We start from the raw sequence: 45,211 nt of genomic DNA on the forward strand, positions 1-45,211 counted from the left end.
AGCTTTCAGGACGCACCATGCCCGGCAGCCTAGCCAGTACTGCGGCGGAATCCGGTCGCTGCTGTTGCCGGGCCGCTGTTACTGGACGGAGCAGCCGCCGGTGGCCGCCGGCAGCGGCTCCGGTACGCCGACCTTCGGCAGCCCCAGCAGCACGCCCGCGCCCTGCTGGGGCTCGGCCGTGCGCTTCTCCCATGCGTCGCCCGCGCGGGTGCGGCGTACCGCCTTGGTGGGGCCCTCGGCCAGCAGGTGATGCGGCGCGGCGTAGGTGATCTCGACCGTCACCACGTCACCGGGACGTACGTCCTGATCCGGCTTCGTGAAGTGGACGAGGCGGTTGTCGGGGGCGCGTCCGGAGAGGCGGTGCGTGGCGCCGTCCTTACGGCCCTCGCCCTCGGCGACCATGACCTCCACGGTCCTGCCCACCTGCTTCTTGTTCTCCTCCCAGGAGATCTCCTCCTGCAGGGCGACCAGGCGCATGTAGCGCTCCTGGACGACCTCCTTGGGGATCTGGTCCTCCATGGTGGCGGCCGGCGTCCCGGGACGCTTGGAGTACTGGAAGGTGAAGGCCTGCGCGAAGCGCGCCTCGCGGACCGTGTGCATGGTCTGCAGGAAGTCTTCCTCGGTCTCGCCGGGGAAGCCCACGATGATGTCGGTGGAGATGGCGGCGTGCGGCATCGCGGCCCGCACCTTCTCGATGATGCCGAGGAAGCGGTCCTGCCGGTACGAGCGGCGCATCGCCTTGAGCACGGTGTCCGAGCCCGACTGGAGCGGCATGTGCAGCTGCGGCATGACGTTCGGCGTCTCGGCCATCGCGGCGATCACGTCGTCCGTGAAGTCGCGCGGGTGCGGCGAGGTGAAGCGGACGCGCTCCAGGCCCTCGATCTTCCCGCAGGCGCGCAGCAGCTTGGAGAACGCCTCGCGGTCGCCGATGTCGGAGCCGTACGCGTTGACGTTCTGGCCGAGCAGGGTGATCTCGGAGACGCCCTCGGCGACCAGTGCCTCGATCTCGGCGAGGATGTCGCCGGTCCGGCGGTCCTTCTCCTTGCCGCGCAGCGCCGGGACGATGCAGAAGGTGCAGGTGTTGTTGCACCCGACGGAGATGGACACCCAGGCGGCGTACGCGCTCTCGCGGCGCGTCGGCAGCGTGGAGGGGAACGCCTCCAGCGACTCGGCGATCTCGACCTGCGCCTCTTCCTGGACGCGGGCGCGCTCCAGCAGCACGGGCAGCTTGCCGATGTTGTGCGTACCGAAGACCACGTCGACCCAGGCGGCCTTCTTGACGATGGTGTCCCGGTCCTTCTGTGCGAGGCAGCCGCCCACGGCGATCTGCATTCCGGGCCGCTTCGTCTTCATCGGGGCGAGCCTGCCGAGGTTGCCGTACAGCTTGTTGTCGGCGTTCTCCCGCACCGCACAGGTGTTGAAGACGACGACATCGGCGTCACCGTCGGCACCCTCCGGTGCCCGCACGTATCCAGCGCCCTCCAGGAGGCCCGAAAGCCGCTCGGAGTCGTGGACGTTCATCTGGCACCCGTAAGTGCGCACCTCGTATGTCTTCTCGCTCATCTCGTACACCAGAGTACGGGGCCGGGCACCCCCTGGTCGTCGAGGGGAGCGAACTGGCAGGATCGCGCGCATGCTCAAGGCCCTCCCCCGCATCAGCCGCCGCCGCGCCCTTCAGGCGTCCGTCGCCGCACTCGTGGTGACCGGACTGCTGCTGTGGTGGCTCCTGCCGCTCGGGGAGTCCACACCGCGCGGAAAGATCACCTTCAGTACGGGCGTGACGACCGGCGTCTACCAGCGCTACGGCGAGCTCCTGGACAAGGAGGTCGCCCGCGACCTCCCGGACGTGGGCATGGAGCTGCGTACCAGTGAGGGCTCGCGGCAGAACCTCGCGCGGCTGGTGAACGGGCAGGCGGATTTCACCATCGCCACCGCGGACGCCGTGGCGCAGTACCAACAGGACGGCCTCCCGGGAACGAACCGGCTGCGTGCCTGCGCGCGGCTGTACGACGACTACGTGCAGCTCGTCGTTCCGAAGCGTTCCAAGGTGCGGTCCGCGGCCGGTCTGCGGAACAAGCGGGTCGCCGTGGGGCAGGACGGCTCCGGCGTACGGCTGATCTCGAACCGGCTGCTCAAGGCCGCGGGGCTCGATCCCGAGCTGGACATCACTCCGGTGTCCATCGGCATCGACACCATGCCGGCGCGTCTGAGGAAGGGCACGATCGACGCCTTCTTCTGGTCCGGCGGCCTGCCGACCACCGCGGTCAGGAATCTGTCGGAGCGCTTCGACATCCGGCTCGTACCCCTGGGTGATCTCGTCGACGAGCTGCACGCGGAGGCCGGCCCCGCCCGCCACTACCGGTCCGCTGTGATGCCGGCCGACGCGTACCCGCAGGCTCAGAACGGGGAGGCGGTTTCGACGGTGGCGGTCGCCAATCTCCTGGTGACCACGGACACCGCGGACGCGCGGCTGACCGAGGGGCTCACCCGTACGGTCATAGAGAGCCGGGACAGCATCGGCAGCAAGGTGCACGCGGCCCAGCTGGTGGATCTGCGGACCGCCATCTACACGGATCCGCTGGAGCTGCATGAAGGCGCCCAGCGCTACTACCGGTCGGTCAAGCCGTAGGCGCTGTGCGCGGGACCGTCACGGTCACGCGCAGCCCGTGGGGATCGTTGCGGGCGTACGAGAGGGTGCCGCCGCCCGCGAGCAGCAGGGCCCGCGAGATGGACAGGCCGAGGCCGGAGCCGGTGACGTTCTGGTGACGGTTGCTGCGCCAGAAGCGGTCGCCGACGCGGTCCAGTTCGTCGTCGTTCAGGCCGGGGCCGCCGTCGGCGACGGTGATGGTGCAGGACTCGCCGTTCGGTGCGACCGTGACCGCGACGTCCTCGCCGCCCGGGGTGAACTTCAGGGCGTTGTCGATCACCGCGTCCAGGGCGCTGGAGAGCGTCACAGGGTCTCCCCAGGCGGTGACGGCCGCCGGGCCTTCACGGGTGAGGTGTACGCCCTTGTCGTCCGCCAGGGGGCGCCAGGCGGCGACCCGCTCGGTGACCAGCTCGCCGATGTCGACGATCTGGAGGTGCGCGGGGGCCTGCTCGGCGAGCGCGAGGCCCAGGAGGCTGTCCAGGACCTGGGCGAGCCGCTTGCCCTCCGTGCGGACGGAGGCGATCTCCTCGTTGCCCTCGGGCAGTTCGAGGGAGAGGAGTTCGATCCGCAGGAGAAGGGCCGCCAGGGGGTTGCGCAGCTGGTGGGAGGCGTCGGCGACGAACGCGCGCTGCTGCTCCAGCACTTCCTCGACGTTGTCCGCCATCTCGTTGAACGAGCGGGCGAGACGCCTGAGTTCGGGCGGGCCGCCGGCCACCGCGACCCGCGAGTTCATCAGCCCCGTCGCTATGTCGTGGGTGGCCGCGTCCAGGATGCGTACGGGCCTGAGCACCCACCCGGTCAGCCGGAAAGCGGCGCCCACCGCGACGAGCATCGCCGCGACCTCACCCGCCGCGATCAGCAGCCAGCCGTGCAGGATCCGCGAACGCATCTGCCCGGTCGGCGAATCGGTCACCACGACCGCGACGACGTCGCCGTCCCGCACGACCGGCGAGGCGACGACAAGACGCCCCTCCTGCCAGGGCCACACCTGGGCGGGATCGTGGCTGCGGCGCTTGCCGAGCGCTTCCTCGAAGGCGTCCCGTCCGTCGCCGCTCTCGGGAACGGCCCAGTTCTCGGGTGCGCTCGCCATCGGGAACTCGTCGCGGTAGAAGACGCCCGCCTTGATCCCGTACACCTCGCTGTAGCTGGCGAGTTCGGTCTCCAGTGTGCGGCGGCGCTCGTCCTGGCCGCTCTCCATGCGTTCGGTGACGAACTGGGCGAGCGCCGCGAAGCGCGCCGTGTCATCGATCCGGTCGACGACCACCCGCTGCTGCTGCGCGGCGGCCACGCTCAGCGCGAGGGGCAGGCCGAGGGCGAGCAGGATGCCCGCGAGCAGGATGAGGAGCAGCGGGAGGAGGCGAGTGCGCACGTGGGATTACGGGCCCTGTACCGACGCGGCCGGGGCGACGAGCCGGTAGCCGACACCACGCACGGTCTCGATGAGCGCGGGCATCCGCAGCTTGGAGCGCAGGGAGGCCACATGCACTTCCAGGGTGCGGCCGGTTCCCTCCCAGCTCGTACGCCAGACCTCGCTGATGATCTGCTCCCGGCGGAAGACGACGCCCGGGCGCTGCGCGAGGAGGGCGAGAAGGTCGAATTCCTTGCGGGTGAGCTGCACTTCGCTGCCGGCGACGCTGACGCGGCGCGTGGGCAGTTCGATGCGTACGCCGCCGAGCCGCAGCGCGGTGTCGTCGCCGGGCGCCGGAGCCTCGGCCGTGCCCTTGCGCCGGCTGACGGCGTGGATACGGGCGAGCAGTTCACCGGTGTCGTACGGCTTGACGACGTAGTCGTCGGCGCCGAGGTTGAGGCCGTGGATGCGCGAGCGTACGTCGGCCCGCGCGGTCACCATGATCACCGGGATGTCGCTGCGCTTGCGGATCTTGCCGCACACCTCGTAGCCGTCCTGGTCGGGCAGCCCGAGGTCGAGCAGCACGCAGCCGAAGGGCTCCTTGTCGGCGGGCAGGAGCGCCTGGACCGCCTCCTCGCCGTTGCGGGCGTGGACGACCTGGAAGCCGTGGCGGACGAGGATGGCGGAGAGGGCCGCCGCGACGTGATCGTCGTCCTCGACGAGCAGCAGCCTCATGGCACCCTCCCCCACCGGTGAATGTTCTTGAACAGGTCTCGCGCAATATGCCTCATGGCATAAAGGCCGATGCATTACGTTCCAGTCAAGACTCTTCCCGTTACGGGCATGTTCCGTTATGGAGCCGGTATCCCCGGCCGGAGTCCTGTTCACACGGTGTGTCCGGTTGCAGCCGGATCGTTATGCTCAATTTCCGCTCAGATGTGATGACGCTGGTCGTAGCGGCTGACTAGGGTCCTCCCCAACCGAGGAGGACGGAGCAAGAAGCCGATGAGCGGAGTTTCAGTGACCAAGGCCGCCGATGACGCTGCCCCCGCAGCCGACGACCTGGTCGTGCTGAGCAACGTCAACAAGCACTTCGGCGCGCTGCATGTGCTCCAGGACATCGATCTGACCATCGCCCGTGGCGAGGTCGTGGTCGTCATCGGACCCTCCGGGTCCGGAAAGTCCACGCTGTGCCGCACCATCAACCGCCTGGAGACGATCGACTCCGGCGCGATAGCCATCGACGGCAAGCCGCTGCCCCAGGAGGGCAAGGAGCTCGCGCGGCTGCGTGCCGATGTCGGCATGGTCTTCCAGTCGTTCAACCTCTTCGCACACAAGACGGTGCTGGAGAACGTCACGCTGGGCCAGATCAAGGTCCGCAAGACGGACAAGGCCGCGGCCGAGAAGAAGGCACGGGAGCTGCTTGACCGGGTGGGCGTCGGCTCGCAGGCGGACAAGTACCCGGCACAGCTCTCCGGTGGCCAGCAGCAACGTGTCGCGATCGCACGGGCGTTGGCGATGGACCCCAAGGTCATGCTCTTCGACGAGCCCACTTCGGCGCTCGACCCCGAGATGATCAACGAGGTGCTGGAAGCCATGCAGCAGCTGGCGCGCGACGGCATGACGATGGTGGTCGTCACCCACGAGATGGGCTTCGCCCGCTCGGCCGCCAACCGCGTCGTCTTCATGGCCGACGGCAAGATCGTCGAAGAGGCCACGCCCGACCAGTTCTTCAGCAACCCGCGCAGCGACCGGGCCAAGGACTTCCTGTCGAAGATCCTTCACCACTGACGCACAGCACTTTCCCGCGTCTTCGCTCTCTTCTGCCGACACAAAAGGATGTTCACCATGAAGGTTCGTAAGGTCACTGCGGCGGCCGCCGTCGTACTCGCGCTTTCCGTCACCGCGACCGCCTGCGGGTCCAGCGACAAGGACGACAAGGGCTCCGGTGGCAAGAAGATCACCATCGGCATCAAGTTCGACCAGCCGGGCATCGGCCAGAAGACGCCGGACGGCAAGTACGCCGGCTTCGACGTGGACGTCGCCACGTACGTCGCCAAGGAACTCGGCTACGCGGCAGGCGACATCGAGTGGAAGGAAGCGAAGAGCGCCGACCGTGAACTGATGCTCTCCCGCGGCGACGTGAAGTTCATCGCGGCTTCCTACTCGATCAACGACGAGCGCGCCAAGAAGGTGGACTTCGCCGGCCCGTACCTGCTCGCGCACCAGGACATCCTGGTCCGGTCCGACGACAACTCCATCAAGTCCGCCGAGGACCTGAACAAGAAGAAGCTTTGTTCCGTGACCGGCTCCACGTCGGCGCAGAACGTCAAGGACAAGCTCGCCCCCAAGGCCCAGCTGCAGCAGTACAGCACGTACTCGCAGTGCCTCACCGGTCTGGAGAACAAGGCGATCGACGCGCTGACGACGGACGACTCGATCCTCGCCGGTTACGCCGCGCAGAAGAACTTCCAGGGCAAGTTCAAGCTCGCCGGTCTGAAGATGACCAACGAGAACTACGGCATCGGCCTCAAGAAGGGCGACGCAGGCCTCAAGAAGAAGATCAATGACGCCCTGACCAAGATGGTCAAGGACGGCTCCTGGGACAAGGCCGTCGAGGCGAACTTCGGCCCGGCCGGCTACAAGCACGAGAAGGCCCCGGAGATCGGCAACATCGTCAAGTGAAGCAGGGACTGATCGGCGCGCCACCCTCCGGGGTGGCGCGCCGCGCCCTCCACACACGCGGAAGCGCGGGAGATCGTGTTCGACTTTCTTGAAGGTTATGACCTCTTGGGGGCCTTCTGGGCGACGGTGCAACTCACCGTCCTCTCGGCCCTCGGCTCCCTCATATGGGGAACCGCGCTCGCTGGCATGCGAGTCGGCCCGATCCCCCTGATGCGTGGTTTCGGCACCGCCTACGTGAACTTTGTGCGGAACATCCCCCTGACCATCATCATCGTCTTCACCTCGCTGGGCCTTTACCAGACGATGGGCGTCACCCTCGGCGCTGAGGAAGTCGACAGCATCAACTTTCGCCTCGCTGTACTGGGGCTGATCGCCTACACGTCCGCCTTCGTCTGTGAGGCGCTGCGGTCCGGTATCAACACGGTGCCCGTCGGCCAGGCCGAGGCAGCACGCGCACTCGGCCTGCGCTTCACCCAGGTACTGACGCTGATCGTCCTCCCGCAGGCTTTCCGCGCGGTCGTGGCGCCGCTGGCCAACGTATTGATCGCGTTGACGAAGAACACGACCGTGGCCGCGGCCATCGGTGTCGCCGAGGCGGCCTACCTGATGAAGGGAATGATCGAGAATGAGGCCCAGACCATTCTGATCGCCGCGATCTTCGCTTTCGGGTTCGTCTGCCTCACCCTCCCGACCGGCCTGCTCCTCGGCTGGGTGAGCAAGAAGGTGGCGGTGAAGCGATGACCTCCCTTCTCTACGACGCCCAGGGACCGCGCGCCAAGCGGCGGAACATCCTGTACTCGGTCCTGTTCACCGCCGTCACCGCGCTGGTGATGTGGTGGGTGATCAGCAGCCTCGCCGAAAAGAACCAGCTCGACTGGGAGAAGTGGAAGCCCTTCACCGACGGGCGCACCTGGTCGACGTACATCTGGCCGGGTCTCGAGAACACACTCATCGCCGCCGCGCTCGCCATGGTCATCGCGCTCCCGCTCGGCGCGATCCTAGGCATCGCGCGCCTCTCCGACCACAGGCTGGTCCGGGGCGTGGCGGGCACGATCGTGGAGTTCTTCCGCGCCATTCCGGTGCTGGTCCTGATGCTGTTCGCCACCGCGGCGTACGCCGAATACAGCGGCATCAGCTCCGACGACCGGCCCCTTTACGCCGTGGTCACGGGTCTCGTCCTCTACAACGCCTCAGTGCTTGCCGAAATCGTCCGGGCCGGAATCCTGTCACTCCCCAAGGGACAGTCCGAGGCTGCCATGGCCATCGGCCTGCGCAAGGGCCAGACCATGCGGTACGTCCTGTTGCCGCAGTCGGTCACCGCGATGCTGCCGGCGATCGTGAGCCAACTCGTCGTCATCGTCAAGGACACCGCGCTGGGCGGCGCACTGCTGACCTTCCCCGAACTGATGTCGGTCATCAGCACGATGAGTGGCTACTACGGAAATACGATCGCATCCTTCGTCGTCGTCGCGCTGATCTTCATTGCCCTGAACTTCGCGTTGACCACCTTTGCCGGCTGGCTGGAAGCGCGCATGCGGCGCGGCAAGAAGTCCACCGGTGCAACGATCAGTGCCGATACCCTCAAAACCCTGGACGCAGGCGGAGGCGGAACAGTATAGGCAGCATGGCCAGCACCTCGTGAGAATTGGGGAGACAGCACGAAAGGTCGCTGTCTCCCCAATTCCGTCCGCCTCCGATTCCGACGGCCTCCCGGCTGATCGACACGGCGGGATGCCGAACGTGTATTCAAGAGCGCAAATTTCCGCATACCGCACCGCGTGGCTGCCGCCCTCTCTGGACGTCAGCCACGCGGCGAACCATCGGAACACAGGCCACACGGTCACACAGCCGCGTGGAGCACGGCCGGCTACCTGGTCAGCAGGGCTTCCACGTCGCCCTGCCTCACCTGTACTTGTAAGTGGCGTGCGCCTGAGTCCGCTTCGGCCACCACCCGTCCATCTCACCGGGAACACCCGTTGAGGCCGTTCCGGAGTTCGAACCGCGGTAGTCCCATCCCTTCGTGGCCTTCAGCGAGGCCTTGGGAGATGTGCAGGTCTTGACCCACCTGCAACTCCCCATCTGCCCAGGGGCGTTGTAGTCCTTCAGCTTGCCGTTCTTGTAGCTGGAGATTGCCGAGGCCGGGCGCAGGATCCTGACCTTCTTGTCACAGGTCATTTTCCCCTGCGCGTATACCTTGGCACCACTACGCCAGACCTTCACGGAATTCTTGCACCCGTTATATTTCGCCCCGCTGGCTGAAGCCGCGTTGGCTGAAGTCCCGGATACGAAAACGCACGCAAGCGCAATCGAACCGACACCCAAGCTTCGCATGATTTTTTTCACGCCATTCCTCCCCGTTTCATATTGGCGCATACCGATTCCATGGTCATGACGGAGAGGGCTCCGCCGAAATCAGCAACAGTCAAAAGAGTAGGTCTCGGCAGGCCACAGTCAATCTGAGCTAAATTTGAGCTTGATGTTCAGAAAACCCCGCAGCGGCCGCGCACCCAAACGGACGCCATTAAAGTTTATATCTCAATCTCCGGCTTATACTTGGAACGATCTCGTCATGACTACTGCTTTCACAACACCGGAGCCGTCCCGGACAGCCCACTTCACGAAGTGAGTCGCGTCTATCGTCAGCATTCAGCGCCTTATATTCCTCCGCCGACCGGATCACCGAGCGCCACGGCCGCCCTGACGCTCCAGCCCACCGGTCGGACGGATGGGCCGGACACGCGCTGAGAGGCAGAGGCAGTCGGACACAGGACTGTCCACCGCGCCGCTCCCTCCGTCACTTGACGCAAGCACTCGCAGTGGGTTGCATACGTTCTGTGATCGTGCACCGGGTTCCACCTGCCGCTTCCCGCATGTCCGTACGGACTGGAGGGGACGCGCCGTGGACCCGGTGATCGTCGTTGGGGCCGGTCCTGTCGGACTGGCCCTTTCGCTGGCTCTCGCGGGCCAGGGTGTGCCCTCCGTCGTGCTCGATGAGGGGCCGGGCAAGGACGAGCCCCGCACGGCTCGTACGGCCGTCCTGCGGCCGGACACGGCCGAGCTGGTCGAGCGGCTGGGGTGCGCCACTGTCCGTGACCACGGAACGCGCTGGTCCGGATGGCGTTTGATGCGGCGCAATCAGGACGTCAGGCAGATCGAATTCGGCGACGACGGTGACCTGCCCGACCTGCCCTCTCTGTCCCCTGTGCATCTGCCGCAGCACGAGCTGACGCGCGGGCTGCGGGACGCCGTCGCGGCGCACGAGCTCGTGCGGACCGTGCCGCACGGGCGTCTCGACACGATCGAGCAGGACGGCACCGGCGTCACCGCGCACACTCGGGAGCCCGGGGCCACCTGGTGGCGCGGCAGCTTCCTGGTCGGCTGCGACGGGGCGAGGTCGACGGTGCGCAAGCTCCTCGACGTCCGCTTCCCTGGGCGTACGTCGGTCGAAAGGCATGCTGTCGCCGCGCTGCGTACGGAACTGCCGTGGGACGGCGAAGCGTTGCTGCACCGCATGCCGCCGTGGCGGACGGGCGGGCAGGAAGTGACCGCGCGCCCGCTGAGGGACGGTGCGTGGCGGCTCGACTGGCTGCTGCCGCCGCGTGGTGAACTCGTGACGCCCGACGCGCTGGTGGCGCGCGTGCGGGACACACTGGCCGGCTGGTGCGGTGAGACACCTCCGTACGAGCTGATCGACACCGGCGTGTACACGCTCCACCACCGGCTGGCCCGCAAGTGGCGGGTGGGACGGGCGTTCCTCGCCGGCGACGCGGCCCACCTGCTCGGGGCGCTCGGGACACAGGGCCTCGACGAAGGCCTGCGGGACATCGACAACCTGGCCTGGAAGCTGGCGCAGGCGTGGCACCTGGGGGCCTCGGAGACGCTGCTCGACAGCTACCAGGCCGAGCGGCGTACGGCAGTCGCCGTGCGTCTGCGCGCCGCCGACCAGGCGCTGCCGATACTGCGGGGAAGCGGACTGCGGACGTACCTGCCGGGCACCACGCGTGGACACGACACGCTCCTCACGGACGGGCACCTGGGGCGCGGGGCGCTGGGGGCGCCACCCGAGTACACGCGCTCTCCGCTCGCGCCGGAGCGCGCCGAGGCGCAGACGCTGGTCGGTACGCCCCTGGGTGCGCCGGTGGCGGACGTACGGGCGACGGCGCCCGACGGTACGACGGTGCGGCTGCGGGACCGGCTGGGGCGGGGGCGGCAGCTGGTGATGCTGGTCGCTCCGGGTACGGGCGTGTGGGACCGGCGGCACTGGATGACGGCGGGGGTGATGCCGCGGCTGGCAGCGGCCGTCACGGCGCTGCCGGTGCGCGCCGAACTGCTGGTCACGGAGGGCTACCCGGGGGCGTCGGCGCACACCGTGCTGCTGGTGCGGCCCGACGGGCATCTGGTCGCGGCGTTCCAAGGGGTGCGTCCCGCCGAGCTGTACGCGGCCGCGGACGCGGCGCGCGGGGGCCCACCGAAGTCGGCGCAGGCCGGGCCGGGCCCGCAGCGTTCCGGGGAAGCCGACCGTACGGAGAAGTCCGCGCAGTCCGGGGGCACCGACCAGAAGGACGAGACCGACCGTACTGACCTTACTGACCGGACAGCGGACATCAATTGACCGCCGCGGGCGTGCGTGGTGTACTCCGGAGCGTGACCGACACCAACGTGCGCCTGTGGCGGAGGGTCCATATGGACCTCGTCCGCTATGCGGGCTGCGTGTGTCGCCCGTCCTGCTGATTCGCCCTTCTTCTCATCGCGCTGTGCCGTGCTGTGTTTCCGGCCGCGCGTTCTCGCGAACATCTTCAGGACGGTCCCCTGTGTCTCTTTCCGTACGTTCCTCCGACGCGCCCGAAAGCGTTCCCCGGAACGCTGTGCCCTCTTCCTCTCCCTCTTCCGCGGAACTGCTCGAATTCGTGCGCCGTACCGCCGCCGACGCTTCCCTGGTGGCTTCCCTTCCGCTCGATCCCGAAGGCCGTACCTGGGTACGGCTCGACGGGCCCGGCGGGAGTGAGGCCTGGCTGATCGGCTGGCCGCCCGGCGCCGGCACCGGCTGGCACGACCACGGCGGCTCGCACGGTGCCTTCGCCGCCGCGGCGGGCACCCTTCGGGAGGAGTCGCTCGCGGCGCGCATCCCCACGGAGGGCTGGAAGACCCTCGAACTGGCCGACGGGGTGGACCGGGAGCGACAGCTGACGGCCGGCCGGGGACGGGCCTTCGGCGCGCACCATGTACACCAGGTGCTCAATGAGTCGGCGGACGAACACGCCGTGTCGGTGCACGCCTACTACCCGCCGCTGCCGATGATGCGGCGCTACAGCCGCACGGGAGCGGTGCTGCGGCTGGAGCAGGTCGAGCATCCCGAGGAGTGGCAGTGAGTGGCGAACGTGTCGGAATCGACGAACTGCTGGAGCGCGTACGCGAAGGGCTCGACCGGATCGGGCCGCAGGAGGCGTACGACGCCGCCGTGGCCGGTGCGCTGCTGGTGGACATCCGGTACGCGGCGCTGCGCGAGCGGGACGGACTGATCCCGGGGGCGCTCGTCGTCGAGCGCAATGAGCTGGAATGGCGGCTCGATCCGCAGGGCAGCCACCGCGCTCCGGAGGCCACCAGCCATGATCTGCGGATCGTGATGATCTGCAACGAGGGATACGCGTCGAGTCTCGCGGCCGCCTCCCTGCGGCAGTTGGGACTGCACGGGGCGACGGATCTCGACGGCGGGTTCCAGGCGTGGCGGGCGGCGGGGCTTCCGGTGACTCCTTAGCGGCGGGGCCGCGGCCCCGCCGCTACGACCCGCCGCGGCGGCTAGAGCGGGTCGTAGTCGAGGCCGTCCGTGTCCTCGCCTTCTTCTTCGAGGGCGCGTCGGACCACCCGCAGGGCCATGCCCTCGGGGTAGCCCTTCCGGGCCAGCATGCCGGCGAGGCGGCGCAGCCGGCGGTCCCGCTCCAGACCGCGGGTGGAGCGGAGTTTGCGGGCCACGAGCTCACGGGCCCGCTCTTCCTCCTGATCGGCGTCGAGCTGCCCCATCGCGTCGTCGATGAGGGTGGGGGCGACGCCCTTGTTACGCAGCTCCCGCGCGAGCGCCCGCCGGGCGAGGCCCCGGCCGTGGTGCCGGGACTCCACCCAGGCGTCCGCGAAGGCCGCGTCGTCGATGAGCCCGACCTCCTCGAAGCGGGACAGCACCTCGTCCGACACGTCGTCCGGGATGCCCCGCTTGTGGAGAGCGTCCTTGAGCTGTTTGCGGGTGCGCGCGGTTCCGGTGAGCAGACGCAGACAGATCGCCCGCGCCTGCTCACCCGGATCCTGAGGCGGCAGCCCCTTGCCGGCCCTCGACGGGTCGGGGCCGCCGCTGTCCTCGGCGTCCATGCCTTCGCTTGCGCTTCCCGGCCAGTCCGTCCTCCGGGTCACGGTCTAGCTCTTGGCTGCCGCGGGCTTGGCCGTCTTGGCCTTGGTCGCCGGAGCCGGTACCGACTTCGCGTCGGCCGCTGCCGGGGAGCTGACCGCCGCGTCCGCGCCGGGCTCGGCTCCCGGGGCCACGGGCTTGACACCGACGCCCAGCTTCTCCTTGATCTTCTTCTCGATCTCGTCGGCGAGATCGGGGTTGTCCTTCAGGAAGTTACGGGCGTTCTCCTTGCCCTGGCCGAGCTGGTCGCCCTCGTACGTGTACCAGGCACCCGCCTTGCGGACGAAGCCGTGCTCCACGCCCATGTCGATCAGACCGCCCTCGCGGCTGATGCCCTGGCCGTAGAGGATGTCGAACTCCGCCTGCTTGAACGGCGGCGCGACCTTGTTCTTGACGACCTTGACGCGGGTGCGGTTGCCGACCGCGTCCGTGCCGTCCTTGAGGGTCTCGATGCGCCGGATGTCGAGCCGCACCGAGGCGTAGAACTTCAGCGCCCGGCCACCGGTCGTGGTCTCCGGGGAGCCGAACATCACACCGATCTTCTCGCGGAGCTGGTTGATGAAGATGGCCGTGGTCTGGGACTGGTGCAGCGCACCGGTGATCTTGCGCAGTGCCTGGCTCATCAGCCGGGCCTGGAGACCGACGTGCGAGTCACCCATCTCACCCTCGATCTCCGCTCGCGGCACCAGGGCCGCGACGGAGTCGATGACGATGAGGTCGATGGCGCCCGAGCGGACCAGCATGTCCACGATCTCGAGTGCCTGCTCGCCGGTGTCCGGCTGGGAGAGGATCAGGTTGTCCGTATCGACGCCGAGCGCCTTGGCGTACTCCGGGTCGAGCGCGTGCTCGGCGTCCACGAAGGCGACGGTGCCGCCGGCCTTCTGCGCGTTCGCCACGGCGTGCAGCGTCAGCGTCGTCTTACCGGAGGATTCCGGTCCGTACACCTCCACCACACGCCCGCGCGGCAGCCCGCCGACGCCGAGCGCGATGTCCAGCGCGGTCGACCCGGTAGAGATGACCTCGATGGGCTCGTTCGGCCGGTCGCCGAGGCGCATGACCGCGCCCTTGCCGAATTGCCGTTCAATCTGCGCGAGCGCGGCGTCGAGCGCCTTCTCGCGGTCGGTGCCTGCTGCCATGGGTTCCACCCGATTTGCTTGAGTCGATCGCTTCACGTCCAAGACGCTATCTCCTGCCACTGACAACGCGTCCCGGCGTCGTCCTGACCTGTGGATAAACCCTCGCAGCTACCCGGCCAGAACCCCATCAGAATGGATGTTCGATTTTGGTGTCAAGCGCACCGCACCTACCTCCGCGAGGCCGGGCAGCGGATCCGCGCCGCCGAGCGCGAGGAGGACGTACGGGCACTCCAGTCCGCCACCGAGGAACGGCTACGCAGGGCACCCCCGCGGGTGGAGCTGGAGCGCCACTGATCGCGCGCGGACGGAACTCAGGCGTCGTCGTCCGAGGGCGGCGGCGCCTGGTCCCGGCGCGGCTCCCGCGCGGAGTCGTCGCGCCCCGTGCGCCGCAGGCGTACGAAGGCCGAGCCGCCGCGGCGCCTCGGGTGTCTGCCGTGCACGCGCGGGTCGTCCGTCACGACGTACCGCTTCACATACGCGCCCAGGAAGGCCTGCAGTGTCGCGATCGCCGGAATCGCGATCAGCGCGCCGACGGCCCCCATCAGCGCCGTGCCCGCGACGACCGAGCCGAAGGCGACCGCCGGATGGATGTTGACGGTCGTCGCGGTCAGCTTGGGCTGCAGTACGTAGTTCTCGAACTGCTGGTAGACAACGACGAATCCGAGCACCCACAGCGCGTACCAGGGGTTGACGGTGAAGGCGATCAACATCGGCAGTGCACCCGCCAGGTACGTACCGATCGTCGGAATGAACTGCGAAATGAGCCCCACCCACACCGCGAGGGCGGGGGCGTACGGCACGTCGAGGACCAGCAGCAGGATGTAGTGCGCGACGCCGGAGATCAGCGCCATCAGGCCGCGCGAGTAGATGTAACCGCCGGTCTTGTCGACCGCGATCTCCCAGGCGCGCAGCACCTCCGCCTGGCGGGCCGGCGGCAGTACGGAGCACAGGGCACGCCGCAGCCGTGGTCCGTCGGCCGCGAAGTAGAAGGAGAACAGGAAGACCGTCAGCACCTGGAACAGCCCGCCGAGCACGGTCGCCGACACGTCCAGGACGCCGCTCGCGCTGTTCTGTACGTACCTGCGCAGCCAGTCGGAGTTCAGGACGCTGGCCTGGATATCCACCCGGGAGAGCTCCGTGCGGAACGTCTGGTTGATCCAGTTGATGACCTGATCGACGTACTCGGGGAAGTCCTCGACCATCTCGATGATCTGGCCGGCCAGCACCGAGCCGAGCAGCACGATGAAGCCGACGCCCGCGACCAGCACTCCGATGAAGACCAGGAAGGTCGCGAAGCCGCGCCGCATGCCGTGGGCCGCCATCCGCCCGACGGCGGGCTCGATCGCGAGAGCCAGGAAGAAGGCGATCAGGATGTTGATCAGCAGGCCGACGAGCTGGTGGAACGCCCAGTTGCCGAGCTGGAAACAGGCGTAGAGAGCGAGCGCGAGCACCATGGCGCGCGGCAGCCACCGGGGCATACGGGCAGAACCGCTGTCCGCCCGGGGGCGCGTGGGCGGCGGTGCGGTCGGCGAGTCTTCTTGCCCGGCGGGCTCGTCAGTGGATGCCACGGAGCCAGTCTGGCCCATGCCTGTGACATCCGGCCCCTCCGCCCCTTGCCCCCCATGCACGTCAGCGCTTGTCGGCGGGCACGTCCATAGCGACGCAGACGCCGCGCCAGACGCTCTTGGCGTCCCAGCCGGCCGACAGGGCCTGGTTCACCGTGCGACCGCCGAGCTCGGCCATCACATGATCGCGGGCGAAGGAATCGGCGTACGCCTCACCGAAGTGCTCCGCCATCCGCTCCCAGAAAATCGTCAACCGCATGACTCCAGTATCGCGCCCCTGAGAGTGCAGACCGGCCCGCGGAGCTTCCCGAGAGCGCTTACCGTCCTACGGTCGTTCCATGGCTGGATCCGGAGCATCCCCCCTCGCACGCGCCGAGCACTTCATCTGGCTGACGGCCCGCGTGCTGGAACAACGGCGGTTCGCCTATCACTTCGTGAACGGCGGCCCAGACACGGTCGAAAGGGCGCTCGCCCCGTACCAATGCGATGACGGCGGCTACGGCTACGCACTGGAACCCGATCTGCGCGGTCCGGTGAGCCAGCCGTTGCACGTCGCTCACGCGCTGCGTGTCCTCGATTCCATCGGCCGCTGCGAGGGCGTGCGGGTGGAGCGGATGTGCCGCTATCTGTCCGACGCGTCGACGAAGGAGGGAGCATTGCCTGCGGTGGATCCTTCGTTGGGCGGCTATCCGGCCGCGCCGTTCGTCCCGGTCGTGGACGACCCTCCGGGTGATCTCCTGGCGACGGGCCCTGTGGTCGGGCTGCTGCACCGCAATGAGGTGTGGCACGCGTGGCTCTTCAGGGCCACCGATTTCTGCTGGGCCGCGGTCGAGGCGCTGGAGAAGTCCCATCCGTACGAGGTCCAGGCGGCGGTCGCCTTCCTGGACGGCGTGCCTGACAGGACCCGGGCGAGGGCCGCCGCGGACCGGCTCGGCCGGCTGGTGCGCGAGCAGCGGCTCGTCGCCCTGGATCCGGCGCGGGCCGGGGAGCAGCCCGTGGCCGCTGGGTATGCGCCGGGCGAGCACCACTTCGCGTACGACTACGCCCGTACGCCGGGATCGCTCGCCCGTGACTGGTTCACCGACGAGGAGATGAGCCGCTCGCTGGACTTCCTCGCGGCCGGACAGCGGGAGGACGGGGGCTGGCCGATCCGCTGGCGGGAATGGGCGCCGGGGACCGCGCTGGAGTCGCGTCCGATCGTGACGATCGACGCGCTGCTGACGCTACGGGCGTACGGACGCGTCATCGGCTGATTCCGGCGAGCCGGGCGCGCGCGGCAACAGGGCGGCGCGCCCCGGTCAAGCCCTTCACCTCAGCCGCTGATCGCCCTTACACCCGCCGTGACGACCACAGCGGCCCCGACCACCACGAGGAAGGGTGCGCGCAGGACAAGCGCGAGCGCCGCCGCCGCGAGCCCCGCGCCCCTGGCGTCCAGCGCCAGGTGCTGCCCGGTGCTGAGGGTCTGCTGGGCGGTGAGCGCCGCCAGCAGGGCCACCGGCAGCAGCGCGGCCAGACGCTTGACGAGCGGGCGCTCCAGGGCGCCCGCGGGCACCAGCAGGCCGAGCAGCTTGACGAGGTAACAGCCGACGGCAGTGGCGCCGATCGCGATCCAGACGCTCATCGCCCCTCCTCCTTCGCGGTGTGGCGTGCCGCCCTGCGGCCCTGTACGTAGAGCAGGGCGGGAGCAGCGAGCGCGGCGACGAGCACCGGCACGCCCGCCGGCAGTACCGGCAGGAGCCCGAGGGCCAGGAGCACCGCGAGACCCGCGACAGCCCGTTCCATGCCGGTACGCAGCATGGGCGCCAGCAGAGCGAGAAAAACAGCGGGGCTCGCGGCGTCCAGGCCCCATGCTTCGGTGTCGCCGATGGCCTCCGCGCCGAGCGCCCCGATCAGGGTGGTGAGGTTCCACAGCACGTACAGGGACAGTCCAGTGACCGTGAAGCCGAGCCGGGCGCTGCGGCGCGAGGGCTGCGCGAGGGTGACGGCCGTCGTCTCGTCGATGACCCAGTGGGCGGCGAAGGGGCGTACGAAGCGCGGGAGGGCCAGCAGCTGGGACAGCCGCAGCCCGTAGAAGGCATTGCGTACGCCGAGGAAGAAGGCGCCCGCTGCGGCGGTGAACGGATTGCCGCCCGCCGCGAGCGCACCGACGAGCGCGAACTGCGAGGCCCCTGTGAAGACCAGGAGGCTGAGCGCACAGGTCTGGAGGAGGGTGAGGCCCGACCCCGCGGAGGTCACGCCGAAGGCGAAGCCGGAGAGCCCGACGGCGACGCCCACGCCGAGCGCGTCGCGGACGACGGCGCGGTCGGGTTTGGACGCGGGTGGTTCTGTGCGTATCGCTGGGGGTGCTGTCTGTTCTGCCACGTCCGGACACTAGGACGGGCGGCCGCGCCCGGTCTTGTACGTTCTTGCGCGCTCCCGCTGGTAGGCGCCGGGCGGTACCCCGACGATCCGGGTGAAGTGCCGGTTCAGATGCGGCTGGTCGCTGAACCCCACGGCGGCGGCGGCCTCGACAGGTGCCGTCCCGGCCTCCAGGAGCCGTCGGGCGCTGCGCACACGCGCGTTGGTCAGCCATGTGTGGGGCGGCATACCGTACGCCGACTTGAACGCGCGCAGGAGCGCGAACGGACCGGTCCCGAGTTCGTTCGCGAGTTGTTCCAGGGAAGGGGGCTCAGCCATGCGCTCCTCAAGGAGGCTTTTCGCGAGCGCCGCGGTGCGTGCGCCCGCCGCGGCCGGCGCACGTGCGGGAAGACTCTGGCCGTGCCGGCGAAGGAGCCTGGCCACGGCGATCCGCAGCAGGCTGTCGGCGGCGAGCGCGTTGCCCTCCTCGGCCGCCTTGTGCACCGCGCGGATGAGCCGCGCGGTGTCGGCGTCCTCGACGATGGTCTCGGCGAAGCCGGCTGTACCGCGCAGGCTCGTCGTCTCCTCGGCGATGCCGGCGACCACCTGCGCCGAGGGGTACAGGGTGGCGTACGACCAGCCCTCGGGCACGCCCGCGTGCGCGGCGTGCGGCACCTCCGGGTTGATCATGACGACGGTGCCCGGGCGTGCCTGGATCGTGCCCTGCGGCATGACCACGTCCTCGATTCCGCGGAAGACCGCGCCGAAGACGAACCCCTCGTGGCTGTGCCGCGAGAAGGAATGGCGCACGTAGCGGGCCCGCAGCAGGTCGAGGCCGGGCACACCCGGGTACTGCCAGTGCCGCGCCCACTCGTCCTTCCCACCCGCCACCTCTCGCACGTCTCGCATGCCCCCCGCGCCTCCCGCGCCTCCCGCCTCCGTCGCCATACAGCCATTCTGCGGCCCGCCCGCGCGCCGCTGACCTGCACGTCCATGGTCTGGACGCCCGTTGTCAGTGGTCGGGTGCACGATGGGGGACATGTCCAGGACTGCGCTCGACTCCTTCTCCCCCGCGACCCGCGGCTGGTTCACGGGGGCCTTCAGCGCGCCCACCGCGGCGCAGGAAGGCGCCTGGCAGGCCATCTCCGAAGGTTCCGACGTCCTGGTCGTGGCCCCGACCGGCTCCGGAAAGACCCTGGCCGCCTTTCTGGCCGCGCTCGACGACCTGGCGTCCAAGCCCCCGCCCGCGGACCCCAGGCAGCGCTGCCGGGTGCTGTACGTGTCACCGCTCAAGGCCCTCGCGGTCGATGTCGAGCGCAACCTCCGAAGCCCCCTCACCGGCATCCGCCAGGAAGCCGTACGACTCGGGATGACCGAACCCGACGTCCGGGTCGGCATCCGCTCCGGCGACACTCCGGCCGCCGAGCGGCGGTCGCTCGCGACGAAGCCGCCGGACATCCTCATCACCACACCCGAGTCGCTGTTCCTGATGCTCACGTCCGCCGCGCGCGAATCCCTGGCCGGCATCGAGACGGTGATCCTGGACGAGGTGCACGCCGTCGCGGGGACCAAGCGCGGTGCGCACCTCGCCGTATCGCTGGAGCGGCTGGACGAGCTGCTGCCGCGCCCCGCCCGCCGGATCGGCCTGTCCGCGACGGTCCGGCCGGTGGACGAGGTCGCCCGCTTCCTCTCCCCGCAGCGCCAGGCCGCCATCGTCCAGCCGCCCTCGGGCAAGGAGTTCGACCTGTCGGTGGTCGTCCCCGTGGAGGACCTGGGCGAGCTGGGCGGCGCCCCGGCCAAGGGCGACGACGCGGGCGACAAGCCGTCGATCTGGCCGCATGTCGAGGAGCGCATCGCCGACCTCGTCCAGGCGCACCGCTCGACGATCGTCTTCGTGAACTCCCGCCGCCTCGCCGAACGCCTGTGCAACCGGCTCAATGAGATCGCGTACGAACGGGCCACCGGCGAACCGCTGCCCGATGACCAGTCACCCGCCGAGATCATGGCTCAGGCGGGCGCCGCCAAGGGTGCTCCGCCCCTGCTCGCCCGCGCCCACCACGGTTCGGTCTCCAAGGAACAGCGCGCCCAGGTCGAGGAGGACCTCAAAGCCGGCCGGCTGCCCGCCGTGGTCGCCACCTCCAGCCTGGAGCTGGGCATCGACATGGGCGCGGTGGATCTCGTCGTCCAGGTCGAGTCACCGCCGTCCGTGGCCTCTGGCCTTCAGCGTGTCGGCCGCGCCGGGCACCAGGTCGGCGCGGTCTCGACGGGCGTCGTCTTCCCCAAGTACCGCGGCGACCTCGTCCAGTCGGCCGTCGTCACCGAGCGCATGCGCAGCGGCTCCATCGAGGCCCTGCGCGTCCCCGCCAACCCGCTCGACGTCCTGGCGCAGCAGCTCGTCGCCATGGTCGCGCTCGACACCTGGCAGGCCGACGACCTGCTCGCCACCGTCCGCCGCGCGGCCCCCTTCGCCTCGCTCCCCGAGTCCGCCTTCACGGCGGTCCTCGACATGCTCGCCGGCCGCTACCCGTCCGACGCCTTCGCGGAGCTCCGCCCCCGCGTGGTGTGGGACCGTATCGCCGGTACGGTCACGGGCCGTCCAGGGGCGCAGCGCCTGGCCGTCACCTCCGGCGGCACCATCCCCGACCGCGGGCTCTTCGGCGTCTTCCTGGCCGGAGCCGACCCCAAAAAGGGCGGCGGCCGCGTCGGCGAGCTCGACGAGGAGATGGTCTACGAATCCCGCGTGGGCGACGTCTTCACCCTCGGCACCACCTCCTGGCGCATCGAGGACATCACACGCGACCGCGTGCTCGTCTCCCCCGCCCCCGGAGTGCCGGGCCGGCTGCCCTTCTGGAAGGGCGACCAACTGGGCCGCCCCCTCGAACTGGGCCGTGCGCTCGGCGCGTTCGTCCGCGAGGTCGGCTCCCTCACCCCCGAGGACGCCCGGCTGCGCCTGACCGCCGCCGGCCTCGACGCCTGGGCCGCCGAAAACATCCTGTCGTACCTCGGCGAACAGCGCCGCGCCGCCGGTCACGTCCCCGACGACCGCACCATCGTCGTGGAGCGGTTCCGCGACGAGCTCGGCGACTGGCGGGTCGTCATCCACTCCCCCTTCGGCGCCCAGGTGCACGCCCCCTGGGCACTGGCGCTCGGCTCCCGTCTGACCGAGCGGTACGGCATGGACGCCCAGGTCATGCACGCCGACGACGGCATCGTGCTGCGCCTGCCCGACGCCGACCTGATGGGCTTCGACCTCCTCGACGACGAACTGTCCGGACCGTCCCGGCAGAGCACCGCGTTCGACAACGACCAGGCCCCGCTCGGCGCCACCGACGTCGTCTTCGACAAGGGCGAGGTCAACCAGATCGTCACCGACCAGGTCGGCGGCTCGGCGCTGTTCGCCGCCCGCTTCCGCGAGTGCGCCGCCCGCGCGCTGCTCCTGCCGCGCCGCAGCCCCGGCAAGCGCACCCCGCTGTGGCAGCAGCGCCAGCGCGCCTCCCAGCTGCTCCAGGTCGCCTCCGAGTTCGGCTCGTTCCCGATCGTCCTCGAAGCCGTGCGGGAGTGCCTCCAGGACGTCTTCGACGTACCCGGCCTCACCGAACTCATGGGCGACATCGAGTCCCGCCGCGTCCGGCTCGTCGAAGTCACCACCCCCGAGCCGTCCCCCTTCGCCCGCTCCCTCCTGTTCGGTTACGTCGCCCAGTTCCTGTACGAGGGCGACTCACCCCTCGCCGAGCGGCGCGCCGCCGCGCTCTCACTGGACTCCCGGCTCCTGGCCGAGCTGCTCGGCCAGGCGGAGCTGCGCGAACTGCTCGACGCCGACGTCCTGACCGAGCTGGAGCAGGAACTTCAGTGGCTCACCGACGACCGCCGCATCAAGGACCTGGAGGGTGTCGCCGACCTCCTGCGGGTCCTTGGCCCCCTCACCGACACCGAGCTGGCCGCGCGAGGCGCCGAACCGGGCTGGGCCGAGGCCCTGTCGACCGCCCGCCGGGCCATCCGCGTCCGTATCGCCGGGGCGGACCACTGGGCGGCCGTCGAGGACGCGGGCCGGCTGCGCGACGCGCTGGGCACCGCGCTTCCGGTCGGCGTGCCCGAGGCGTTCACCGAGCCCGTGAAGGACCCGCTCGGCGACCTCCTCGCCCGCTTCGCCCGCACCCACGGCCCGTTCACGTCAGCCGCGGCGGCCGCCCGGTTCGGCCTGGGGGCGGCGGTGACGGACGGCGCCCTGCAACGCCTCACCGCGAACGGCCGGGTCGTACAGGGCGAGTTCCACCCCGCCGGAATCGGCCAGGAGTGGTGCGACGCGACGGTGCTGCGCCGCCTGCGGCGCCGGTCCCTGGCCGCCCTGCGCCACGAGCTGGAGCCGGTTCCGCCCGCCGCGCTCGCCGCGTTCCTCCCCCAGTGGCAGCACCTCGGCAGCAGCAGTCTGCGTGGCATCGACGGACTTGTGCGCGCCGTCGAGCAGTTGCAGGGCGCCTCCGTGCCGGCGTCCGCCCTCGAAAAGCTGGTCCTCCCGTCCCGCGTGGCCGGTTACTCACCCGCCATGCTCGACGAGCTCACCACGACCGGCGAGGTCCTGTGGGCCGGATCGGGCGCACTGCCCGGCAAGGACGGCTGGGTGTCCCTCTACCTAGCCGACGCGGCGCCCCTGCTCCTCCCCCAGCCGCATCCCCTGGAGCTCACCGCACTGCACGAGTCCGTCCTCACCACGCTCTCCGGGGGGTACGGCCTCTTCTTCCGCCAGATCGCCGACCAGGTCCGCGCCACCACCCACCCCGACTGCACCGACCCGCAACTCGCAGACGCCCTCTGGGACCTGGCCTGGTCGGGCCGTCTCACCAACGACACGCTCGCGCCCCTGCGCTCCCTCCTCGGATCGGGCCGTACGGCGGGCTCCACCGCCCACCGCGCCAAACGCACGGTCCCGCGCGGGCGTTACGGCACCCTCAGCGCGGCCACCCGCCCCGCTTCCCGCACCGGGCCCCCCACGGTCTCCGGCCGCTGGTCCCTGCTCCCCGCCCACGAACCCGATCCGACCCACCGCGCCCACGCGCTCGCCCGCACGCTGCTCGACCGGCACGGCGTGGTCACGCGCGGCGCGGTCGCCGCCGAAGGGGTCGAGGGCGGCTTCTCGGCGACGTACCGCATCCTGGCCGCTTTCGAGGACAGCGGGCAGGCACGCCGTGGTTACGTCGTGGAGGGCCTCGGGGCCGCCCAGTTCGCGATGGACGGCGCGGTCGACCGCCTGCGGGCCGCGGCCACCGCACGCGAGCGCGCCGAAACGGACTCCCCGAACCGCGCGGTGATCCTCGCCGCCGCCGACCCCGCCAATGCGTACGGAGCGGCCCTGCCCTGGCCCGAACCGCCCTCCGACGCGGGCCACAAACCCGGCCGCAAAGCCGGGGCCCTCGTTGTCCTGGTCGACGGCGAGCTGACCCTCTACATGGAACGCGGCGGCAAAACCCTGCTGGCCTGGCCCACCGACCCGAGCGACCCGGCAGCCCCGGACCCGCGCCTCACCGCGGCTGCCGAAGCCCTGGCGAAAGCGGCCAGGGAAGGAGCCCTCGGCACGGTCACAGTGGAACGCACCAACGGCGCCCCCGCCCTGACTTCCCCGCTGGGCAAAACCCTCGAAGCAGCAGGCTTCCACCCCACCCCCCGAGGCCTCCGCCTCCGCCCCTGAGCCCATCCGTCGTCCTGATCCCTGCCGGGCTCAGGACGCCACCCCGTCCCACTCCACCGCATCATGGACCCATGCCCGAAGGAGACTCCGTCTGGCAGGCCGCCCAGCACTTGCACGCCGCCCTGGCCGGACACACCCTCACCCACGCCGACCTCCGCGTCCCCCGGTTCGCGACCGCCGACCTGACCGGCCGCACCGTCCTGGACGTCACCCCTCGCGGCAAACACCTCCTCGCCCGCATCGAGGGCGGCCTCACGCTCCACTCGCACCTCGGCATGGACGGCGCCTGGAAGATCTACGGCCCCGAGGAGCGATGGCGCGGCGGCCCGGCCCATCAGATCCGCGCCGTCCTCGGCACCGCCGAACACACCGCCGTGGGCTACCGCCTCCCCGTACTCGAACTGATCCGGACCCAGGACGAGGCCCAGGCCGTCGGCCACCTCGGCCCCGACCTCCTGGGCCCGGACTGGGACGCCGGCGAAGCACTCCGCCGCCTCCTGGCAGACCCCGCCCGCCCCCTGGGCGAAGCCCTCCTCGACCAGCGCAATCTCGCCGGCATCGGCAACATCTACAAGTCGGAGCTGTGCTTCTTCGCCCGCGTGACCCCCTGGCTCCCCATCGGGGAACTCCCCGCCCCCGAACGCCTGGTCGCCGCCGCCAAACGCCTCCTGGAGGCCAACCGCGACCGCCTCGGCCGCCGCACCACCCTCCGCGAACGCGCCCGCACCCCACCCCTGTACGTGTACGGCCGCGCCGGCCGCCCGTGCCTGCGCTGCGGCACCCCGATCCGCCACGCCGACCAGGGCGACGGAAGCCGCGCACGCCCCACGTACTGGTGCCCCCGCTGCCAGTCGGGCCCAACCCCGACCCACCACGCCAGTTGACGCCCCGTCAGGTCCGGTCGTACCGTCCCCGCATGGCCCTCAAGGCGTACGACCTCACCGGCCGCACCGCACTCGTCACCGGCGCCGCGAGCGGCATAGGCCGGGCCGGCGCACTCCTCCTCGCCGAAGCCGGCGCCACCGTCCACTGCGCGGACCTCGACGAGAGCGGCCTCCACGAGACCACGGCCCTGATCACCAAGGCGGGCGGCGCCGCGCACCCCCACCGTCTGGACGTCACCGACCGGACCCAGCTCGCGGCGGCGGTCTCCGCAGCCGGCCCCCGTCTCGACATCCTCGCCGCCATCGCCGGAATCATGCACCGCAGCACCGTCCTGGAGACCCGCGACGAGGACCTGGACCGCGTCCTGGCGGTCAACTTCAAGGGTGTTCTGTACGCATGCCAGGAGGCGGCCCGCGCCATGATCGCCGCCAGGACTCCCGGCAGCATCATCACCATGGCGTCGGGCGCGGTCGACGCGGCAACCTCCGGCCTGCTCTGCTACAGCACGGCCAAGGCAGCCGTCGTACAGCTCACCAGGACCCTCGCCACCGAGCTCGGCCCCTACTCCATCCGCGTGAACGCCGTGGCCCCCGGCTGGATCCGCACCCCCATGACCGACCGCCACGACGCGGCGCTCCAGCACCGGACCGAAGCCGCCATGGTCCGCGCGACCCCACTGGGCCGCGTCGGCGAGCCCGAGGACATCGCGCACGCGATCCTCCACCTGGCGTCGGACGCCTCCGCCTTCACGACGGGCCAGATCCTCCGCCCGAACGGCGGCGTCGCAATGCCCTGGTAACCGCGCTGGTAACCGCCCCGGCAACCCCGCAGCGCCGCAACACCGCCCCCGGCGTACGCCCCGGCCCGCGTCGCCGGCGCCGCGAATCCACCCCCGCCGCAGCCGCCGAAACCACGTGAACCGGCAGCAGGCTCAGCCCCCAGCCGCCCGCCGCCACCGCGCCCTCGACGACCCCGGTCCGCTCCGGCACCAGCACAAGCCGCAGCACGGCACCCCACCACACCGCACCGAACACCACCGTCACCACCAGCGCCGCCCCGCGTCCGCGGAAGTCACGCCATGCCATGGCCGCCTCCTCCGACCGACGCTAGCCGGGCCCGCGCACACGGCGGGAGGGCGCACCGGAAGCACACCCGGCGCACCCACCAGCACCGCACACCAACCGCACCAACCGCGCCCCGCGCTCTACGCGCTCTCGGCCTGGAACATCCACGCATGCTTTTCGAGGTCTGCCGTGAGCCCGATGATGATGTCCTGGGTCACCGGATCCGGCTCAGCGGTTACGTCGATCCGCTCCCGCATGCGCCCGACCACGACCCCGAGTGCGTCCACCAGTATCCGTACGGCGTCCACATCCTTGATCCACCCCGACGGCACCTCCCGGATCGCCGTCGCACACGCCACACTCGCGGACCGCCCGTCCGGATTCACACCCAGCGCCGAGGCCCGCTCGGCCACCGAGTCCGAGTGCTGCCGCGCCGTGCCGACCACCTCGTCGAGCTGCAGGTGTACGGACCTGAATCGCGGCCCCACCACGTTCCAGTGGACCTGCTTGGCGACCAGCGAGAGATCCACGAGGTCCACCAGCGCCCCCTGCAGGGCCTCGCCCACCACCTTGAGGTCCGCCTCGGCCAGGCTGCTCTTCACGACAGACATCCGTTTTCCTCCTCAGGAAACCGACTGATCAAACCGACCCTTCACAGTCCCACCACCATGGCACATATGCCACAAAACGGTCACACGAAGGCATGAAAGAGCCCCGAGGTCCGTCAGGACCACCGGGGCTCTCCCACAAGCCTTACAAGCCCGAGACCTCTAAGAGCCTCAGACCGAAGTCGCCGCGGTCAGGCGGCGACCACGTCCACCGCTTCCGCGGGTGCCTTGATCGTCACCCGCTCCGGTGGCACACCTGCCACCGACGTCACCGAAACGGAATTCAGCATCGGGCGTACCGGTGGACGCACCGGCTCGCTCGCAGCCGACTCCGCCAGCTCAGCCAGCGACAACTCGTCACTCACTTCGCGCATGAGCTCGGACATCCGTACGTCAAGCGCGTCGCAGATAGCGGAGAGCAGTTCGGAGGATGCCTCCTTCTGCCCCCGCTCCACCTCGGATAGATAGCCGAGTGAGACTCGGGCGGACGAGGAGACTTCGCGCAGAGTACGGCCCTGGCGCTGGCGCTGCCGACGCAGCACGTCACCAAGCAGGCGACGGAGCAGAATCATCGGTGGCTCCCTCCTCGGACCGCGTAGCCGCATCCTTCACGCCCCACCGTACCGCCTCGCGCTGCGGCCGTGCGGGGAGCGATGTCGTGTTCACTCAGGGCTGCAAACATCAATTCCCCCCGTTCTGTTCCGTATCCTGTGCCCGCGCATTTTCATTCAGTTCGTCGCAGAGCAGAGTCAATACTCTCCGTACACTCTCCATACGGATTACCGCCCGGTCCCCGTTCAACCTCAACCGGGCCACTTTCCCGGCGCCGTCCGGCCCCGCGACCGCCACGAAAACGGTACCGACCGGCTGCCCGTCCTGGGCTTCGGGCCCCGCGACTCCCGTGGTCGCTACTCCCCAGTCGGCCCCGAGGACCCGCCGGACCCCCACGGCCATCTGCCGCGCGACCTCGCCGTCCACGGCTCCGTGCTGCTCCAGAAGTGCCGCGTCGACCCCAAGAATGTCGCTTTTGAGCTGTGTGGCGTACGCCGTGACGGCCCCGCGGAAGGCTCTTGAAGCACCAGGCACGGAAGTCAGCTCTGCGGCCACCAGGCCGCCCGTGAGCGATTCGGCGACCGCGAGCGTCTCGCCCCGCCCAGCCAGCAGCTCCAGCACCTCCGCGGCACCACTCGCCCGTATAACAGCACCACCCGTCACCGGGACGACTCCTCCGCCGACCGCTCCGCCGGCTCCTGCGCCGACGACTCCTCCGCCGCGATCCCGGCCCGCCGCAGCACCACGGCCTGGCGCACATAGTCCAGCCCGGTCGCCACGGTCAGCACGACCGCCACCGCCATCACCCAGAACCGCAGCGTCGCGAGCGGCCCCGTCAGCGCCAGCACGTACATCCCGACCGCCACGCCCTGCAGGAGCGTCTTCATCTTGCCGCCGCGACTGGCCGGAATGACCCCGTGCCTGATCACCCAGAAGCGCAGCACCGTGATGCCCAGCTCCCGGAAGAGGATGACGCCCGTCACCCACCACGGCAGATCCCCGAGCGCCGACAGGCAGATCAGCGCCGCGCCCATGATCGCCTTGTCGGCGATCGGGTCGGCGATCTTCCCGAAGTCGGTGACCAGGTTGTACGTACGGGCCAGATGCCCGTCAAAAATGTCCGTGATCATCGCAACGGCGAAGGCCGCCCATGCCCACGCGCGCCAGGCCGGGTCGTACCCGCCGTCCTGGAGCATCAGCATGACGAAGCCGGGCACCAGCGCCAGCCGCATCATGGTGAGGATGTTGGCGATGTTCCACAGGCTGGCCTGATTGACGGCCGCAGCGCCCAGCTTGCCGCCGGGCGCCGGCTTCGCGCCGGTTCCACCGGCAGCGGATGCCGGGACTCCGGTCATCTGCCTGCCTCCTCGTCGATGGTCTGGGGGTCGCCTCCCAGAAGGTCGCAGTATTCCGCCACCAGGTCCACGCCCTCGGTCCCGACCACCTTCGCCACGACCATTCGGCCGACGGCCAGCCCCTCGCCGGACGTGAACAGCACCTGGCCGTCCGTCTCGGGCGCCTGATGAGCCGCACGCCCCACCGCGCCGTCCTCACCGTCCACCGACTCGACGAGCACCTCGACCGTCTCACCGAGCCGCTCCTCGGCCCGCTGGGCGGTCAGCTCGTCCGCGAGCCGCGAGATGTGTTCGAGCCGCTCGGCGATGACCTCGGCGTCCAGCTTGTTGTCGTACGTGACGGCCTCGGTGCCCTCCTCGTCGGAGTACCCGAAGACGCCGATCGCGTCCAGTCTCGCGCCCGTGAGGAAACGCTCCAGCTCGCCGAAGTCCGCCTCGCTCTCGCCGGGGAACCCGACGATGAAGTTGGACCGCACACCGGCCTGCGGCGCCTTGTTCCTGATCGTCTCCAGCAGCTCCAGGAAGCGGTCGGTGTCACCGAAGCGCCGCATCGAGCGCAGCACACCGGCCGCCGAGTGCTGGAAGGACAGGTCGAAGTACGGCGCGACCTTCGGCGTGGACGTCAGTACGTCGATCAGCCCCGGCCGCATCTCCGCCGGCTGCAGGTAGCTGACCCGTACGCGCTCAATCCCGTCGACCTCGGCCAGCTCCGGCAGCAGCGTCTCCAGCAGCCGGATGTCACCGAGGTCCTTGCCGTACGACGTGTTGTTCTCGGAGACCAGCATGATCTCCTTGACGCCCTGCTCGGCCAGCCAGCGCGTCTCCCCCAGTACGTCGGAGGGACGCCGCGAAATGAACGATCCACGGAACGACGGAATGGCGCAGAAGGAACACCTGCGGTCGCACCCTGACGCGAGCTTCACGGAAGCGACCGGGCTGTTCCCGAGACGCTGGCGAAGCGGCGCACGCGGCCCGGAGGCCGGCGCGATGCCTTCGGGCAGGTCCTCGGGAGGCGTGTCCTGAGCGTGCCCGGGAAGCGCCACGTCGGAGGCGCTGGAGGCGTCCTGGCGCTCGGCCGGGCTGATGGGCAGCAGCTTGCGCCGGTCGCGCGGGGTGTGGGAGGCGTGAATGCCGCCGTTGAGGATGGTCTGGAGGCGGTCGGAGATGTCGGCGTAGTCGTCGAATCCGAGTACGCCGTCGGCCTCCGGCAGCGCTTCCTGGAGTTCCTTGCCGTACCGCTCGGCCATGCAGCCCACGGCGACGACGGCCTGGGTCCTGCCGCCCCCCTCTCGAGCCGCAGTCTTCAGATCATTGGCTTCGAGCAGGGCGTCGACGGAGTCCTTCTTGGCGGCTTCGACGAATCCGCAGGTGTTGACGACGGCGACGTCCGCGTCCGAGGCGTCCTCGACGAGCTGCCAGCCGTCCGCTGCCAAGCGGCCTGCCAGCTCCTCCGAGTCCACCTCATTACGGGCGCAGCCAAGAGTGACAAGGGCGACGGTGCGGCGTTCGGGCATGGGCTCAAGACTACTTTGTCCCGGCGCACGCCCCCGCCGCGAGGGTTCCACGGGGCCGGCGCCCCCGAAATCCGGGCCGGTCCCCGGCCTCACCGGCCGGCTCGCGGCCCGGAAGGCGTCCAGGTCAGCCGACCCCGGGGTCGCCCTTCGTGTACGTCAGCCGCTCGACCTGTCCCGGCTGGAACTTGTCCCCGACCTCCTTGCCGTTCACGAACAGCTGCATCGCCCCGGCGTCACCGAGCACGAGCTCGATCTTCTCCTTGTCCGTGAAGGTCTTGGACTCACCCTTCTCCAGCAGGCCGTCGAAGAGCAGCCTGCCGTTGTGGTCCTTCGCCGAGATCCAGCTCTTACGGTCCTTGGCGGTGAGGGCGACCGTCACCTGGTCCTGCGGGACGGCCGCGATGGCACTGTCCGACGGGTCGGGCTTGGGGTCGACGGGCTTGGTCGGCTTCGCGGGCTTGGTGGCGGCAGGCGTGGAGCCGCCGGCGACGTCCGTGGAGGAGCCGCCGTTGCCGTTGCCACCGTTGAAGAGCGTGAAGCCGACGAAGCCCACGACGGCGACGATCGCGGCGACCATGGCCGCGGTCCAGTTGGGGCGGCGCGCCTCGGGACGGATCCGTTCCGCCTCGAAGAGCGGCGCCGCGGGCGTGGGAGCGGGACGTCCGCCGTGCTCGTCGTCGTACTGCGCGACCAGAGCGTCCGCGTCGAGGCCGACGGCGCGCGCGAGCGTACGGATGTGTCCGCGTGCATACACATCGCCGCCGCAGCGGCTGAAGTCGTCCTGCTCGATCGCGTGCACCATGGGGATGCGCACCCGTGTCGAGCCGCTGACCTCGTCGACCGTCAGGCCGGCGTCAACGCGGGCCTGCTGGAGAGCGCGTCCGATCGAGGGCCGGTCGTCTTCGATCGAGGACCGGTCATCTTCGATCGAAGGCCGGTCGTCTTCGGGAGAGTTGCCGATGGACACGGGGGCGCCTTTCGAGCGTGAGCCACCTGCTGGGTGTTCAGTCTAGGGGTGGTACGAAAGCGTGAGGCAACTGGGAGGGCGGACTTTGTACGCCATCAGAATCGCTCGTCAGAACGATCTGACAGCCGGATGGTGACACCACCGGTCTCCCCCTCCCCTCAACTGGACGTACGAACACGGGAAACGGTTGCTCACCGTTCTCTTACGGGTGAGAATCTCCCCGGATCATAGCGAGCATTTCATCCAATTCATCCGGTTTCACGAGTACATCGCGCGCCTTCGATCCCTCACTCGGCCCCACGATGTTCCGAGATTCCATCAGATCCATGAGCCTGCCCGCCTTTGCGAAGCCGACACGCAGCTTCCGCTGGAGCATCGAGGTCGAGCCGAACTGCGTGGACACCACGAGCTCGGCCGCCTGGCACAGCAGGTCCAGGTCGTCACCGATATCCTCGTCGATTTCCTTCTTCTTCGCCGTCCCGACCACGACGTCTTCCCGGAAGACGGGCGCCATCTGGTCCTTGCAGTGCTGGACGATCGCCGCGACCTCGTCCTCGGTGACGAACGCGCCCTGCATACGGGTCGGCTTGTTCGCGCCCATCGGCAGGAAGAGACCGTCGCCCTTGCCGATGAGCTTCTCGGCGCCCGGCTGGTCGAGGATGACCCGGCTGTCCGCGAGCGAGGAGGTCGCGAAGGCGAGCCGCGAAGGCACATTCGCCTTGATCAGACCGGTGACGACGTCCACCGAAGGACGCTGCGTGGCGAGCACGAGATGAATACCGGCCGCGCGGGCCAATTGGGTGATGCGGACGATCGAGTCCTCGACATCGCGCGGCGCGACCATCATCAGGTCCGCGAGCTCGTCGACGATGACCAGCAGGTACGGGTACGGCGACAGCTCCCGCTCGCTGCCCTCCGGCGGCTTCACCTTGCCGTTGCGTACGGCCTGGTTGAAGTCGTCGATGTGCCGGTAGCCGTACGCCGCCAGGTCGTCGTAGCGCAGGTCCATTTCCCGCACGACCCACTGGAGCGCCTCGGCGGCCCGCTTGGGGTTGGTGATGATCGGCGTGATCAGGTGCGGGATGCCCTCGTACGCCGTGAGCTCGACCCGCTTCGGGTCGACCAGCACCATGCGTACGTCCTCGGGGGTCGCCCGCACCATGACCGACGTGATCAGGCAGTTGATGCAGGACGACTTTCCCGACCCGGTGGCGCCCGCCACCAGCACGTGCGGCATCTTCGCGAGGTTGGCCATCTCGTAGCCGCCCTCGACGTTCTTGCCGAGCGCGACGAGCATCGGATGGTCGTCCTCGGCGGCGTCCGCGAGCCGCAGCACATCGCCCAGTTTGACCATCTCGCGGTCACTGTTCGGGATCTCGATGCCGACGGCGGACTTGCCGGGGATCGGGCTGATGATGCGTACGTCCGGACTGGCGACGGCGTACGCGATGTTCTTGGCGAGCGCCGTGATCCGCTCCACCTTCACGGCCGGGCCGAGCTCCACCTCGTACCGCGTCACCGTCGGCCCCCTGGTGAAGCCGGTGACCGCCGCGTCGACCTTGAACTCCGTGAAGACGTTCGTCAGCGAGGCGACGACAGCGTCGTTGGCGGCGCTGCGCGTCTTGCCGGGACCGCCCCGCTCCAGCAGGTCCAGCGAGGGCAGGGAGTACGTGATGTCCCCGGCGAGCTGAAGCTGCTCGGCGCGGGGCGGCAGCGGCTGGGAGACCTCGGGCTGCGCCTTGGTCAGATCCGCCACCTTCGAACGGGATGAGTCCTCCGCACCCGCCGCGGGAACGGGCGTACGCTCCGGCCTCCCAGCACCCTCGCGAGCGGGCGGCACAGCGGCGGGACGCTCGGTCGTGACCCCCTGCGTCAGGTCGGCCACGAGCGCCGAGGGCGGCAGTCCGTTCAGTACGGCGCCGTCCAGCGCGGCGGCGGCGGCCGCGGCGAAGTCGACGGGGTCCATGGCGCGCGACGCGGTCTCGGGCTGCGCGGCGGCCCTGCGCGGCCGGCGGCGCCGGGTCAGCGCCTCCTCCTCCGCGAGGTCCGCGTCGTACTCCGCGGGCGCCGGCCCCCGGCGCGCGGACGAGCGGCGCGCGCCGGCGGGAAGCGCCTCGCGCCAGTGCTCCTCGTACCGCTCGTCGTCCTCGAACTCGTACTCCTCCGGCGGCGCCGGGAGAATCCCCAGCATGATGCCGAGCTGACGCAGCCGCTGCGGGATGGCGTTGACCGGCGTGGCGGTGACGACCAGCAGTCCGAACACGGTGAGCAGCAGGAGAAGCGGTACGGCGAGGACGCTGCCCATGGTGAAGATCAGCGGCGTGGAGGCGGCCCAGCCGATCAGGCCGCCGGCGTCCTGCAGCCCTTCGATGCCGTCGCCGCGGGCGGGCGACCCGCAGGCGACGTGGACCTGTCCGAGGACGCCCACGACGAGGGCCGAGAGCCCGATGACGATCCGACCGTTGGCCTCGGGCTTCTCCGGATGCAGGATCAGCCGTACGGCCATGACGCCCAGCAGTATCGGCACCAGCAGATCGAGCCGCCCGAACGCACCGGTCACCAGCATCTCGACCAGGTCGCCGACCGGGCCGCGCAGCTGCGCCCACGTCCCGGCGGCGACGATCAGCGCGAGGCCGAGCAGGAGCAGTGCGACGCCGTCCTTGCGGTGCGCCGGGTCAAGCCCCTTCGCGCCGCGCCCTATTCCGCGGAACAGCGCGCCCACGCCGTGCGCGAGGCCCAGCCAGAGAGCACAGACGAGCCGGTACACGCCGCCGGTCGGCGACGGCGCCGCCTTGGGCGCGGGCCTGGCCACCGCCTTCTTGACAGCCGCCTTCTTGGCAGGCGTCTTGGGCGCGGTCTTCTTCGCTGCGGCGGCGGTCTTCTTCGCGGGCGCCGCTTTCTTCGGGGCGCCGGTGGTACGGCCGGCGCGCGGCTTCGCGGTGCCCGCCGTGCCCTGGGAACCCTTGCCGGACGTACGTGAGGCCATGGTGGTGAGGTTACCGGTGCGGGCCGCGACGGACACGTGTGCCCACTGCTTCACCCGTTCGTGTCGTGCCGCGGGAGACCGGAAACTGACGCCGCCTCACGCGGCCTGCCATGCCCGCCAGTACGTCCGTCAGTGCTGCGAGGGAAACGGGGGCGCCGCGCCGTTGGTGCCCGGTTCGAGCGCGTCGAGCGCCCGGCGCAGACCCGTCAGCTTACGCTCGAGGTGAGCCGCCGTGGCGACCGCCCCGGCGTCCGCGGACTCGTCGTCGAGCTGCTTGGAGAGCGCCTCGGCCTGCTCCTCAACGGCGGCGAGCCGCGCGGAGAGTTCGGCGAGGAGCCCGGCAGGCTCCTTCGTGTCGCCCACGCCGCCCGCCTGGCCGCCGCCCTCCAGCTGGAGGCGCAGCAGCGCTGCCTGCTCGCGCAGTTGGCAGTTCTTCATGTACAGCTCGACGAAGACCGAGACCTTGGCGCGCAGCACCCACGGGTCGAACGGCTTGGAGATGTAGTCCACCGCGCCCGCCGCGTAACCCCGGAAGGTGTGGTGCGGACCGTGGTTGATGGCGGTGAGAAAGATGATCGGGATGTCCCGGGTCCGTTCTCGCCGCTTGATGTGCGCGGCAGTCTCGAAACCGTCCATTCCTGGCATCTGCACGTCCAGCAGAATGACCGCGAAGTCGTCCGTCAGCAGCGCTTTGAGCGCTTCCTCCCCTGACGATGCCCGTACCAGTGTCTGATCGAGCGCAGAGAGGATGGCCTCCAGCGCCAACAGATTCTCCGGCCGGTCATCGACCAGGAGGATCTTGGCCTTCTGCACCATGGCCCGCCCTCCTCGCCCCGGCAGTGCACCGGGCGCCGCCCCAGGGGACGACTCTCTTGCGTCGCCCGTCCTTGTGCCGGTCATGGTAGCCGCACCCCGCCTGTCGCCACACCCTGTCACCGCGATGTCACTGTGCACATAGCAAAAACGCGGTGGGAGACCAGAAGGTTCCCCGAATACCGCCGACTCACACGCCTTCGGCCACAGTCAGTCAGCAACCCGCCCAGATTCGCACAGCCGACGATCACTCCCCACGCATCCACTGGTCCATCACAGAGAGCAAATGGTCGGGATCGACCGGCTTCGTAACGTAGTCGGAAGCGCCGGACTCGATGGCCTTCTCCCGGTCGCCCTTCATCGCCTTCGCCGTCAGCGCGATGATCGGCAGCCCCGCGAACTGCGGCATCCTGCGGATCGCCGTCGTCGTCGCGTAACCGTCCATTTCCGGCATCATGATGTCCATCAGTACGAGCGTCACATCGTCGTGCTGCTCCAGGACTTCGATGCCCTCCCGGCCGTTCTCGGCGTACAGCACCGAGAGCCCGTGCTGCTCCAGCACGCTGGTGAGGGCGAAGACGTTGCGGATGTCGTCGTCGACGATCAGCACCTTCTCGTTGGAGAACATGATGCCGCGACGCGGCTCCGGTGCCGCGGCCTCCTGCCCCCTCGCGGACCACGACTCCTGGGGAGCCTGCGCCTGCTGCCCGCCCGAGGGCTGACCATTCTGACCAGCCTGACCGTTCTGACCGGCCTGCCCCGGCAGCGCCGTCCGCTGATCCGCGCCGCCCGCCGCCTTGCGACGGCGCCGGAACAGCCCGGCGGGACCGGTCTGCGGGTCCGAGGGCAGTCGGGCGGGACCATTGTCGGCCGGCGACGCCGGGACGTCCGTCGCCGAGGCGTCCTCCGGGAGGCTCCCACGCAGCGGCTCCATGCCGCCGGGCGTGAGCTGCGGGTAGCCCTGCGGCGGCAGTTCGCTCGGGTGCAGCGGCAGGTAGAGCGTGAACGTCGACCCGCGGCCCGGCTCGCTCGCCGCGTGGATCTCGCCGCCCAGCAGCCTGGCGATCTCCCGGCTGATGGACAGGCCCAGGCCCGTGCCTCCGTACTTCCTGCTGGTCGTCCCGTCGGCCTGCTTGAACGCCTCGAAGATCACCCGCATCTTGCTGGCCGCGATCCCGATGCCGGTGTCGGTCACCGAGAAGGCGATGAGATCGGCGTCCGCGTCCCGCAGCGACCCGGCCTCCAGCAGCTGCTCACGAATCGCGTCCGGTACGTCGGCCTTGGCCGGCCGGATGACCAGCTCGACGGCCCCGCTGTCGGTGAACTTAACCGCGTTGGACAAGAGATTGCGCAGGACCTGGAGCAGCCGCTGCTCGTCCGTGTGCAGCGTCGCGGGCAGCTCCGGGGACACCCGTACCGAGAAGTCGAGCCCCTTCTCCGCGGTGAGCGGCCGGAAGGTCGCCTCCACGTAGTCGACGAGCTGGACCAGCGCGATCCGGGTCGGACTGACGTCCATCTTGCCCGCCTCGACCTTCGACAGGTCGAGGATGTCGTTGATCAGCTGGAGCAGGTCGGAACCCGCCCCGTGGATCGTCTCGGCGAACTCCACCTGCTTCGGGGACAGATTCCCCTCCGCGTTGTCCGCGAGCAGCTTCGCCAGGATGAGCAGCGAGTTGAGCGGCGTACGCAGCTCGTGCGACATGTTCGCCAGGAACTCGGACTTGTAGCGCATCGAGACCGCGAGCTGCTCGGCACGCTCCTCCAGGACCTGCCTGGCCTCTTCGATCTCGGTGTTCTTGACCTCGATGTCGCGGTTCTGCTGAGCCAGCAGCTCCGCCTTCTCCTCCAGTTCGGCGTTGGACTCCTGAAGCGCCTTCTGCCGGTTCTCCAGCTCCGCCGAGCGCTCCCGCAGCTGCTCGGTCAGCTCCTGCGACTGCTCCAGCAGTACCTCGGTCTTCGTATTGACGCTGATGGTGTTGACGCTCGTCGCGATCATCTCGGCGATCTGGTTGAGGAAGTCCTTCTGGATCTGGGTGAAGGGCTGGAACGACGCCAGCTCGATCACCCCGAGGACCTTCCCCTCGAAGAGCACCGGCAGCACGATCACATGCGCGGGCGGCGCCTCGCCGAGCCCGGAGGAGATCTTGAGATAGCCCGGCGGCACGTTGTCCACCAGGATGGTCCGCTTCTCCTCCGCCGCCGTGCCGATGAGCGTCTCACCGGGCTTGAAGGAGGTCGGCATCGAGCCGGCCGAGTAGCCGTAGCTACCGCGCATGCGCAGCTCGTACGGGCTGTCCTCGTCCGCGCCCACCTCGGCCGTGCCACGCGTCGTCAGCGCCAGGAAGAACGCGCCGTGCTGCGCCGAGACCACCGGCGTCAGCTCGCTCATGATCAGCGAGGCCACGTCGTCGAGATCGCGGCGGCCCTGCATCAGACCCGAGATGCGGGCGAGGTTGCCCTTGAGCCAGTCCTGTTCCTTGTTGGCGAGGGTCGTGTCGCGCAGGTTCGCGATCATCGTGTTGATGTTGTCCTGGAGATCCTGGATCTCGCCCGACGCATCGACGTCGATCTTCAGGTTGAGATCGCCGCGGGTCACCGCGGTGGCCACGGCCGCGATGGCGCGCACCTGCCGGGTGAGGTTCCCGGCCATCTCGTTCACGGACTCCGTCAGGTCCCGCCAGGTGCCGTCCACATCGCGTACGCGCGCCTGGCCGCCCAGGATCCCCTCGGTGCCCACCTCACGGGCCACCCGGGTCACCTGGTCGGCGAAGGAAGACAGCTGATCCACCATCGTGTTGATGGTCGTCTTCAGCTCCAGGATCTCGCCCCGCGCGTCGATGTCGATCTTCTTGGTCATGTCGCCCTTGGCGATGGCCGTGGTGACCATCGCGATCTGGCGGACCTGTCCGGTCAGGTTGGACGCCATCGAGTTCACCGACTCGGTGAGGTCCTTCCACGTACCGGAGACTCCGGGGACGCGCGCCTGGCCGCCCAGCTCGCCTTCCGTACCCACCTCGCGGGCCACTCGCGTGACCTCGTCGGCGAACGAGGACAGCGTCGTCACCATGGTGTTGACGGTGTCGGCGAGCTGCGCGACCTCGCCGCGCGCCTCGACCGTCACCTTCTTCGTCAGGTCACCGTTGGCGACCGCCGCGGACACCTGCGAGATGTTCCGCACCTGCGACGTCAGGTTGTTGGCCATCAGGTTGACGTTGTCGCTGAGGTCCTTCCAGATGCCGGTGACGCCGCGTACGCGCGCCTGGCCGCCGAGGATGCCCTCGGTGCCCACCTCACGCGCGACCCTCGTCACCTCGTCGGCGAAGGACGACAGCTGGTCCACCATCGTGTTGACGGTGGTCACCAGCTCCAGGATCTCGCCCTTGGCATCGACGGTGATCTTCTTCGACAGGTCGCCCTTGGCGACCGCCGTCGTCACCTCGGCGATGTTGCGCACCTGGGACGTCAGGTTGTTGGCCATGGAGTTGACGGACTGCGTGAGGTCCTTCCACGTACCGCTGACGCCCTGCACCTCTGCCTGACCGCCCAGCATGCCCTCGGTGCCCACCTCGCGGGCCACCCGGGTCACCTGCTCGGCGAAGTTCGACAGCTGGTCCACCATCGTGTTGAGGGTGTTCTTCAGCTCCAGGATCTCGCCGCGCGCGTCCACGTCGATCTTCTGCGACAGGTCACCACGCGCCACCGCCGTCGCGACCTGCGCGATGTTGCGGACCTGAGCAGTGAGGTTTCCGGCCATTCCGTTCACGGAATCGGTCAGATCGCGCCATACGCCGGCGACACCCGGCACCTGCGCCTGGCCGCCCAGCCGGCCGTCCGTACCCACCTCGCGGGCGACCCGGGTCACCTGATCGGCGAACGAAGACAGCTGGTCCACCATCGTGTTGATGGTGTTCTTCAGCTCCAGGATCTCGCCGCGCGCGTCCACGTCGATCTTCTGCGACAGGTCACCACGCGCCACCGCCGTCGTCACCTGCGCGATCTGGCGTACCTGCGAAGTCAGGTTCCCCGCCATGAAGTTGACGGAGTCGGTGAGTTCCTTCCACGTACCGCTGACGCCGTCCACCCGCGCCTGGCCGCCGAGGCGGCCCTCCGTACCCACGTCACGCGCCATCCGCGTCACCTGGTCGGCGAAGGACGACAGCTGGTCGACCATCGTGTTGACGGTGTTCTTCAGCTCCAGCATCTCGCCGGAGACGTCGACGGTGACCTTCTGCGACAGATCACCGTTGGCGACCGCCGTCGTCACCTGCGCGATGTTGCGCACCTGCCCGGTCAGGTTCCGGAAAGCGGTATTGACGGAGTCCGTCAGGTCCTTCCAGGTCCCCGCCGCCCCAGGCACCTGCGCCTGCCCGCCCAGCAGACCCTCGACGCCCACCTCACGCGCCACACGTGTCACTTCGGAACCGAAGGACTGAAGCTGGTCCACCATCGTGTTGACGGTGTTCTTCAGCTCCAGCATCTCGCCCGCGACATCGACGGTGACCTTCTGCGTCATGTCACCGTTGGCCACCGCCGTCGTGACCTGCGCGATGTCCCGCACCTGCGTCGTCAGATTCCGGAAGACCGTATTGACGGAGTCCGTCAGGTCCTTCCACGTGCCCGCCGCGCCCGGCACCTGCGCCTGACCGCCCAGCAGACCCTCGCCGCCGACCTCGCTCGCCACTCGCGTGACCTCGTCCGCGAACGTACGCAGCGTCTCGGTCATCTGGTTGATCGTCTCCGCGAGCTGGGCGACCTCGCCACGCGCGCTCACAGTGACCTTCCGCGACAGATCGCCATTGGCGACCGCCGTCGTCACCTCCGCGATCCCGCGCACCTGAGCCGTCAGGTTCCCGGCCATCAGGTTGACGGAGTCGGTCAGGTCCTTCCACACACCCGCGACGCCGGGCACCTGGGCCTGTCCGCCCAGCTCGCCCTCCGTACCGACCTCACGCGCGACGCGGGTCACCTCGGAGGAGAACGACGACAGCTGGTCGACCATCGTGTTGACGGTGTTCTTCAGCTGAAGCATCTCGCCGGCCACATGCACGGTGACCTTGCGTGACAGATCACCCTTGGCGACCGCCGTCGTGACGAGAGCAATGTCACGTACCTGAGCCGTGAGCCGGTACGCCATAGTGTTGACGGAATCCGTCAGATCTTTCCATGAACCGGACATACCGCGCACCTGAGCCTGACCGCCCAGTTTGCCCTCGGTACCCACCTCGAGCGCGACCCGCGTCACCTCGTCCGTGAACGCCGACAGCTGGTCGACCAGGTTGTTGACCGTACGCCCGACCTTCAGGAACTCGCCCCGCAGCGGATGCCCCGCACCCTCGGCGCCGTCGCCCCCCTGCGTCCGCAGCTCCATCCGCTGGTCGAGATCACCGTCCGCCACCGCGGACAGCACCCGCCCGACCTCGGAAACAGGCCGTGCAAGATCATCGACCAGTGCGTTCGACGCATCGATCGCGGTGGCCCAGGAGCCCTCACAAGCCCCTGTTTCCAGCCTTTCGGCCAGTTTCCCCTCACGTCCGACCATGCGCCGCACCCGCGCGATCTCACCGGTCAGATGCAGATTCCGGTCAGCCACCTCGTTGAAGACAGCGGCGATCTCGGCCATCACGCCGTCGCCCGACACCGTCAGACGCTTACGGAAATTGCCGTCCCGCATCGTCACGAGTGCCTGAAGCAACCTGTTCAGGGCCGCCGTATCCACTTCGGTTGTCCCGTTGTTCCGGGACCGTCGGCCTTTTGCGCGCGTGCTGGTGCTCCGCGCGGCTGCGCCAGACTCCACCGTGTCCCTCCCGCAGGGGTTGACCGTACTCATCGGGCTTCACCCGAAGGCTTCCCAGTGTTTCACCATGGCAGAACCAGGCCATAACAGTTCGGCAGCTTCGCACACCCCTCCCCGGACTCCCGAGGCGGAAACACTGGTAACCGGCATCCGCTCGGACAGCGAAGGTAAGTAACCTGGCTTCCGGCTGTCCAGCCGCCCCGGTCTGCCCGGCAGGGGCGGTCACGCGAGATCCACAACCGGGCACCGGAGGGGCGGGCCGATCATGGCAGAGCCGGGCGTCGAGACGCGTACGAGGAGTTCTGTGATCACCGCGCGGGCGGCTGCCAGCTTCGACCCCGTGGGACGGTCCGTCGCGACCGCCCGCGCCTTTGTCAGGGACACACTCCAGGGGTGGGGGTATTCCGACATCGTCGACGACGCCGTCGTCCTCACCAGCGAGCTCGTCACCAACGCTGTGGTGCACGCCGGCACCACAGCCGACGTCCTCTGCCTGCGTACGGAAGAAGGCGTCCGCGTCGAGGTCGGCGACCGCTACCCCGAGCGCGAGGTCCCCCTCCAGGGCACGGCCCAGTCCTTCGGCAACCCCGACCGCGAAGGCGGCCGCGGCCTGCTACTGTGCGCCGCCCTCGCCAGCCGCTGGGGCGTCGAGTACGCCCCCACCAACAAACATGTCTGGTTCCAACTCGATCTCCCCGAACGCCCGGTCGGCATCCGCTCCGCCGGCCCCGTCCTCCCCGTCGAGCTCCTCCCGGTCGCCGACGGCCGCATCCGCGTCGCCGTCGTCCAGATCGACCGCTCCGGCGCCATCAACGCCTGGAACGAGGACGCGGAAGATCTCTTCGGATACGCCGCCGACCAGGTCATCGGCAAGCAGCTCACCGACTTCGCCGCCTGGCCCCACACCCCCGGCATCGCCACCGGCATCGCGGACGCCCTCCAGCTCTCCCGCTGGGAAGGCAGCTACGGCGTGCGCGCCGCCGACGGCCGCACCGTCGCCGTCTACGCCTCCCACCTGCGCGTACGGGACACCTCCGGCGAGCCCTCCACCATCTGCCTCCTCGTACGCGACTTCGAGCGCGCCGTGCTCCAGTCCCCCCAGCGCACCCCCAGCGACACCGCCAAGGGCTCGCTCTCCGAGGGCCGCACCACGGACCCCTTCGAGGTCTTCATCGGCTCCCCCGCCCCCGACGACCTCGACGGCCTCCTCCAGCGCACCGTCGAGCGCTCCCGCGACATGCTGGACGCCGACTCGGCGTTCCTGCTCCTGGCCACCGACGACGAGACCGAACTGGAGGTACGGGCCACCACCGGCCTCCCCTCCGCCCGCCAGCGCTTCGCCCGCGTCCCCGTAGAGGCCGGCACCGGCCGCTACGGCTCCGCCCGCATGCCCGCCGTCCACGAGGACCTCACGGCCGTCCCGGGCGCCGTGCCGCTCCTCAACGGCACCGGCATGCGCTCCGTCGTCACCGTCCCCCTCAAGGTCGAGGGCCGCCTCACCGGCTCACTCGGCGTCGCCGCCGAAGCCCCCGGCCGCTACTCGAACGAAGAGGCCCTGCGGCTCCAGTTCGCGGCGGACCGCATCGCCCTCGCCGTCGAATCCGCCCGCCTCGGCGAGCTGGAGCGCCTGCGCAGAGGCTCGCTCTCGTTCCTCGTCGAGGCCTCCGACCTCCTCGCCGGTACGCTCGACCGCGACCAGACCCTGGCCCTCATGGCACAGATGACGGTCCCCACCCTGGCGACCTGGTGCGCCGTCTACACGATCGCCGACCAGTCCTCCGAGCCGTACCTCTCGTTCGTACTCCACGAGGACGAGGAACGCATCGACGGCCTCAAGGCCCTCCTCTCCAAGATCGACCCCCCGGAGCCGGTCCCGACCCCCGGCGCCCGCATCTGGAACGCCCCCAGCGAAGCCGCCCACCAGGCAGCCCTCCGTACGTCGATGCGCAGCCTCGGCCTCGGCTCCACCCCGCACATCGGCTCGGGCATCGGCACCACACTCGCGACAGCGGCGGCGGTCGGCGGCGAGACCGTCGTCCTCCCCCTGGTCGCCCGCAACCGCGTCATCGGCATGCTGACCCTCGGCAAGCCCACGGACGACCACTTCCGCCAGGAGATCCTCGAACTGGCCGAGGACCTCTCCCGCCGCGCCGCGCTCGCCCTGGACAACTCACGCCTGTACTCCGAGCGCATGGCCATCAGCCAGTCCCTCCAGCGCAGCCTGCTCCCCCCGGAGCTCCCGCACGTCCCCAACGTCGAGGTGGAGGTCATCTACCGAGCCGCGGGCGAAGGCAACGAGGTCGGCGGCGACTTCTACGACCTCTTCCCGATCCGCGACGGGGCGTACGGCTTCGCCATCGGTGACGTCTGCGGTACGGGCCCCGAGGCCGCCGCCGTCACCGGCCTCGCCCGCCACGCCCTGCGCCTCCTCGCCCGCGAAGGCTTCGGCGGCCCCGCCGTCCTGGAACGCCTCAACGCGGCGATCCTCGACGAGGGCGCCCGCAGCCGCTTCCTGACGCTCCTGTACGGCGAGCTGTGGCCCCAGGAGGACGGCAGCGCCATCCTGAAGGTCGTCTGCGCCGGCCACCCGCTGCCACTGCGCCTGCGCCCGGACGGCTCGGTCGAACCGGCCGCCGAACCGCAGCCGCTGCTCGGCGTCATGGAGGACCTGGAGCTGTACGAGCAGGTGGTCACCCTCGACCCCGGCGACGTACTCCTGTGCGTCACCGACGGCGTCACCGAACGCCGCGAGGGCACCCGCATGCTCGGCGACGACGGCCTCGCCGACGTCCTGGCCACGTGTACGGGCCTGACGGCCGGCGCGGTCGCGGGCCGCATCCTGCGCGCAGTGGAACGCTTCGCGGCGGAACCGGCGTCCGACGACATGGCTATCCTGGCCATGCGCGTACCGATGCCGCACGCCCCCCTGTAGCGAGTACGCGGATACGCGGGTACACGAAAGGCCCCCGCCAACCGGCGGGGGCCTTTCGTGTGTTGAGCCCCAATACGGAATCGAACCGTAGACCTTCTCCTTACCATGGAGACGCTCTACCGACTGAGCTATTGGGGCCTTGCTGCGCTGTGGCAACGGGTTAGATCATACCCCGAATCCAGCCGTGCTCTGAACCTGCCATTCCTCTGGACCGCCAACTCCGCCGCTGCCACCATGCCCGGATGCACACCCGCCCCGGCACGCTCACGCACATATCGCTCTGGTCAGCCGTAGCGGCCACTCTCCTCTCGCTCACCGCGTGCGGCTCGGGCGACGCCAAGAAGCCCGGGAAGGACCCGAAGACCGCCGCCGCGCGCGAGACACCGCGCCCCGGTGACCAGCAGGTGACGATGGCCTGGGACGGCAAGAAGCGCGTCTACAGGGTGCACGCACCACCCGGCTACACCCCGGACATGAAGCTCCCCCTGATCGTCGCCATGCACCCGTACCCGAGCACAGGCGAGTTCGTCGCCAAGCTCAGCGGCCTCAACAAGAAGGCCGACAAGGAGAACTTCCTGGTGGCCTACCCCGACGGCCTCGACCTCGCCTACAACGCCCTGAGCTGCTGCGGCGACGAGGACGACGTCGGCTTCATCCGGGCCATGACCAAGCGCCTGGTCGACAAGTGGAAAGCCGACCCGGACCGCATCTACGCCACAGGCATCTCCAACGGCGCCGACATGTCGTTCAAGGTCGCCGTCGAACTCCACGACATCTTCGCCGCGGTCGCCCCCGTGAGCGGCGCCTACAGCGGCCCAGCCACCCAGGACACCGCCTACGTACCCAGAACACCGGTCCCCGTCATGACCTTCATCGGCGGCCTGGACAGGATCTACGACACAGCGGACGCGGCCATCAAAACGTGGCAGGAGCGCCTGTCCTGCACGGCATCACCACCACAAAAACTCAAAAAAGAGATCACGCGAACGCGAGCGAAGTGCGCGGACAGCTCAGAAGTGGTCACCTACCGGATCCCGGACATGGGCCACAACTGGCCGGGCGCCGAACCGGGTGACATGGCCGAGCCGGAAGCCGGCGTCAACGCGACAGACCTCATAGTGGAGTTCTTCACCTCACAGCCCAAACAAAGGTCCTAAAAGGCCGGTTGAAGGAGCCCACCAAGCGCATTGCACGAAGCAACGACACGCTGGAGATCACGCCGGGACAGCGAGCCGCCGACGGACAGCGCGAGCGTCTCGTCCGCCGCATGCTCGGTCTCCGGCAGACAGATCTCCCGCCGGAAGGCGGCCAGCCGGTGTACGGGCGTCTTCACGGGCACCTCACACTCCACACCCCTGCGCCGAACAGCGCGGGCAAAGGCATCACGATCGGGCCGCCCGTTCCCGGGAATGCGCACAACGTACTGCTGGTACGTGTGCCCCGCGCACGCCTCGGGAGTCCGTACGCCGGTGAGCCGCCTGTCCAGATAGGCGGCGTGCACCTGCCGTTGAGCGAGCACACGCGGCTCCGGAGTCGCCTCTTCACCGTGCTCCACCACAAGCAGCCCCCGCCGACGCCCGAGCTCCTGCAACGGCCGCAAGCCTGCCAGGTACCCGAACCGCGGTACGGCGACGATGGCGGCCGTACGCGACGTCACGGCAGCCTCTACCGCGACCGCATCCAGGCAGTACGTCGCTCCATCGATGTCCGCGAACACGGGCAGCGCCCCGACGGCCAGCACGGCCTCGGCCATCTCGATGTTCCCGTACGCCGACACGATGACCTCATCGCCGGCACCGACACCCGCGGACTTCAGCATTCCGATCGTCCCCATGTGCCTGGATGCTGGTCGTACAACGTGAACACCAAGTAACCGGGCATAAAAAAACGCTGGTCCCCGAACCGAAGTTCAGGGACCAGCGTTGAATGATTGTTCGGCGGCGTCC

At 69.5% G+C, this 45,211-nt stretch carries 38 protein-coding genes and 1 tRNA gene; 16 read left to right on the top strand and 23 right to left on the bottom strand.

Translation table 11 applies throughout. The features are described 5' to 3' along the window. Nucleotides 1-78: 78 nt before the first annotated feature. Nucleotides 79-1,563, bottom strand: a complete 1,485-nt coding sequence (gene miaB / locus J7E96_RS29715) for a tRNA (N6-isopentenyl adenosine(37)-C2)-methylthiotransferase MiaB (protein ID WP_215135732.1) — start codon at nt 1,561-1,563, stop codon at nt 79-81. 70 nt (nt 1,564-1,633) lie between these two features. On the opposite strand from miaB, the gene J7E96_RS29720 reads away from it, so the two are divergent. After that, entirely contained in the window at nt 1,634-2,629 is a 996-nt protein-coding gene (locus J7E96_RS29720) for a TAXI family TRAP transporter solute-binding subunit (RefSeq protein ID WP_215135734.1), read from the top strand. Here the strand turns inward: J7E96_RS29720 and J7E96_RS29725 are convergent. Beyond that, a complete protein-coding gene (locus J7E96_RS29725; RefSeq protein WP_215135736.1) occupies nt 2,619-4,016 on the bottom strand; it encodes a HAMP domain-containing sensor histidine kinase in 1,398 nt (465 codons plus the stop codon). The two genes, J7E96_RS29720 and J7E96_RS29725, sit on opposite strands and share 11 nt — an antisense overlap. Nucleotides 4,017-4,022: 6 nt before the next feature. Then, the gene (locus tag J7E96_RS29730) at nt 4,023-4,730 is read right to left on the bottom strand and encodes a response regulator transcription factor (protein ID WP_215135738.1); all 708 of its coding nucleotides are present in this window, start codon (nt 4,728-4,730) and stop codon (nt 4,023-4,025) included. A 270-nt stretch (nt 4,731-5,000) separates the two neighbouring features. Here J7E96_RS29730 and J7E96_RS29735 point away from each other — a divergent pair, with 270 nt between their 5' ends. The 4 genes from J7E96_RS29735 to J7E96_RS29750 all read left to right on the top strand — a co-directional run bounded on the left by J7E96_RS29735 (nt 5,001) and on the right by J7E96_RS29750 (nt 8,299). Next, nucleotides 5,001-5,786: an amino acid ABC transporter ATP-binding protein gene (locus J7E96_RS29735; RefSeq protein WP_285439529.1), complete on the top strand. Its 786-nt coding sequence runs from the start codon at nt 5,001-5,003 to the stop codon at nt 5,784-5,786. Between the two features lie 57 nt (nt 5,787-5,843). After that, nucleotides 5,844-6,680 (top strand): glutamate ABC transporter substrate-binding protein, encoded by an 837-nt coding sequence (locus J7E96_RS29740; protein ID WP_215135740.1) that lies wholly within the window; start codon nt 5,844-5,846, stop codon nt 6,678-6,680. Between the two features lie 75 nt (nt 6,681-6,755). Further along, nucleotides 6,756-7,421, top strand: a complete 666-nt coding sequence (locus J7E96_RS29745; protein ID WP_215135742.1) for an amino acid ABC transporter permease — start codon at nt 6,756-6,758, stop codon at nt 7,419-7,421. After that, complete coding sequence (locus J7E96_RS29750; RefSeq protein WP_215135744.1) at nt 7,418-8,299, top strand: amino acid ABC transporter permease; 882 nt, start codon at nt 7,418-7,420, stop codon at nt 8,297-8,299. Before J7E96_RS29745 ends, J7E96_RS29750 begins: the two co-directional genes overlap by 4 nt. A gap of 283 nt (nt 8,300-8,582) precedes the next feature. Here the strand turns inward: J7E96_RS29750 and J7E96_RS29755 are convergent, their stop codons facing one another. Continuing rightward, the gene (locus J7E96_RS29755; protein WP_215135746.1) at nt 8,583-9,023 is read right to left on the bottom strand and encodes a hypothetical protein; all 441 of its coding nucleotides are present in this window, start codon (nt 9,021-9,023) and stop codon (nt 8,583-8,585) included. 556 nt (nt 9,024-9,579) lie between these two features. Here J7E96_RS29755 and J7E96_RS29760 point away from each other — a divergent pair. From J7E96_RS29760 to J7E96_RS29770, 4 genes are all read left to right on the top strand, one after another. Continuing rightward, a complete protein-coding gene (locus J7E96_RS29760) occupies nt 9,580-11,292 on the top strand; it encodes an FAD-dependent monooxygenase (protein ID WP_215135748.1) in 1,713 nt (570 codons plus the stop codon). Between the two features lie 47 nt (nt 11,293-11,339). Next, entirely contained in the window at nt 11,340-11,411 is a 72-nt protein-coding gene (locus J7E96_RS38915) for a putative leader peptide (protein WP_309544753.1), read from the top strand. A 134-nt stretch (nt 11,412-11,545) separates the two neighbouring features. Next, nucleotides 11,546-12,049, top strand: coding sequence for a cysteine dioxygenase (locus J7E96_RS29765; RefSeq protein ID WP_308296191.1), 504 nt, complete (start codon nt 11,546-11,548; stop codon nt 12,047-12,049). Continuing rightward, entirely contained in the window at nt 12,046-12,435 is a 390-nt protein-coding gene (locus J7E96_RS29770; protein ID WP_374196727.1) for a rhodanese-like domain-containing protein, read from the top strand. The genes J7E96_RS29765 and J7E96_RS29770 overlap by 4 nt, the downstream gene beginning before the upstream one ends. Before the next feature lie 41 nt (nt 12,436-12,476). Here the strand turns inward: J7E96_RS29770 and recX are convergent, their stop codons facing one another. Further along, nucleotides 12,477-13,079, bottom strand: a complete 603-nt coding sequence (recX, locus tag J7E96_RS29775) for a recombination regulator RecX (protein ID WP_374196728.1) — start codon at nt 13,077-13,079, stop codon at nt 12,477-12,479. 3 nt (nt 13,080-13,082) lie between these two features. Then, entirely contained in the window at nt 13,083-14,219 is a 1,137-nt protein-coding gene (gene recA / locus J7E96_RS29780) for a recombinase RecA (RefSeq protein ID WP_215135754.1), read from the bottom strand. Between the two features lie 123 nt (nt 14,220-14,342). Here recA and J7E96_RS29785 point away from each other — a divergent pair, with 123 nt between their 5' ends. Continuing rightward, nucleotides 14,343-14,504: a hypothetical protein gene (locus J7E96_RS29785; RefSeq protein ID WP_215135800.1), complete on the top strand. Its 162-nt coding sequence runs from the start codon at nt 14,343-14,345 to the stop codon at nt 14,502-14,504. Between the two features lie 17 nt (nt 14,505-14,521). On the opposite strand, the gene J7E96_RS29790 is transcribed toward J7E96_RS29785, so the two are convergent. Both J7E96_RS29790 and J7E96_RS29795 read right to left on the bottom strand, forming a co-directional pair. Continuing rightward, on the bottom strand, nt 14,522-15,688 hold the full coding sequence (locus tag J7E96_RS29790) for an AI-2E family transporter (RefSeq protein ID WP_285439531.1): 1,167 nt from the start codon (nt 15,686-15,688) through the stop codon (nt 14,522-14,524). A gap of 151 nt (nt 15,689-15,839) precedes the next feature. Continuing rightward, complete coding sequence (locus tag J7E96_RS29795; RefSeq protein WP_215135758.1) at nt 15,840-16,034, bottom strand: DUF3046 domain-containing protein; 195 nt, start codon at nt 16,032-16,034, stop codon at nt 15,840-15,842. Nucleotides 16,035-16,113: 79 nt separating this feature from the next. On the opposite strand from J7E96_RS29795, the gene J7E96_RS29800 reads away from it, so the two are divergent. Beyond that, nucleotides 16,114-17,028: a hypothetical protein gene (locus J7E96_RS29800; protein WP_215135760.1), complete on the top strand. Its 915-nt coding sequence runs from the start codon at nt 16,114-16,116 to the stop codon at nt 17,026-17,028. 59 nt (nt 17,029-17,087) lie between these two features. On the opposite strand, the gene J7E96_RS29805 is transcribed toward J7E96_RS29800, so the two are convergent. The 3 genes from J7E96_RS29805 to J7E96_RS29815 are packed head-to-tail and all read right to left on the bottom strand — an operon-like array spanning nt 17,088 to nt 19,021. Then, nucleotides 17,088-17,396, bottom strand: coding sequence for an AzlD domain-containing protein (locus J7E96_RS29805; RefSeq protein WP_215135762.1), 309 nt, complete (start codon nt 17,394-17,396; stop codon nt 17,088-17,090). Further along, nucleotides 17,393-18,136, bottom strand: a complete 744-nt coding sequence (locus tag J7E96_RS29810; protein ID WP_215135764.1) for an AzlC family ABC transporter permease — start codon at nt 18,134-18,136, stop codon at nt 17,393-17,395. Before J7E96_RS29810 ends, J7E96_RS29805 begins: the two co-directional genes overlap by 4 nt. Before the next feature lie 9 nt (nt 18,137-18,145). Further along, on the bottom strand, nt 18,146-19,021 hold the full coding sequence (locus J7E96_RS29815; protein ID WP_215135766.1) for an AraC family transcriptional regulator: 876 nt from the start codon (nt 19,019-19,021) through the stop codon (nt 18,146-18,148). Between the two features lie 130 nt (nt 19,022-19,151). Here J7E96_RS29815 and J7E96_RS29820 point away from each other — a divergent pair, with 130 nt between their 5' ends. The 3 genes from J7E96_RS29820 (at nt 19,152) to J7E96_RS29830 (ending at nt 25,479) form a co-directional block, all read left to right on the top strand. Continuing rightward, nucleotides 19,152-23,795 (top strand): ATP-dependent helicase, encoded by a 4,644-nt coding sequence (locus J7E96_RS29820; RefSeq protein WP_215135768.1) that lies wholly within the window; start codon nt 19,152-19,154, stop codon nt 23,793-23,795. A gap of 71 nt (nt 23,796-23,866) precedes the next feature. Next, nucleotides 23,867-24,679: an Fpg/Nei family DNA glycosylase gene (locus J7E96_RS29825; RefSeq protein ID WP_215135770.1), complete on the top strand. Its 813-nt coding sequence runs from the start codon at nt 23,867-23,869 to the stop codon at nt 24,677-24,679. A gap of 32 nt (nt 24,680-24,711) precedes the next feature. Continuing rightward, on the top strand, nt 24,712-25,479 hold the full coding sequence (locus tag J7E96_RS29830; protein ID WP_215135772.1) for an SDR family NAD(P)-dependent oxidoreductase: 768 nt from the start codon (nt 24,712-24,714) through the stop codon (nt 25,477-25,479). Here the strand turns inward: J7E96_RS29830 and J7E96_RS29835 are convergent. The 10 genes from J7E96_RS29835 to J7E96_RS29880 form a co-directional block, all read right to left on the bottom strand. Beyond that, a complete protein-coding gene (locus J7E96_RS29835) occupies nt 25,427-25,765 on the bottom strand; it encodes a hypothetical protein (protein WP_215135774.1) in 339 nt (112 codons plus the stop codon). The genes J7E96_RS29830 and J7E96_RS29835 overlap by 53 nt on opposite strands. Before the next feature lie 119 nt (nt 25,766-25,884). Next, nucleotides 25,885-26,355, bottom strand: coding sequence for a Dps family protein (locus J7E96_RS29840; RefSeq protein WP_215135776.1), 471 nt, complete (start codon nt 26,353-26,355; stop codon nt 25,885-25,887). A gap of 188 nt (nt 26,356-26,543) precedes the next feature. Beyond that, nucleotides 26,544-26,924: a helix-turn-helix domain-containing protein gene (locus J7E96_RS29845; protein ID WP_028814221.1), complete on the bottom strand. Its 381-nt coding sequence runs from the start codon at nt 26,922-26,924 to the stop codon at nt 26,544-26,546. 109 nt (nt 26,925-27,033) lie between these two features. Next, nucleotides 27,034-27,525 carry a CinA family protein gene (locus tag J7E96_RS29850; protein ID WP_215135778.1) on the bottom strand — a complete coding sequence of 164 codons (492 nt, stop codon included), beginning with the start codon at nt 27,523-27,525 and terminating at the stop codon, nt 27,034-27,036. 38 nt (nt 27,526-27,563) lie between these two features. Continuing rightward, complete coding sequence (pgsA, locus tag J7E96_RS29855; protein WP_215135780.1) at nt 27,564-28,259, bottom strand: CDP-diacylglycerol--glycerol-3-phosphate 3-phosphatidyltransferase; 696 nt, start codon at nt 28,257-28,259, stop codon at nt 27,564-27,566. Further along, nucleotides 28,256-29,773, bottom strand: coding sequence for a 30S ribosomal protein S12 methylthiotransferase RimO (rimO, locus tag J7E96_RS29860; protein ID WP_215135782.1), 1,518 nt, complete (start codon nt 29,771-29,773; stop codon nt 28,256-28,258). Before rimO ends, pgsA begins: the two co-directional genes overlap by 4 nt. A gap of 124 nt (nt 29,774-29,897) precedes the next feature. Beyond that, entirely contained in the window at nt 29,898-30,740 is an 843-nt protein-coding gene (locus tag J7E96_RS29865) for a helix-turn-helix domain-containing protein (protein ID WP_215135784.1), read from the bottom strand. A gap of 202 nt (nt 30,741-30,942) precedes the next feature. Continuing rightward, nucleotides 30,943-33,726 (bottom strand): DNA translocase FtsK, encoded by a 2,784-nt coding sequence (locus J7E96_RS29870; protein WP_215135786.1) that lies wholly within the window; start codon nt 33,724-33,726, stop codon nt 30,943-30,945. A gap of 129 nt (nt 33,727-33,855) precedes the next feature. Further along, nucleotides 33,856-34,542: a two-component system response regulator gene (locus tag J7E96_RS29875; protein WP_028814227.1), complete on the bottom strand. Its 687-nt coding sequence runs from the start codon at nt 34,540-34,542 to the stop codon at nt 33,856-33,858. 244 nt (nt 34,543-34,786) lie between these two features. Further along, the gene (locus J7E96_RS29880; RefSeq protein WP_215135788.1) at nt 34,787-40,333 is read right to left on the bottom strand and encodes a HAMP domain-containing protein; all 5,547 of its coding nucleotides are present in this window, start codon (nt 40,331-40,333) and stop codon (nt 34,787-34,789) included. 265 nt (nt 40,334-40,598) lie between these two features. On the opposite strand from J7E96_RS29880, the gene J7E96_RS29885 reads away from it, so the two are divergent. Beyond that, the gene (locus tag J7E96_RS29885; protein ID WP_215135790.1) at nt 40,599-43,265 is read left to right on the top strand and encodes a SpoIIE family protein phosphatase; all 2,667 of its coding nucleotides are present in this window, start codon (nt 40,599-40,601) and stop codon (nt 43,263-43,265) included. Nucleotides 43,266-43,330: 65 nt separating this feature from the next. Here J7E96_RS29885 and J7E96_RS29890 read toward each other — a convergent pair. Then, nucleotides 43,331-43,403 (bottom strand) — tRNA-Thr (locus J7E96_RS29890). A gap of 104 nt (nt 43,404-43,507) precedes the next feature. On the opposite strand from J7E96_RS29890, the gene J7E96_RS29895 reads away from it, so the two are divergent. Then, nucleotides 43,508-44,422: a PHB depolymerase family esterase gene (locus J7E96_RS29895; RefSeq protein WP_251070628.1), complete on the top strand. Its 915-nt coding sequence runs from the start codon at nt 43,508-43,510 to the stop codon at nt 44,420-44,422. Here the strand turns inward: J7E96_RS29895 and J7E96_RS29900 are convergent. Continuing rightward, on the bottom strand, nt 44,419-45,084 hold the full coding sequence (locus J7E96_RS29900; protein ID WP_215135798.1) for a DegT/DnrJ/EryC1/StrS family aminotransferase: 666 nt from the start codon (nt 45,082-45,084) through the stop codon (nt 44,419-44,421). The two genes, J7E96_RS29895 and J7E96_RS29900, sit on opposite strands and share 4 nt — an antisense overlap. Nucleotides 45,085-45,211 lie beyond the last annotated feature (127 nt).

Source organism: Streptomyces sp. ISL-96, assembly GCF_018614035.1.
Classification (GTDB): Bacteria; Actinomycetota; Actinomycetes; order Streptomycetales; family Streptomycetaceae; genus Streptomyces.

Coding starts and splice junctions, on each gene's coding strand:
- miaB (WP_215135732.1), bottom strand. CDS start 1,563: ATGAGCGAGAAGACATACGAGGTGCGCACTTACGGGTGCCAGATGAAC.
- J7E96_RS29720 (WP_215135734.1), top strand. CDS start 1,634: ATGCTCAAGGCCCTCCCCCGCATCAGCCGCCGCCGCGCCCTTCAGGCG.
- J7E96_RS29730 (WP_215135738.1), bottom strand. CDS start 4,730: ATGAGGCTGCTGCTCGTCGAGGACGACGATCACGTCGCGGCGGCCCTC.
- J7E96_RS29735 (WP_285439529.1), top strand. CDS start 5,001: ATGAGCGGAGTTTCAGTGACCAAGGCCGCCGATGACGCTGCCCCCGCA.
- J7E96_RS29740 (WP_215135740.1), top strand. CDS start 5,844: ATGAAGGTTCGTAAGGTCACTGCGGCGGCCGCCGTCGTACTCGCGCTT.
- J7E96_RS29750 (WP_215135744.1), top strand. CDS start 7,418: ATGACCTCCCTTCTCTACGACGCCCAGGGACCGCGCGCCAAGCGGCGG.
- J7E96_RS29785 (WP_215135800.1), top strand. CDS start 14,343: ATGGATGTTCGATTTTGGTGTCAAGCGCACCGCACCTACCTCCGCGAG.
- J7E96_RS29790 (WP_285439531.1), bottom strand. CDS start 15,688: ATGCCCCGGTGGCTGCCGCGCGCCATGGTGCTCGCGCTCGCTCTCTAC.
- J7E96_RS29795 (WP_215135758.1), bottom strand. CDS start 16,034: ATGCGGTTGACGATTTTCTGGGAGCGGATGGCGGAGCACTTCGGTGAG.
- J7E96_RS29800 (WP_215135760.1), top strand. CDS start 16,114: ATGGCTGGATCCGGAGCATCCCCCCTCGCACGCGCCGAGCACTTCATC.
- J7E96_RS29805 (WP_215135762.1), bottom strand. CDS start 17,396: ATGAGCGTCTGGATCGCGATCGGCGCCACTGCCGTCGGCTGTTACCTC.
- J7E96_RS29815 (WP_215135766.1), bottom strand. CDS start 19,021: ATGCGAGACGTGCGAGAGGTGGCGGGTGGGAAGGACGAGTGGGCGCGG.
- J7E96_RS29820 (WP_215135768.1), top strand. CDS start 19,152: ATGTCCAGGACTGCGCTCGACTCCTTCTCCCCCGCGACCCGCGGCTGG.
- J7E96_RS29825 (WP_215135770.1), top strand. CDS start 23,867: ATGCCCGAAGGAGACTCCGTCTGGCAGGCCGCCCAGCACTTGCACGCC.
- J7E96_RS29830 (WP_215135772.1), top strand. CDS start 24,712: ATGGCCCTCAAGGCGTACGACCTCACCGGCCGCACCGCACTCGTCACC.
- J7E96_RS29835 (WP_215135774.1), bottom strand. CDS start 25,765: ATGGCATGGCGTGACTTCCGCGGACGCGGGGCGGCGCTGGTGGTGACG.
- J7E96_RS29840 (WP_215135776.1), bottom strand. CDS start 26,355: ATGTCTGTCGTGAAGAGCAGCCTGGCCGAGGCGGACCTCAAGGTGGTG.
- J7E96_RS29845 (WP_028814221.1), bottom strand. CDS start 26,924: ATGATTCTGCTCCGTCGCCTGCTTGGTGACGTGCTGCGTCGGCAGCGC.
- pgsA (WP_215135780.1), bottom strand. CDS start 28,259: ATGACCGGAGTCCCGGCATCCGCTGCCGGTGGAACCGGCGCGAAGCCG.
- rimO (WP_215135782.1), bottom strand. CDS start 29,773: ATGCCCGAACGCCGCACCGTCGCCCTTGTCACTCTTGGCTGCGCCCGT.
- J7E96_RS29870 (WP_215135786.1), bottom strand. CDS start 33,726: ATGGCCTCACGTACGTCCGGCAAGGGTTCCCAGGGCACGGCGGGCACC.
- J7E96_RS29875 (WP_028814227.1), bottom strand. CDS start 34,542: ATGGTGCAGAAGGCCAAGATCCTCCTGGTCGATGACCGGCCGGAGAAT.
- J7E96_RS29885 (WP_215135790.1), top strand. CDS start 40,599: ATGGCAGAGCCGGGCGTCGAGACGCGTACGAGGAGTTCTGTGATCACC.
- J7E96_RS29895 (WP_251070628.1), top strand. CDS start 43,508: ATGCACACCCGCCCCGGCACGCTCACGCACATATCGCTCTGGTCAGCC.
- J7E96_RS29900 (WP_215135798.1), bottom strand. CDS start 45,084: ATGCTGAAGTCCGCGGGTGTCGGTGCCGGCGATGAGGTCATCGTGTCG.